Here is a 57,671-nt window from a genome sequence, read left to right on the forward strand (position 1 = left end):
TACCGCCCGCAGACCAACGGCAAGGTCGAACGCTTCAACCGCACCCTGCTCGACGAATGGGCCTACCAACAGCCCTACACCACCAACGACCAGCGGACCGCAGCCCTGGCAGACTTCCCCCCACACCTACAACCACCACCGCACCCACACCGCACTCGGCGGCCAGCCACCCATCACCCGCGTCAACAACCCTCCAGGTCACTACAGCTAGGCCGCGTGAACCGGTTGGCTGACGCGACCTCGCCCTATCTTCTCCAGCACGCCGCGAATCCCGTGGACTGGTGGCCGTGGGGGGCGGAGGCGTTCGCGGAGGCGCGCAAGCGCGGTGTGCCGGTGCTGCTGAGCGTGGGGTACAGCGCGTGCCACTGGTGCCAGTGAACTCGTCAACCGAGTAGTGGGTTCGGTCGTACCTTGCTGGCATCATCCGGCTGGGACCGGAGGGCCTATGGCAAGCCATCCGCCCGGCAAGCAGGAGACGGCTGGATCAGAGTTTCTGCACGCCGAGGTCGGCGAAGAGCTTCCTGATGGCGGGGTCGACCGAGTAGAGCACCAGGCCGCGGATGGAGCGGGTCATCAGCACGCCGTAGGCATTGCGCAACGCCCGGATGAGTTCGGTGTCGTCCTTGATCTGTGAGGCCTTGCTCTTCACGTGCTCGCGGTTGGCGACCCAGGTGCCGTCCTCCCACGTGAGATCGGGGCCCATGATCACGCCGCCCCACTCGTACTCGAGCCCTTGGGCCGTGTGCACGCAACCGATCTGCCCGAAGCCTCCGGGATCTGTCGCCCAGAACTTTCGCTTGGGTATTCCCTGGGTGCTGTGGTTGTCACCGGCGTTCCAAGGGCGTGCCCAGTCGGGATCGGGGCTGACGTCGGGGAAGGTGCCGGTGTCGTCGGTCCAGTCCCAGCACATTCCGGCGGTCATCCGGGCGCTCACGCCCGTCGGGTCCTTGACCTTGAGGAAGGACTCCATCTCTGCAGCACTGTCAGCGTAGTAGAGCTCGAAAGGCTCAGGGTCGGTGGCGTCGTCAGGACTCCACGCGATGGGGTCCCCGGCCATGAGCCGGCTGACCCAGGTGTCGTATGTCGAGCTGCCGACGGTTCGGAGTACCCGGTCCAGGTTGATCGGCACGATCTCTACGCCGAGGTTCCGGAGCTCGCTTTTGAGTCTTTCAGGGGACCAGACCTCTTCCGCGAAGAGGCGTTGATCCCCGTCGATGAAGAAGACCGGCACGCGAGCGTGGGTGACGACTTCCTCCACCGAGGTCGGCCCTGTCTGCCGCATCCCGAAGGAACCGGTCTTCGGTCGCAGGCTGAGGCGGTGGGCTTCGTCACAGACGATCAGGTCCAGCTCGTCGGGCCCGAACTTGTCGGCAATCTGCACCAGCGGCCTGAAGACTTTCCGGTACCCCTTGGCAGCGCGCTTGAAGGTGTCGCGAGAGGCGATGCCACCGGAAACGAAGGCGGCAGAGTGTCCAGCTTGCAGCGCTTCTCCCAGCGCGGTGAGCGCAACGAGTGACTTGCCGCTGCCCGCACGTCCCTCGATGACGAATGCCTTCTTCACCCCCTGCGCCCCGACGGCTGCCGCGGCATCGGCGATCGCCTGGACCGCCCGTAGTTGGTGTTCGACGAGACTGAACCGGGTGTGGCCGTTGACGATCGCTGCGGTCTCGTCAGTCAGAAGGCTGGTCGAGCGTCGACGTCCGAGCAACTCCTGTGCGGCCTCCGCGCCGGAGTCCGAGCTGAAGTTCGCGGTCAGGAACTTCTCCAGGTCCCCCGGTTGCCGTGCGGTGAACGTGGGGATCCCTGGGCGAGGAGACACCTGGCTTATCCACTGGTGCTCCGGATCCATGAGGTTGTGCAGGTAGGCCGCGCCCACGAGATTGACGTAGCGATCATCGAACATGCTGTGGTGCCTGCGCAGGTCGTCCACGTTGTTGCCGACCTGGACAGCGGGATGCTTGAGGTGCTTCTCGTACCCAGCGAACGGCGCGTAGACCAGATCCCTGGCGCAGCGCTGGCAGAGTTTGGTGTTCCCCTCCGCCCTGCACGAGGCGCAGAGCCCGGCTGCCTTCGACGCGGTCGGACGCTCGATGCTGCCCCACTGCTTGAGCTCGATGACCGCGTAGCTCAGCCGTCCCGAGGGATGCTGTCCTGCGAGGACGACGTCGATGTGGTTCATCTGACCGTCGGCGAGGTACTCGATGAACATCCGCACCTGGCCGAGCCCGAAGTTGTCCAGCGTGGTCGCCAGCTCGTAGACGCTCTCACGCCAGGACTTGACATCCGAGGGGCTCGGTTTCTTGTCCTTCGGGTGCGCGGCGGTGTAGCACTCGCTGATCTTCCGGACCAACTGATGGCGGTCCCGCACCAGACGCTGTACGGACCAGAACGCCTCCAGCGGCTTCCAGCCGCTCCCGACCGCCATCCCGTTTACCTCCAGTGAACGAAGCTCTCCTGAGCCGATTCACTGGAACGTAGCATCATCGTATTGTCATTTAATTTGGATTTACCTGGTCGACTGCCGTCGGCGGACCACGGCGCAGTCGGCCCGTGTGAGTTCTCGGGGCTGAGCCGCGTGAGACGCTGGTTCGCATGAACCGTCTTGCCGACGCGACCTCGCCCTATCTTCTCCAGCACGCCGCGAATCCCGTGGACTGGTGGCCGTGGGGGGCGGAGGCGTTCGCGGAGGCGCGCAAGCGCGGTGTGCCGGTGCTGCTGAGCGTGGGGTACAGCGCGTGCCACTGGTGCCATGTGATGGCGCACGAGTCCTTCGAGGACGAGGTGACGGCCGCGTATCTCAATGAGCACTTCGTGTCGGTGAAGGTGGACCGCGAGGAGCGGCCGGACGTCGACGCCGTGTACATGGAGGCCGTGCAGGCGGCCACCGGTCAGGGCGGCTGGCCGATGACGGTGTTTCTGACGCCGGAGGGCGAGCCGTTCTACTTCGGTACGTACTTCCCGCCGTCCGCGCGGCAGGGGATGCCCGGCTTCCGGGACGTGCTGGAGGGCGTCGTCGCCGCGTGGCGGGACCGGCGCGAGGAGGTCGCGGATGTCGCGACGCGGATCGTCCGGGACCTGGCCGAGCGGGCCGACGCGTACGGCGCGGCCGTCCATCCGGGTGAAGGCGAACTGTCGGCGGCGCTGCTCGGGCTGACCCGTGAATACGACGCGCGGCGCGGCGGGTTCGGCGGGGCGCCGAAGTTCCCGCCGTCCATGGCGCTGGAGTTCCTGCTGCGGCACCACGCGCGGACCGGCGCCGAGGGCGCGTTGCAGATGGCCCGCGACACCTGCGAGGCGATGGCGCGCGGCGGGATCTACGACCAACTCGGCGGCGGCTTCGCCCGGTACGCGGTCGACCGCACCTGGACCGTCCCGCACTTCGAGAAAATGCTTTACGACAACGCGCTGCTCACCCGCGTGTACGCGCACCTGTGGCGGGCCACCGGCTCCGACTTCGCGCGCCGCGTCGCACTGGAGACCGCGGACTTCATGATCGCCGAACTGGCCACGGACGAGGGTGGGTTCGCGTCCGCGCTGGACGCCGACAGCGACGACGGCACCGGCAAGCACGCCGAGGGCGCCTACTACGCGTGGACGCCCGCGCAGCTCACCGAGGTACTGGGCGCGGCCGACGGGGAGTTCGCGGCGGGCTACTTCGGCGTCACCGAGGAGGGCACCTTCGAGGAGGGCGCCTCCGTACTCCAACTCCCGCAGGGCAACGGCGTGGTGGACGCCGACCGGGTCGCCTCCGTACGCGAACGGCTGCTCACCGCCCGCGCGTCGCGCCCCCGTCCGGGGCGTGACGACAAGGTGGTCGCCGCCTGGAACGGCCTGGCCATCGCCGCGCTCGCCGAGACCGGCGCCTACTTCGACAGGCCCGACCTCGTACAGGCCGCGGTCGACGCCGCCGACCTGCTCGTACGCGTCCACATGGACGAGCGCGGACGGCTCTCGCGCACCTCGCGCGACGGCGTCGCCGGGGCCAACGACGGTGTGCTGGAGGACTACGGCGACGTCGCCGAGGGCTTCCTGGCGCTCGCGTCGGTGACCGGCGAGGGCGTCTGGCTGGACTTCGCCGGGCTGCTGCTCGACTCCGTCATCGTCCACTTCACCGCGGACGACGGCGGGCTGTACGACACCGCCGACGACGCCGAGACCCTGATCCGCCGCCCGCAGGACCCCACCGACAACGCGACGCCGTCCGGCTGGACGGCCGCCGCCGGTGCGCTGCTCACGTACGCCGCCCACACCGGCTCCGACGCCCACCGCACCGCCGCGGAAAGGGCGTTGGGTGTCGTCGGCGCGCTCGCCTCCCGCGCGCCGCGGTTCGTCGGCTGGGGTCTGGCCGTCGCCGAGGCCGCGCTCGACGGGCCGCGCGAGGTCGCCGTCGTCGGCGCGGTCGGCGATCCCCTGACCGACGAACTCCACCTCACCGCGCTGCTCGGCGCCGCGCCCGGCGCCGTGGTCGCGGTCGGCGAGGAGGGCAGTACGGAATTCCCGCTGCTGCACGCCCGGCCGACGCGCGCCGGGCAGGCCGCCGCGTACGTCTGCCGCAACTTCGTCTGCGACGCGCCGACGTCCGACGCCCGCACCCTGCGCTCGCAGCTCCGCTCCGACGTGTGGACCGGACCCCGCCCAAGCTAGTCGGCCCCCCTGCGGGGGTGCGCGCCCAGCCACGACGCTCCCGCGGGTCACCGGCCGTCCCGGCGGGGCGGATCGGTGGTGGCCGGGTCACCGGGGTGGGGGCTGGGGGCTTGGTGCCGGGGGAGGCGCGCGGGGTCAGAACTCCAGGCCACCGCGCAGCAGGCCGAGGGCTCGGTCGAGGAGGGGGAGGAGGTCTTCGGTGCGGCCCTGTTCGACCCAGTACATCGTCGTCTCGTGGATGACGCTGAAGACGGCGGCGGTGAAGACGCGTACCTCGAGGTCGTCGGCCGAGCGGCCGGACCGCTCGGCGATGATGCCGCCGAGCAGCCGACCGGTCTCCGACATGGTTTCGTGGGAGCGGGAGCGGATGGCGGGGACGTCGCGGACCAGTTCCTCGCGCTGAACCATCTCGGCCTGGCCCTCGGGGTCCTGGAGCAGCAGGCTGAGCGATTCGTGCATGACCATTTCCAGCGCCGTCAGCGGTGACTCGTCGGCGGGCCGGGACCGCAGCATCTCGGCCATGCCCGCGTCGTACTCGTCCGTGAGGACGATGTCCTCCTTGGTGGGGAAGTACCGGAAGACGGTGCTCGGCGAGACGTCCGCCTCGGCCGCGATCTGGTCGACGGGGGTGGCGTCGTACCCCTGCTCGGCGAAGAGCCGGTAGGCGGCGGCGCGGATGGCCTGGCGGGTCTGGGCCTTCTTGCGTTCGCGCAGACCGGTCTTCGCCGGGATGATGCCGCTGGAGCGAGGGGACATGGCCTCATTGTCCGGCATCCGTGGTGCGTTCTGCCACGGGCAGCGATGCCCCGGCGCGGGTGTCGGAGCCGGTCACTGCGCCGGTCACGATGCCGGGCGCGGTGTCGCTCCCGGCTCCGGACCCGGACCCGGACTCGGACCCGGACCCGTATCCGGACCCGTCTCCAGACCCCTTCGCGCCCCCGTCCGTCGCTTTCCCGGTGCGCGGGTTCGGCAGGAAGGCCGCCACCAGCGCGGCGGCCACCAGGGACGCGACACCGCAGACGGTGAGGACGACGCTCATGCCGTGCAGGTACGCGGCGTCGGCTGCGGTGGCCAGCGCGCGGTCGCCCAGGGAGGCGGCGACGGCGTGGGCGCCGACGACGGAGTCCTTGGCGGTGTGCGCGGCGGCCGAGGACAGGCCGCCGGTGTCCAGCCGTCCGGTGTACCCGGCGGCGAGGACGCTGCCGAGGATGGCGACGCCGATCGCGCCGCCGGTCTGCCGCAGCGTCTGGAGCAGTCCCGAGCCGCTGCCCGCGCGCTCGCGGGGGAGCGCGCCGAGCGCGCTGTCCATGGCGGGCACGATGGCGAGGCCGAAGCCGAGTCCGGCGATCGACAGCCACAGGGCGGTGACGCCGTAACCGTCACCGACGCGCGTGGTGCTGCCGAGGAAGGCCGCGCCCGCCAGGACGGCGAGTCCGCCGACGATCACCGGCCGCGGGCCGAACCGCTTGACCAGCGGGGAGCCCGCGCGGGCGGCGAACATCAGCCCGCCCATCATCGGCAGCAGCCGCAGACCGGTGCCGAACGCGTCGTAGCCCAGGGAGGTCTGGAGGTAGGACGGCAGGACGAAGAGCAGCCCGGTGAGGATGAAGGTGACCAGGGTGGCGGCGACCGCGTTCCACACGAAACCGCGCTGCCGCAGCAGGGTCAGGTCGAGCATCGGCCTGCTCACCCCGCGCTCGCGCAGCACCAGCCCGGTGATTAGCGCGACCCCGCCGAACAGCATCAGCAGCACCAGCGGGTCGCCCCAGCCCCGGTCGGGCGCCTCGATGATTCCGAAGACCAGGGCGCCGAGGCCCCCGGCGGCGAACACCGTGCTGGGGACGTCCACCCGGGGCGCGGCGGGGTCGCGGGTCTCGGGCAGCAGCGTCATGCAGGCGACGACGCTCAGGCCGACCAGCGGGATGTTGATCAGGAAGACCGAGCCCCACCAGAAGTGTTCGAGCAGCGTGCCGCCGATGATCGGGCCGAGCGGCATGCCGAGCGCCATCGCGGTGGACACGATCGCGACCGCCCGCGAGCGCTCCTGCCCGCTGAACATCGACGGCAGCACCGACAGCGCCAGCGGCATGATGAAGGCCCCGCCGACGCCCATCACCGTACGGGCGGCGATCACCGGTCCCGGGCTGTGCGCCAGCACGCCGAGCATCGATCCGGCCAGGAACACGACGAGGCCCGTGACCAGCATCCGGCGCCGTCCGAACCGGTCGCCCAGCAGGCCCGCCGGGAGCATCGCGGCGGCGAAGACGACGGTGTACGAGTCCACGATCCACTGCATGTCGCCGGTGTCGGCGCCGATCTGGGCGGACATCGTCGGCAGCGCCACGTTGAGGATCGTCGTGTCGAAGCTGAGGACGAGGACGCTGGCGATGATCGCGAGCAGTGCCAGCCAGCGCCGCGGGTCCGCCTGCGGCGGGGCTTGGGCGTCCGCCGGGGGCGGGGCCGGGGAGGAAGAGGTTGCCATGACGGCTCCTGAAGGTTTGTGTCAAATGAGAGTGACTCCTAAAAAAGAGTAGCTGTCAGATCGCCGCATGGGAACCCGTGCGGGTGGGCGCGTCCGCGGATGGGTGTCGGCGTACGCGTACGCACCGGCGTACGCGCCCTCACTCACCCGCGGGCGCGCGCCGACGTCCGGGCGTACGAAAAAACCCGCCCCCGTGGGGACGGGCGCGGGTGGGTGAAGGGGCGGGCGGCTGCGGCCCGGCGGATTACGCGTGCTGGTAGGCGACCAGCGAGATGCCGACGTAGTGGACGATGAAGGCGACCAGCGTGAAGGAGTGGAAGACCTCGTGGAAGCCGAACCAACGCGGTGACGGATTCGGCCGCTTGAAGCCGTAGACGACGGCGCCGCCGCTGTAGAGCAGGCCGCCGACGATGACGCAGACCATGACGGCCACGCCGCCGGTCCGCAGGAAGTCCGGCAGGAAGAAGACCGCGACCCAGCCGAGCGCGATGTAGCACGGGGTGTAGAGCCAGCGCGGGGCGCCGACCCAGAAGACGCGGAAGGCGATTCCGGCGAGCGCGCCCGCCCAGACGACCCACAGCAGCGCCTTCGAGGTGTCGCCGGGCAGCAGCAGGATCGCCAGCGGCGTGTAGGTGCCCGCGATGATCAGGAAGATGTTCGCATGGTCAAGTCGTCGCAAAATCGCTTCGCCCCGAGGGCCCCAGTTGCCCCGGTGGTAGAGCGCGCTCACGCCGAACAGCGCGCACGCGGTCACGGTGAAGACGCCGCAGGCGATCCGTCCCCTGGTGCTCTGGGCGAAGGCGGTGAGCACGACTCCCGAGACGAGCACGGCGGGGAACATCCCCGCGTGCAACCACCCTCTGAGCTTGGGTTTCACGGGGATCGGCAAGTCGACGCCGTCGACGATGGGGGACACCTCTGAAGTGTCGTTGCCAAGGACCATGCCGTCAATCCTACCTACGGTCGCGTAAGTTACCTGTTAGTAGATTTAAAGGTGGCGCGGGACACTCCCGGAGTGGTGATGCTCACTCGCGGCGCCCTGGACAGAATCATTTGACGGGGCCCACACTCATATGAGTGCGGTCGGTACCGGATGAGCACTCCACGAACGCGTCCGGGCCGCAGCCCCCAAGGGGCCGAGAACCAAACCCTCAATTTGTGACGCCGGTTCTGTGCGGACCCGGCGGGACGGAGCGATCGTGGCGCGCGGTATTGCGGCTCCCACCAACCATCAGGAACTGACCCGCTGGGTCGGCGAGATCGCCGAACTCACCCAGCCCGACGAGATCGTGTGGTGCGACGGCTCGGAGGCGGAGTACCACCGCCTGGCCGGAGAACTCGTCGCCAAGGGCACCTTCACCAAGCTCGACCCGACCCTGCGCCCCAACTCGTACTACGCGGCCTCCGACCCCTCGGACGTGGCGCGGGTCGAGGACCGGACCTTCATCTGCTCGGAGAACGAGGCGGACGCGGGCCCGACCAACCACTGGAAGGCCCCCGCCGAGATGCGGGAGATCTTCACCGGCGACAAGGGCGTCTTCCGCGGCTCGATGAAGGGCCGCACGATGTACGTCGTGCCCTTCTGCATGGGCCCGGTCGGCTCACCGCTGTCCGCCATCGGCGTGGAGATCACCGACTCCGCGTACGTCGCCGTCTCCATGCGCACCATGACCCGGATGGGTCAGGCCGTGCTGGACGAACTGGGCACCGACGGCTTCTTCGTCAAGGCCGTGCACACCCTGGGCGCCCCGCTCGAAGAGGGCCAGGCCGACGTTCCGTGGCCGTGCAACACCACCAAGTACATCTCGCACTTCCCCGAGAGCCGCGAGATCTGGTCCTACGGCTCCGGCTACGGCGGCAACGCCCTGCTCGGCAAGAAGTGCTACGCGCTGCGCATCGCCTCCGTCATGGCCCGCGACGAGGGCTGGCTCGCCGAGCACATGCTGATCCTCAAGCTCACCCCGCCCAAGGGGGGACCCGAGGCCGTCAAGTACGTCGCCGCCGCGTTCCCCTCGGCCTGCGGCAAGACCAACCTCGCGATGCTGGAGCCCACCGTCCCCGGCTGGACCGTCGAGACCATCGGCGACGACATCGCCTGGATGCGCTTCGGCGAGGACGGCCGCCTGTACGCCATCAACCCCGAGGCCGGTTTCTTCGGCGTGGCGCCCGGCACCGGAGAGCACACCAACTCCAACGCGATGAAGACGATGTACGGCAACTCCGTCTTCACCAATGTCGCCCTCACCGACGACGGCGACGTGTGGTGGGAGGGCATGACCGAGGAGCCGCCCGCGCACCTCACGGACTGGAAGGGCCAGGACTGGACGCCGCAGTCCGGCACGCCCGCCGCCCACCCCAACGCCCGCTTCACCGTCCCCGCCGCGCAGTGCCCGATCATCGCGCCCGAGTGGGAGGACCCGCGCGGCGTCCCGATCTCCGCGATCCTCTTCGGCGGACGCCGCGCCTCGGCCGTACCGCTGGTCACCGAGTCCTTCGACTGGCAGCACGGCGTCTTCCTCGGCGCCAACGTCGCCAGCGAGAAGACCGCCGCCGCCGAGGGCAAGGTCGGCGAACTGCGCCGCGACCCCTTCGCGATGCTGCCGTTCTGCGGCTACAACATGGGCGACTACTTCGGCCACTGGGTCTCGCTCGGCAAGACGCACGACGCCGCCAAGCTGCCGAAGATCTACTACGTCAACTGGTTCCGCAAGGACGCCGCCGGGCGCTTCGTCTGGCCGGGCTTCGGCGAGAACAGCCGGGTCCTGAAGTGGATCGTCGAACGCCTCAACGGCGAGGCCAAGGGCGTCGAGACCCCCATCGGCATCCTGCCGGCCCCCGGAGACCTCGACACCGAGGGGCTCGACATCTCCCAGGACGACCTCGACCTGCTGCTGTCCGTCGACCGCGAGGTCTGGAAAGAGGAAGCCGCCCTCATCCCCGCCCACCTCGAAACCTTCGGCACCCACACCCCGCGCGAGCTGTGGGACGAGTACGAGTCCCTGGTGGCGCGCCTGGGCTGACGTGGGGGGCGCGGATCGCCCGCGCCCCTTCGCGGTGACCTCCCGCGCTCCTTCGCCGTACCCCTCCCGGACGCCGTACCTCTTACGGCACCTGGCTGTAGCCGCCCAGGAAGTCGCCGATGCGGGTGACCGCGTCCGTCAGGTCCTCCTTGGCGGGGAGGGTGACGAGGCGGAAGTGGTCGGGGTCGGGCCAGTTGAAGCCGGTGCCCTGGACGACGAGGATGCGCTCGGCCCGCAGGAGGTCGAGGACCATCTGCTGGTCGTCCTTGATCTTGTGCACCTTGGGGTCGAGGCGCGGGAAGGCGTAGAGGGCGCCCTTGGGCTTCACGCAGGTGACGCCGGGGATGGCGGTCAGGGCCGCGTACGCCGCGTCGCGCTGCTCGGTCAGCCGGCCGCCGGGCAGGACGAGGTCCTTGATGGACTGGCGCCCGCCGAGGGCGGTGGCGATGGCGTGCTGCGCGGGCACATTCGCGCACAGCCGCATGTTCGCCAGGATCGTCAGACCCTCGATGTAGCTGGTCGCGTGGTCCTTGGGGCCGCAGACCGCGAGCCAGCCGCTGCGGAAGCCCGCCACCCGGTACGCCTTCGACAGACCGTTGAAGGTCAGGGTCATCAGGTCGGGGGCGATGGCGGCGAAGGGGGTGTGCGTCGCGTCGTCGTACAGGATCTTGTCGTAGATCTCGTCGGCGCAGACGATCAGCCGGTGCCTGCGGGCGATCTCGGCGATGCCGCGCAGCATCTCGTCGTCGTACACGGCGCCGGTCGGGTTGTTCGGGTTGATGATCACGATCGCCTTGGTGCGGTCGGTGATCTTCCGCTCGATGTCGGCGAGGTCCGGCTGCCAGTCCGCCTGCTCGTCGCAGCGGTAGTGCACGGCCGTGCCGCCGGAGAGCGAGACCGACGCCGTCCACAGCGGGTAGTCCGGCGCGGGCACCAGCACCTCGTCACCGTCGTCGAGCAGCGCCTGCATCGACATCTGGATCAGCTCCGACACCCCGTTGCCGAGGTAGACGTCCTCGACGTCCAGGTCGATGCCCTTGGTCTGGTAGTGCTGCATCACCGCGCGGCGCGCCGGGAGGATGCCCTTGGAGTTCACATACCCGTGCGCCGTCCCCAGCGACCTGAGCATGTCCTCCAGGATCTCCGGCGGGCACTCGAACCCGAACGGCGCCGGATTCCCGGTGTTCAGCTCCAGGATGCGGTGACCCGCCGCCTGAAGCCGCATGGCCTCTTCGAGGACCGGGCCCCGGATGTCGTAGCAGACGTTGGCGAGCTTCGTGGACTGGATCACCTGCATGCCGGTCACCTTACGGCCACGTCACGCGGACCGCTCGGTGTTTTCCGCCACGTACCGGCGGACCCGGGGGCGCGGCTGCCAGACTTGGACGGTGTCCTCCCCAGCGGCCGGACCGCCGCCCATGTCGCCGTACGCGACGCCTTACGCGACGCCGTACGCATTCCCGTACGGGTCCTCGTACCCGCCGGTGACCCCGCCCGCGTTCGCTCTGCTCAACGACGAACCCGTGGCCGACGAGACGCGCGACCTGCTCGGCGCCAACCGGGCCGCGGCGCAGCTCACCGGACTGCTGGTGGCCTCGCGCGACGCGACGCCCTTCACCCTCGCGGTGGACGCCGGATGGGGGATGGGCAAGAGCAGCCTGATGCGGCTGGTCGACGTACGGCTCCAGCGGTTCCCCGACGTGCACACCGTCTGGTACAACGCCTGGACCTCGACCGGCGGCGACGCCCTCGAAGGGCTCATCAAATCGGTGCTCAACCAGGTCGACCCCAGCATCCTGCGGCGCGCCCTGCGCCGGATCAGGGCCGGCGGCGCCCTGATGGGCCTGTTACGGGCGCTGACCGTCGTCGCCGCCGGGCCGCTCGGCGTGGCGGGCATGGTCGACGAGCTGTGGAAGCGCCTGTCGGTCGACGCGGGCGCCCGCAACGGCATGCGGGACGCGCTGCGCGACATGGTCGGCGAGTGGACCGCGACGCGCGGCTCCGCGCCCGGCGGCAAACTCCTCGTCATCTTCATCGACGACCTCGACCGCTGCTCGGAGCAGACCTTCCTCGCCGTCTGCGAGGCCGTGAAGGTCTACCTCGACGTGCCGGGCCTCGCCTTCGTCATCGGCTGCGACCGCGCCGCGATCGGCCCCGGCGGACTGCTGCCCGATCTCTCGCCCGCCGGGGCCGCCTTCGTGGAGAAGATCTTCCAGACCAGCTACCGCATCCCCGCCCCCAGCGGCCGGGAGATCCAGGCGTACGTCCGCTCCTGCGCCGAACTGGCCGGTATCGACCACCTGTTGGACCCGCACCTGGTCGAACTCCTCGCCTACCGCGCCGCCCGCAACCCGCGCCGGGTCAAACGCCTGCTCAACGGCCTGCTGTTGGAGGCGAGCCTCAACCCGGTCTGGGCGGGCATCCGCCCCGAGGCCGTCATCCGCACCCTGCTGCTCCAGTACCTCTATCCCGACTTCCACCGCATGATGACGGCGCCCGCCGGGCCCGGGGACGACGCCGACGTGGTGCGCGAATTCCGCACCTACCGCCGGGTCCGCACCCGCCTGTGGTCCCCGGCGCCGCTCGCCGACCCCGACCGGCCGATGGTCGCCGACTTCCTGCGCGCCCACTCCCTGCCGCCGCTGCACGGGCACGAGGACCACGGCACGGTCCTCGCCGACCTCGAAGCCCAGCTCCCGGTCGGCTTCCCCGACCTGGCGGGCGACCCCGCCTTCGTCTCCCTGGTCGAGGACCTGGTGGCGCTCCCCGAGTCCGAACTGGTGCTGCGACGGCTGCGGCAGGGCACCGAGGACGGCGAGGCGGCGCCGTATCCGCCGCTGGCCGGTCCGTGGGAGACCGCGCCGCAGCCCGGGGCCGGGCCGGAACCGGCCGGGGACCCGGTGGCGTCACCGGGGCCGAGCGGATCGTCGGTCGACTACGGGGATACGGGGGTCGGCACGCCGCCGTACCCGGGGCCCGTGCAGGGGTACGTGCCGGGGTACGGCTACCCGCGCGGTGACGGGTCGCCGTACGAGCCGGATCCGCTGGAACGGCCGCAGTCGGTGAGCCCCGCGCTCGACGACCCGGAACTGGCCGGGTACGGCGCCGACGCACCGGCCTGGCACGCGCCGCAACAGGGTTCCGGCTACCCGGCCGGGACGCCGGAGCGTACGTTCGCGCTCGCGGTGGCGGCGGGCTTCGCGCGGGGCAGAGGCCGTGCCATCGCCCAGTTGCTGACGGTGAGCTCCGCCGTGCTCCCCGCCGACACGGAAGCCGAACTCGTCCAGATCTTCGCCGAACACCGCCCCGCCCTGCTGCTCTGCCACGCGGGCTTCGCGGACGAGCCCGCCAAGGGCTTCGCGCTGGTACGCGGTCTGAGGTCACGCGGCTACGCGGGTCCGGTGATCTTCTACTCCGGGCGGATCACGCCCAACGACCGGGCCGCCGCCGGGGCGTTGGAGGCGGTCATCACCGACGACCTGACCGCCGTACCGGCGATCGCCGAGACCCTCACCTCAGGGACTCTCGCCCCAGGGGCCCTCACCCCCGGGCCGTTCGCCGACCAGCCGTTCGCCGCGCCTCGGTCCGCCGCACCGAGCGTCCCGCCAGCACGTCCGTCCGACGGGCGTCCTCGATGACGAACCGGCCGTCGATCAGGACGTACGGGATACCGGTGGGCAGGGTGCGGGGGCGGTCGTACGTGGAACCGGCCGCGACGGTGGCCGGGTCGAACAGGACCAGGTCGGCGCGGTAGCCCTCGCGGACCAGGCCGCGATCGGGCAGCCGCAGCCGGGCGGCGGGCCTGCCGGTCAGATGGGCCACGCACTCCTCAAGGGGCAGCACCCCCAACTCCCTGACGTAGCGGCCCAGATACTCGGGGAAGGTGCCGTACGCGCGCGGGTGCGGCTTGTCGCCGCGCAGGATGCCGTCGGAGCCGCCGGTGTGCACGCGGTGCCGCATGATGGCCCGGACGTTCTCCTCGTGGCCGACGTGCTGGAGGATCGTGGTGGCGAGCCGGTCCTCCAGCAGGAGCCGCCGGGCGGTCGCGAAGTCCGCGATCCTGCGCCCGACATGGGCGGCCAGCGAGCGCTCGCGCACCCCGGCGACCTCGATCACCGACCAGTCGACGGGGACGCCGTGGCTGCCGTCGGCGCCGTCCACCTCCATCACCCGGCGGATGCGCGCCGCCGTCGCGTCGTCGCGCAGCCGGGCCAGCGTCGCCTCGGGGCCGCCCTCGGTGGCCCAACTGGGCAGCATCGCCACGAGGGTTGTGGAGCCGGGGAGGTAGGGGTAGCTGTCCAGCGAGATGTCCGCGCCTGCGGCCAGGGCCGCGTCCAGCAGCGCCAGCAGTTCGGGGGCGCGGCCCTCGTTCTCCGGGAAGTTCATCGTGGCGTGCGCCAAGTGCAGCGCGCAGCGAGCCTGTTCGGTGAGCGCCACCATCTCCTCGTACGCCCGCAGCGCGCCCGCCCCGTACGACCTGTGGTGCGGGCAGTAGTAGCCGTCGTACGCCGCCACCACCCGGCACAGCTCGGTCAGTTCCGCGTCCGACGCGTACATCCCCGGCGTGTACGTCAGCCCCGACGACAGGCCCACCGCGCCCTGGGCCAGGCCGTCGGCGACCAGTTCCTTCATCCGTGCCAGCTCCGCCGCCGTGGCCGGGCGGTCCTCCCAGCCCAGCGCCAGCATCCGGACCGTGCCCTGCGGCACCAGATACGCGGCGTTGACCGCGATGCCCCGGTCCAGCCGGTCCAGGTACTCGCCGACGCTCCGCCAGTCGAACTCCACGTCCGAGCCGTCGCCGTTCCACCCCGCGATCTGGGCCCGCACCTGCGCCAACGTCCGGTCGTCGACCGGCGCGTACGACAGGCCGTCCTGGCCGAGGACTTCCAGCGTCACGCCCTGTGCCGCCTTCGCCTCGTGCGACGGGTCCCGCAGCAGCGCCAGGTCGCTGTGCGCGTGCATGTCGATGAACCCCGGCGCCAGCGCCAGACCCTCCGCGTCCACCACCCGCCTCGCGGTGAGCCGCCGCCCACCGTCCTTCCGCCGGATCTCCCCGACCCGGCCCCCCGCGAGCCCCACGTCCGCCACATACGACGCCGCCCCCGTTCCGTCGATGACGCGAGCGTCGCGGAACACGAGATCCATGGCGGGGCCTTTCATGTCGTCACGGTTGCCACTCATCACCGCCGGGCCTGGTCCTCAATCGCCGGACGGGCTGGTCCGGCGCTTCTGGCGCGCCCGCCCAACCGGCCGCCCGTGCCCAGGGTTCGGACCCGGTAGTCGTCCCGTTCGGGCACCGCATCCGGCGCGGGCCGCGGCACACCCCTTTCAGCCCGTCCGGCGATTGAGGACATGGGGGGCGGGCGGGTTAGAAGAAGGTGCGGATGTAGGCGGGGACGGTGGCGTCGGGGGCGGTGACCGGGATGAGGGGCCACTTGTCGAAGGTGGTGCAGGGGTGGGAGAGGCCGAGGGCGACCCAGTCGCCGACGGCGAGGGGGTCGGAGGCGGGCACGGCCAGCCAGGTGTGCTGGTCGGACAGGGCGGTGACGGTGAGCCCGTCCGGCGCCGGACGCGGACCGGCGTCGGCGCCGCGAACCGTCTGGACGGACGGCAGCCCGAGATCGTACGGCGCGTCGCGCTTCCCGGCGTTGAGGAACGCCTGGGTGGGGGAGGGCCGGGAGACGACCTGGGCCCAGAGCCGGAAGGCCGGTTCGAGGGCGCCCTCGTCCGGGACCCGGTTGAACGGCGTGCGCCGCCGGTAGTGGTCGTCGTCGTGCGTGACGTACGCCCCGGAGCGCAGCAGCTTCAGGACCGGCCGGGACATCGCGGGCACGTCCGCGAAGACCTCCGCGACGAGGTCGAACCAGGCGGAGCCCCCGGCGCTGACCACGATCTGCTCGGCGTCCCCGAAGAGCCCGTCGGCGTCGAGAGCGCCGGCGAGCGCGACCAGCCGCCGCAGCCACGCACGTACCCGCTCGGGGTCGGCGTCCGGCACCTCGCCCTCGTACCCGGCGACGCCGGTCAGCCGCAGCGTGCCGGTCGCGGCGACGGCCGCCGCGACGGCCGCGCACTCGTCCTCGGTCCTGACACCGGTCCTGGCGCCCTCGCCGCCCGCGAGCTCGACCACGACGTCCAGCCGCCGCCGCGTCCCGGCGTCCCGCAGCGCCGCGTCCATCAGCTCGACACCGCGCACGGAGTCGACGTACGTGACAACGGTGAGGCCGGGGTCGGCGTCGAGCTGACCGCCGATCCAGCGCAGCGCCACCGGGTCGACGACCTCGTTGGCGATGAAGATCCGCGGCACCCCGAACGCCCGGCACACGCGCGCCTGGTGGGGTACGGCGACGGTGATCCCCCAGGCGCCGCGCGCGAGTTGGTCGGCGAAGAGCTGCGGGGCCATGGACGTCTTGCCGTGCGGGGCGAAGGACAGGCCGTGTTGGGCGGTGTACCGCTCCAGCAGGTCGAGGTTATGCGCGAGGGCGGCCTGGGACAGGACGAGGACGGGCGTGGTGAAGCCGCCGTCGAAGAGGCCGCGGCGCTGGTCGGCCAGCTCGCCGACGGTCAGCCCCTCGGCGTCCGGCGGCAGCCCCTTGAAACGGTGGTCGACCCGCTCCTCGCGCAGCCCGGCCGCCAGCGCCGCCACCCGCTCGGCACCGGCACCGGCTCCCGTGCCGACCCCGGCCCCGGCCCCGCCCCCGTGTCCGCCCACGTCCGCCGTCATCGAACCTCCCGAGTTGCAACATATGCAACGGCCGTTGCATACAGTGATGCAAGCTGTCTAACATCCCCGCGAGTGCCTGGTCAACGGTGCTCCTGCCCACCAGGCCACCGCCGCTCCCGCCGCGGCCCGCAGAAGTGAGTGACCGCCGTGACCGTACCGACGAGCCCGAGCGCCGCCCCCGGCGCCGCCGACTTCGACGTCGTCTGCCTCGGCGAGTCCATGGTCACCTTCGTCCCCTCCCGCCCCGGCCGCCTCGCCGACGTGCCCGCCTTCCACCGCGCGATCGGCGGCGCCGAGTCCAACGTGGCCTGCACCCTGGCCCGCACCGGCCACCGCGCCCGCTGGATCAGCCGCGTCGGCGCCGACGGCTTCGGCGACCACCTCGTGGAGACCATCGCCGCGGCCGGGGTCGACGTCAGCGCCGTACAGCGCGACCCGCACCGCCCCACCGGCGTGTACTTCCGTACGGCGGGCGAGCGCGCCGTCGGTACGGACGCCCCCGCCGACCGGGCCGAGGTCGTCTACTACCGGGCCGGTTCCGCCGCCTCCGCGCTCGCCCCCGACCTCGTCGCCCGCGCCGACGCGTGGAGCGGCCGGGTGCTGCACCTCACCGGCATCACCGCCGCGCTCTCCGCGACCTGCGCGGAGCTGATGCGCGGCCTCACCCGCCGCGCGCCGGGACGCCCGCTGGTCTCCTTCGACGTCAACCACCGCCCGGCGCTGTGGCGCGACGCCGACCCCCGCCGCACGCTCGACCTCGCCCGCGGCTGCGACCTCGTCTTCGTCGGCGAGGACGAGGCGCAGGCCGCCTGGGGGCTGCCGGACGCGGCCGCGGTACGGGCCGCGCTGCCCGAGCCGCGGACGCTGGTGGTCAAGCAGGGCGAGGCGGGCGCGACCGTCTTCGACGGCGACGAACGCCGTCACGTCCCCGCCCTCGCGGTCGACGTCGTCGCGCACGTCGGCGCGGGCGACGCCTTCGCCGCCGGGTACCTGTCGGCGGCCCTGCGCGGCCTGCCCGTACGCGACCGCGTCAGGCACGGCCATGTGCTGGCCGCCGCCGCGCTGACCGAGCCGGGCGACCTCGGCACGCCGCCCGGCCGCGCCCGCGCCGACGCGCTGGTCGCCCTGGACGACGCGGCATGGGGGAGACTGCGGCTGGGCGCCGGGTGGACGGCGTCCGGAGAACGTGCGCCCACGACGACGGAGGAGGGACCGCGGTGAGCCAGACGGTCGACCGCGCGCTGAGCATCCTGCCGCTGCTGGCCGAGGGCCCGGCGGGGCTCGAACAGGTCGCCACCCGGCTCGACGTCCACAAGTCCACCGCGCTGCGGCTGCTGCGGACCCTGCACGAACACGGCCTGGTCTACCGGCAGCAGGACCAGCGCTACCGGCTCGGCGCCCGCCTGTTCGCCCTCGCCCAGCAGGCCATCGAGACCCTCGACATCCGCGGCATCGCCCACCCCCACCTCGCCGCGCTCAACGAACGCACCGGCCACACCGTGCACCTCGCGGTGTACGAGCAGGGCGAGGTCGTCTACATCGACAAGGTCGAGAGCCGCTATCCGGTACGGATGTACTCCCGGATCGGCCGCCCGGTCGCCATCACGGTCGCCGCCGTCGCCAAACTGCTCCTGGCCGACCTGCCCGAGCCCGAACGGCGCTCGGTGGCCGAGCAGTTGGAGTACCCCCGCTACACCGCGAAGTCCACGCCCGACGCCGCCGCGTTCCTCGCCGAACTGGCCCGCGTCCGCGAACAGGGCTGGGCCACCGACCTCGGCGGCCACGAGGAGTCCATCAACTGCGTCGGCGCGCCCCTGCGCGGTCCCGACGGCCGGGTCTGCGCCGCCATGTCGCTCTCGGCCCCCAATGTCGTCGTCCCCGCCGACGAACTGCTGCGCCTGCGCCCGCTGTTGCTGCGGACGGCCGAGGCCGTCACCCGCGACCTGTCGGGAAGCGCGCCCGCGCCCGCATCCGTACCCGTATCCGCGTCTGTACCCGTACCCGCATCCGCGTCTGTACCCGCACCAGATTCAGTGAAGGACAACTCCGCATGAGCAACGGCCAGAAGACCGCGATCGTCCCGGCCACCCACACGGCGCCGCCCGCCAAGTTTTCGCACGGCGTCCGCAAGGGGAATCTCCTCCAGGTCGCCGGCCAGGTCGGCTTCCTCCCGGCCGTCGAGGGCCAGCCCCCGACGCCCGCGGGCCCCGGCCTGCGCGAGCAGACCCTCCAGACCCTCGCCAACGTCCAGGCCGTCCTCGAAGCGGGCGGTGCCACCTGGGAAGACGTCATCATGATCCGCGTCTACCTCACGGACACGGACCACTTCGCCGAACTCAACGCCATCTACAACGAGTTCTTCGCCTCCCTCGTCGAGCCCCCCGCCGCCCGCACCACCATCTACGTCGGCCTCCCCGCCGGCCTGCTGATCGAGATCGACGCCCTGGCCGTCCTGGGGTGACGGCTCCTCCCGCGCGGGAGGAGAGCTTTCGGGGCGCGGGGAACGCGTCGGGGGCGCCCCCTGTCCCGAGGGTGCGGGACAGGGGGCGCCCCCTTGGAGCGGACTCCGTGTTACGGCATGCCGTGCACGTGGGCCCCGACGCTGTTGGACCATGCGTTGCCCGCCGAGGCGTCCCAGTTGGTGGACCAGGTCATGGCCCCGCGGATGGTGGGCCAGGTGGTGGACGGGTGGAAGGTCCCGCACCCGGTGCCCTTGGCGAGGCAGTCCAGCGCGTTGTTGACGACGGTCGGGCTGACGTAACCGGAGCCCGCGGCGCTGGTGGACGCCGGGGTGCCGATGCCGACCTGGGACGGGGAGAGCCCGGCCTGGATGGCGGTGCAGGCCAGGGTCGTGATGAAGTCCACCGTGCCCTGGCTGTAGACGCCGCCGTCGCAGCCGTTCATCGAACCGCTGTTGTAGTACTGGGTGTTGACGACGGTCAGGATGTCCTTGATCTTCAGCGCCGTGGCCAGGTAGTCACTGCCCGCCGAGAGCATGTCGATGGTCTGCGGCGCCATCGTGATGATGAGCGACGAGCCCGCCTTGGCGCTCAGCGCGCGCAGCGCCTGCGGCATGTAGGTGGTGTCGATGCCGTTCTCGAGGTCGATGTCGACGCCGTTGAAGCCGTACGTCTGCATCAGCGTGTAGACGCTGTTGGCGAAGTTGGTGGCCGAGGCGGAGTCACGGACCGAGATGGTGCCGTTCTGACCGCCGACGGAGATGATCACCTTCTTGCCCGCGGCCTGCTTGGCGGCGATGTCCGCCTTGAACTGCGCCGTGCTGTAGTTCAGCGCCGGGTCGAGGGTGAACGAGACCGCGCCGGGCGTGGTCGTCGCGTCCGCGAAGGCGACGGCGATGATGTCGTACTGGCTCTGCACCTGCGCGATGGTCTGCACGGTGGCGCCGTTGTTGAAGTTCTGCCAGTAGCCGGTGACCGCGTGCTTGGGGATGCTGCTGGTGGGCGGGCTGGTCGGCGGCGTCGTGGGAGGTGTCGTGGGCGGGGTGGTGGGAGGTGTCGTGGGGGGAGTGGTCGGCGGCGTCGTGGGAGGCGTCGTCGGCGGGGTGGTCGGCGGGGTCGTGCCCGTACCGCCGGGGCCCGACAGCGAGATGTCGTCCGCGAAGTACGCGGGCTGCGCGTACCAGCCGTGGGTGTAGATCGTCACGGACTTGGTGTTCGCGCCGGTGGTGAAGCTGACGCTGAGCTGCTGGTACGAGGAGGCCGACGGCGTCCAGGTGGACGGGTCGGTGCCGCCGGTGCCGGTCGCGCCCAGGTAGACGTACGAGCCCTGCACCCAACCGCTGAGCGTGTACTGGGAGTTGGGCTGCACGCTGACGACCTGGGAACACTGGCCGGTGTCGCTGCTGGTCGGGGTGGCCTTGAGGGCGGCGGAGCCGGAGTGCACCGGGCTGGAGACGGTGCTGCCGCTGCCCGCGGTGCAGGTCCAGCCGGAAAGGCCGCTCTCGAAGCCGGGGTTGGCGGCGAGGTTGGTGGTCGCGGCGCTGGCGCTGCCCATGTCGACGAGCGCGACACCGGTGCCGATCACCGCGGCGGCGCTCAGCCCCGCGATACCTCGGCGGAAGAACGTCGAGCGGACGAGCTTTGATCTGTGCTGGGCATGGCTCGCTTGATTCGCGTGCGATGCACGTTCCACGACTGCCTCCTGGGGGCAAGGAGTTGGGGGGTAGTGGGAGTGCGGTGGCGCATGACATGACGTACGGACGTGAACGGGTGACCTGAAGTGCCGACGTGCGGAGCAATGTGAAGCGCATGCAGAAAACAGATGACAGGGAGAAAGTTGGTCCAGACCAATTCGGTTGTCAAGACCTCCGCCGGACACCTGTCGTTCACCACTTCCGATCCGCAACTTTCCGCACCCAAGCCGCTACACATCGATAAGCTGACGACCGCGAATCGCCAGGTACCGGCCACCACCGGGCGCAGGAGGGGAGGTTCCGCATGCCGAGCGTCATCACCGTCACCTCTGACGATCTCTCGCTCTCGCTGGAAGAGCAGTTGACGCGCACCACGACCGCGCTCGACACGTACGGGCACCTCATCGCCCTGGCACCGGCCGAACCGGCCGACCCCGCCAGGCGCCGGATGCACACCGTGCGGTCCGCCCTCGAAGCCGACCGGATCGCGATCGTCCCCAGCCCGCTGCCCCCGCTGGCCATCGCCCTGCTGGCCGAGCAACTGCGCCAGCTCTCCGGCACCGACCTCGGCCCCGGCGTCCTCGCGGGCGCCGCCCGGCTGCTCACGTACTACCTGCACTCCGGCGCGCTGCTCGGCTCCGTCGCCAAGCTCGACCGCGTCCCGGTCGGCGTCGGCGCCCACGTCAAGTCCCTCGTGCCGGGACGGCACTTCGCCGTCGTCGCGCACCCCGAGCCGTACCTGGCCGAGGCCGAACCGGGCACCGTACCGCCGGGGCCCGGCTACCAGACACAGCTCGCCGTCGCGGGCAAGGGCGTCGACCCCGCCTGGGTCACCGGACCGCTCGCCAGCGGCTGGCGCGCCCAGCACCTGCGCGAAGTGCCGCTGCCGACCGACTCCCCACGCTGGTGGGGCACGTCCCGGCTGGTCGAATTCACCGCCTACATCGCCGATGTGGGCATGCTCTACCAACTCGTCACCTCGGTACGGCGCGACACCTGCACCTGGTGCGGGCTCGAAGTCATCGGTGACCAGTGCTTGTTCTGCGCCACACGGCTGGGGGATCGTACGGCTCCGGCGAAGCACGCCGCCGCCCGGCCGGGGCGCGAGGTCGAGACACCGCGCCGCCCCCAACTCGAACCCCACAAGCGATAGGTCCGCCCGCACATGAACTCACGTCAGCGTCGTGGTGTCGTCCTCCTCGTGATCTCCGTGATCTGCGCGGTGGCCGCCTTCGCGGGAGTGCTCGCCGTCGTCAGCGACGCGCGGTCACAGGTCGGACCGAAGGTCACCGCGTACGAACTCAGCGCCGACGTACCGGCGTACCAGGCGCTGACCGCGTCCCAGGTGCACCGGATCCGGATACCGAAGCGCTGGCTGCCGGACACCGCCGTACGCGATCTCGGCCAGCTCCAGGGAAAGATCGCCGCCGTGCCGCTGCGCAAAGGCTCGCTGCTCCAGTCCGACATGGTCGCCGCCCGGCCCGAACTCCAGGCCGGACAGATGGAGATCGCCATCATGATCGACGCCGAGACCGGCGTGGCGGGCAAGATCACCCCCGGCGCCCGGGTCAACATCTTCGCCACCTTCCAGGGTCGCAAGGACACCGACCCCGACGTCTCGAAGATCATCGTGTCCGGCGCGCAGGTCATCGACGTCGGCGAGATCAAGGCCTTCGACAAGAGCGAGAACGCCCAGCGGCTGTCCACCGAAGGCGTGCCGATCACCTTCGCGCTCAACGCCGGGGACGCCCAACGCGTCGCCTACGCCGAGTCGTTCGCGGAACACGTACGCCTCGCCCTCGTCGCCCCAGGTGACAGCTCCGCACCCTCGCAGACCGACCGCACGTACACCCTGAGCGGCGACGGCGGCACCGGAGGCAAGCCGTGACCGTACGCATCCTCGCCGGAACCGCCGACCCCGACGCCGCGCGCGCCCTGCTCGGCCTGCTCGGCCAACTGCCCGGCGCGGAACCGGCACCCGCGCTCGGTGACTCCACGGCGCTGCTCGAAACCCTCACGCGCGCCGCCGAGGCCGGGATCGACGAACTGCCCGAGGTCGTCATCGTGCAGGAGGGCATCGGACCGATGCCCGCACTCGACCTCATCCGCGACGTCGCCCTGCGCTTCCCCGCCATCGGCGTCGTCCTGCTCACCGCCGACCCCAGCCCCGCCGTGCTCGCCGCCGCCATGGACTCCGGCGCCCGAGGCGTCGTCGGATTCCCGCTCTCCTACGACGAGTTGGGCGCCCGCGTCGAAGCCGCCGCCACCTGGTCGGCCGGCGTCCGCAGACACCTCGGCCCGCAGCGCGCCCTGCCCGCCGTCGCCGGCGGCACCCTCATCGCCGTCGCCGGGGCCAAGGGCGGCGTCGGTACCACCGTCACCGCCGTCCAACTCGCCCTCGCCGCCCACGCGTCGGGCCGCTCCACCGCCCTGGTCGACCTCGACCTCCAGGGCGGTGACATCGCCTCCTACCTCGACGTCCAGTTCCGCCGCTCTATCGCCGACCTCGCCGACATCGCGGACGTCTCCTCCCGGGTCCTGCACGACGCCATGTACGTCCACGAGTCCGGCCCCGCCCTGCTGCTCGCCCCCGCCGACGGCGAACGCGGCGAGGACGTCACCGACCGCTCGGCCCGCCTCGTCCTCGCCGCGCTCCGGCAGCGCTACGAAGTCGTCGTCGTGGACTGCGGCACCCAGATGACCAGCGCCAACGCCGTCGCCGTCGAGGTCGCCGACGCCGCCGTCCTCGTGCTCACGCCCGACGTCATCGCCGTGCGCGCCGCCAAGCGCATGGTCCGCATGTGGGACCGGCTCCAGATCCGCAAGCCCCAGGACACCACCGCCGTCGTCAACCGCCACACCCGCGGCACCGAGATCCAGCCGTCGCTGATCGGCCGCATCACCGGCACCCGCATGGCGACCTCCGTCATCCCCGCCGGATTCCGCGAACTCCAGGCCGTCATCGACGCCGGCCGCCTCCAGGACCTCGACGCCCGCTCCACCGTCAAGGCCGGAATCTGGGCACTGGCAGGGGAGTTGGGCCTGGTCAGCGGCGCGACGCTGCCCGCCGCACGCGGGAAGAAGCAGCGCCGCGAGCGGTCCGAACGCGGCGACCGGGGCCAGGTCACCCTCGAAACCCTCGGCATGACGCCGATCATCCTCATCACCCTGCTGCTCATCTGGCAGGCGGTGCTGGCCGGTTACACCTTCACGCTCGCGGGCAACGCCGCCGATCAGGCGGCCCGGGCCGCGGCGGTGGGTTCCGACGCCTCCGCCGCCGCGAGCAGCGACCTTCCCAGCGCGTGGGGGCCAGGCGACACCTCGGTCAGCCGCGCGGACGGCACCGTCTCGGCGACCGTCACCCTCAAAATGCCCCTCCTCATCCCCGGCATCGGCGACTTCGTCCCCATCTCGGGCCACGCGAAGACGCTGGACGAAACGGCCAAGCGATGAAGCGCTCCCGCCGCCGGGCCCCCGCAGCCCGTACCTCCGCCGTGCGCGCGGTTCCCCGCGCCCCTTCGGGGCCCTCCCGGCGCGGGTTCGGGGGCGGCGCCCCCGAGAGGCACCGCGGGCCCGCCCGGGACCGGGGAGTGGCGTCGCTCGAATACCTCGGAATGCTCCCGTTCCTGCTCCTGATCGCCCTCGCGGGCATCCAACTCGGCCTCGTCGCGTACTGCGGCGAACAGGCCGGCACAGCGGCCCGTACGGCGGCCAGGACCGCCGCGCAGGCGGGCCCGAACGGGGGAGAGGCGGCCGGCCAGCAGGCCGGCCAGGCGGCGGTGAGCGACTGGCTGACCGCGACGATCCGGTTCACGACGTCCGACACGACGACCGTGACCGCGCAGGCCACGGTGAAGGTCCCGTCCGTCCTGCCGGGCGTCAGCTTCTTCGACCCCGTGAAGCGCTCCGCCACCATGCCGAAGGAGGACACGACACGATGAGCCTCCGTGCCCGCCTCGCCGTCGAAGAGGCGACCCCGCAGACGCAGGAAGGCCACATGGTGGCCGTCTACCGCGCGAAACTGCTCCAGGAGATCGACCTCGCGGAGATGTCGGCGCTCGCGCCGGGCGAGCGCAGGGCCCGGCTGGAACGGGTGCTCGGCCACATCATCAGCCGCGAGGGCCCGGTGCTGTCCACGGCGGAACGCGCCGCGCTGATCCGCCGCGTGGTGGACGAGGCGCTCGGCCTCGGCATCCTGGAACCGCTGCTCGAAGACCCCACCGTCACCGAGATCATGGTCAACGGCCCCGACAAGATCTACGTCGAGCGCGGCGGCCGGGTCGAGGCGGTCGCCGCCCGCTTCTCGTCGGCGGAACAGCTCCTCCAGACCATCGAGCGGATCGTCTCCACCGTCAACCGCCGTGTGGACGAGTCGAATCCGATGGTCGACGCCCGGCTGCCGTCGGGCGAGCGCGTCAACGTCATCATCCCGCCGCTGTCGCTGACCGGACCCACGCTCACCATCCGCCGCTTCCCGCGCGCGTACACGCTCCAGGAGCTGATCGCGCTCGGGACGCTGGACGAGCACATGCTGTTGCTGCTCTCGTCGTTCGTACGCGCGAAGTGCAACATCATCGTCAGCGGCGGCACGGGCTCGGGCAAGACCACGCTGCTCAACGCCCTGTCCGGGCTGATCCCCGACGGCGAGCGGATCATCACGGTCGAGGACGCGGCCGAACTCCAGCTCCAGCAGGAGCATGTGATCCGGCTGGAGTCGCGCCCGCCCAACGTCGAGGGCGAGGGCCGGATCACGATTCGCGACCTCGTACGCAACTCCCTGCGGATGCGCCCCGACCGGATCATCGTCGGTGAGGTCCGCGGCGGCGAGACCCTCGACATGCTCCAGGCGATGTCCACAGGACACGACGGCTCACTGGCCACCGTGCACGCCAACTCCGCCGAGGACGCGGTGCTCAGGCTCCAGACGCTCGCGTCGATGAGCGAGGTCAAGATCCCCTTCGAGGCGCTGCGCGACCAGATCAACAGCGCCGTGGACGTCCTCGTCCAGCTCAACCGCCACATCGACGGCACCCGCAGGATCGGCGAGATCGCCGTCCTGTCCTCCCGCGGCCGTGACGTCTTCCGCCTCACCTCCGCGACCCGCTTCCGCGCGGAACCACTCGGCGTCGACCGCATCGTCCGCGGCTGGTACGAACACCGGCCCGTCCCGCGCGAGATCGCCGAGCGGCTCTACCTGTCCGGGGAACACGTACCCGCCGCCTTCGGCATCGGCGCGAGCGAACTCGAACTCGACAGCAGGGAGGCGAAGTGACCGCCATTCCGCAAGAGTTGACGGCGGTCGCGGCCCCGCCCGGCAGCGGTCTTCCACACCTGGCAGCGAGCCCCGGATTCGCCTCGGGACCGTACCCGCTGCTCGTCCTCGGCGTCAGCGTGCTCGCCCTCGCACTGGCCGTGTGGGGCGGCCACGCCTGGCGCGGCGGCAGGGCCGACCGGGCCGCGCTCGTCGACCGGCTCGCCGGCGACTTCGGCGGCGGCCCCCGCGAATCGGCCTTCGCCGGACTCGACCGCCGCGTACGCCGCTACGCCTGGGGCCAGCGCCTCGCGGGCCGACTGGCCGCCACCGGGACCAACTTGACGCCAGGTCAGTTCACCGCGGCCGCGATCGGCGTCGTCCTCGTCGCGTGGGTGCTCGCCGCGGCGGTCCTCGCCCCCTTCTTCGGGCCGATCGCCGCACTCATCGCGGGCTGGTCCGCGTACAGCTTCCTGGAGTGGCGCCGCCGCGTCCGTACCGAGCGCTTCATCGCCCAACTCCCCGAGCTCGCACGCGTCCTGGCCAACGCCACCCAGGCCGGGCTCGCCCTGCGCACCGCCGTCTCCATGGCGGCGGAGGAGCTGGACGCGCCCGCGGGCGAGGAGCTGAAGCAGGTCGCGGACGCGATGGCGGTGGGCCACTCCATCGAGGACGCGCTGGCCGAGCTGCAACAGCGGCTGCCCAGCCGCGAGTTGGTCGTGCTGGTCTCCACGCTGGTGCTCTCCAGCCGCGCGGGCGGCTCCGTCGTCGAGTCGCTGCGCAACCTCACGGTCACCCTGGAGGAGCGCAAGGAGACCCGGCGCGAGATCCGCACCCAGATGTCCCAGGTCACCGTCACCGCCTACGCGGTCCCGGTCATCGGCATCGGCTCCCTGCTGCTCCTCAACCAGATCATGCCGGGCTCACTCAGCGCCATGACCGGCTCCACCGTCGGCCGGATCTGCGTCCTGGTCGCGCTGGGCCTGTACGTGGTCGGCTTCGCGCTGATCCGCCGGATGTCGAGGATCGACGTATGACCGCGACCGTGCACACCTCACGCGGCAACCGGCCGGTGACCGGAGGGAATTCCCGATGCTCCTGATCGGCCTCGTCCTGGCGGCTGTCGTCGCCGCGGGCGTCGTCGGCGTCGTCCACGCCGTCGCACTCCTGCGCGCCGACGTGAAGCTCCCCGACGACCTGGCCCTCGCCCTGGAAGTCGGCAGGACCCGGACGACCCGTACCGGCAACGCCATCGACCGGATCGGCATCCGCTGGGCGCCGATGGTGATGCGGATGATGGGCCCGGCCCGGATCGCCAAAATGCGCGCCCGGATCGACCACGCGGGCCACCCGCACGGCCTCACCGTGGAGCGCTACGCCGCCCGCCGCGCCGTCTACGGCGGCCTCGGCGGCTTCGCGGCCCTGCTGCTGCTCGTCCAAGGGCACTGGATCCTGGCCCTGTTGCTCGCCGCGTACGCCTGGTGGTGGGCCGACCTCGGCATCTGGCTGGCCGTCCGCCGCCGCCGCGACGACATCGAACGCACCCTCCCCGACTTCCTCGACGTCCTCGCCGTCGTCGTCAGCGCGGGCCTCGGCTTCCGCCAGGCCCTGGAACGCGTCAACGCCGTGTACCAGGGCCCCTGGTCGGACGAGATCCGGGTCGCCCTGCGTCAGATGGACGTCGGCGTCAGCCGCCGCGATGCCTTCGACCAGCTCCGCAGGCGCAACCGCAGCGACCAGGTCGGCCAGTTCGTCACCGCCCTCCAGCAGGGCGAGGAACTGGGCGCCCCGATCGCCCGCACCCTCCTCCAGATCGCCAACGACATGCGCCGCACCGAGGCCCAGAACGCCCGCCGCCGCGCCGCCCGCATGGTCCCGCGCGCCACCGGCGTCATCACCACCATCCTCGTCCCGGCGACCATGATCCTGCTGATCACCGGCACGATCATGGGCTCCCACATCCAGTTCGGCGACACTTTCGGCAGCGGCGGATGACGGGGCGGATGACGGTCGTGGCCGCCGGACGCGGCGGGCGCGTGACCGGTGACGATGAGCGGAGACGGCGGCCGATGACCGGAGATGAGCGGTTGATGACCTGGCGATTACCGTGATCCGCTGGCCACACAGTGTGATCAACCGGCATGCTGTAAGCGCCAATTGGCGCAGAACGGGCTGCGGATGTCCGAGGTTCGGGTGTACCTTTGCATTCGCAACCATATTTGCACCTGCAATCAGAACCGATCCGCTGCGGACGGCAACACGACCAGCGAGAGGCGGTGCGCCGTGGACACCTACCCCGACAGGTGGAACGCGGCCGTCGCACGCATCCGTCAGGTGACGAAGAATGGGGCGAACGATGATGAACAGGTGGGTAGTCCGGCGCTACACGGACACCGAGATCTGGCTGCGCGACCGCACGGACAGACTCGCGGCCCGGATCGCCGACCGGTCGGCGGACGGGTCGGCCGACAGGGGTCAGACGTCGTTCGAGTATCTCGGGATCGCGGTGGTGATCGCGGTGATCATCGGAGTGCTGGCGGGGACGACGGACATCGGCACGAAGATCAAGGACAGCATCAACTCGATGATCGACAAGATCACCGCCGGAAACGGCAAGTAGGCCGGTTCGGGGATGACCGCGGTCAGACCCTCGGCATCTACATCGTGTCCATGGCCGCGCTGTTCTTCCTGGCCTTCGCGTACTTCGCGGTCGGCCAGGCCGCGGTCGTCCGCAACTCCGCCCAGACCGCGGCGGATTCGGCGGCGCTTGCCGCCGCTCGCGCGGACCGTGATGCCGCGTCCGCCGACTTCCTCGCCGCACTGACCTCGGGCGACCTCGTCCAACTGGGCAAACTGCTGGCGAATTTGGGGGCGCACGACGCGGAGGCGTGCGCTGCCGCGTCCTCGTACGCCGGGCAGAACGATGCCGCCGTGGACGCTCCGGACGGCTGCGGCCGGGCCTCCGGCGTACCGCTCGGATACACCGTCTCCGTCACGACCCTGGGCACGGTCGGCACCTCGGTGGTCGACGGCACCGAGACCAAGCACGCCAAGGCCACCGCCACCGCGGTGGTCGAACCGCGCTGCGGACTTGGCGACAAGGACGGCAACGCGATCGGATTCATCTGCAACGGCGACCATGTGACGGTCGATCCGACGGCGGGCGGCTTCGTGCTGGACCTGTCGACCTTCTACACCGTCCACTTGAGCAAGTGACGGCGGCCGAGCGATGAGGGAACGGGGAACGATGCGATACGGGCGCAGGGCGACGATTGCGGTGGCGTTCGCCGCCGGTGCCGCCATCACGCTGGCGGGTTGCGGTGGCGGAGGCGGCGGCGGTGACAAGGCGGACAACAAGCCGTCCACCTCCGCGAGCGCGTCGAAGAACCCTGGATCGAGTGGCGGTGACACCGCCGCGCCGAGCGCCACCGCGACCCAGATCCTCGCCCAGATCAAGGGCGAGAGGGACATCGAGGTCACCATCAACTCGGCCGTGCGGGACTCCGGCGGATTCGTCACGGTCCAGGGGGTTGTCACCAACAACGGCACGAACATCTTCAACGCGGACAACTGGGTCGGCAACGAGACCGCGCTGTCCTCGTCCGGCGCGTCCGTCGCGGGCGCGGTCCTCGTCGACGAAGCCGGAAAGAAGCGCTACTACGTACTGCGCGACACGGACGGCAAGTGCCTGTGCACGATGAAGCTGCTGAGTGTCCAGCCCAAGGAATCCCGCCCGTTCTTCGCCCAGTTCCCCGCCCCGCCGGAAGCCACTACCCAAGTGTCGTTCGAGCTGCCGACGATGCCGCCCGCGAAGATCACGATCTCGGAGGGGTGAGGACGATGAAGCGCAACGCGTCGCCGCCCGGGGCGGCATCCCGCGCCGGAGGTCAGCGGGCCGCCCTGTCCGCGGGTGTGGTGATCGTGCTCGTGCTGGCCGCCGGGACGGTGGCCGGGGGGACCGCGGCCGTGGCCGACACGAATCCGCCGCCCACGGCCGGTGACAGCACGCCGACGGCCCCCGTGCGGATCGACCCGACCTCGCCAGGACTCAGGCTGCCGGAGGGCTCGACGCTGGCGCCGGCGAAGGTGCTGGACATCGTGTCCGTGACGGACGAGTCGTCGACGAAGGCGAGCCAGCCGGAGCAGCGGCAGGAGACGTCGAACTCGACGGTCACCTACGCGCTCCAGTCGGAGGTGCTGTTCAAGAAGGACAGCGCCGTGCTGTCGCCCACGGCGACCTCGCGGATCCAGGCCATCGCGGACGACATCACCGCACGCCATGTGACGTCACCCATCCGGGTGTTCGGGTTCACGGACAATCTCGGCAGCTCCGAGCACGGCATGGTGCTCTCGAAGCAACGCGCCGACGCCGTTTACCAAGTCCTGGCAACGGAAATGGGCAGCGCCGGTGACCCGTCCCACACGTTTCAGGTCCGTGGGTACGGCGAGGATTACCCGATTGCCGACAATTCGTCCGAAACCGGACGCAGCCAGAATCGCCGCGTCGAGATCACTTTCACGCCACCTGCCGCGTAACGTGCTGAGCGGTCGCTCTGACGCGGTACGGTGTAACTCCCCCCCTCGGGCCGGTTCGCTCTCCCCCCCCTGCGAACCGGCCCGTTTTTCTTTTCCCGCACCCGCGCCCGCACCGCACCTGGCACCGCACGCGCGCGGCCCCCATAGGCCGCCCCCGCAGGGTCCCCCCGAACGCCCCCTCAGCCCGTCTCCACCCCCGCCGCCCGCAGCGGCCGGTAGGCCAGCCCCAGGCCGCGGTAGAGCCGCAGCGCCGGGGCGTTGGAGTCGTCGACGATCAGGGCGGCGGTGCCGTGAACGGCCAGCGCCTCCGCGACGACGAGCGCGCAGACCTCGCGGGCCAGCCCCCGGCCGCGCGCCGCCGCGGCGGTCGCGACCCCCGCCACGTACCCGACCGTCGGCGCGCACCAGGTGAGCGCGGCGACCGCGGCCAGGCGCCCGTCCACGCGGGCCCCGGCCCACCGGTCCCGCGCGCCGGGTCGGCCGGGGTAGGCGTACGAGGCGGGGAAGGCGGTGTCCAGCAGGGCACCCACCTCCGGGGCGGCGCTGTCCGGAAGCCACCGCGCGGAACCGTCTCCCGAGGGGACGGGCCCGACCGGCGGCCCCGTACGGTCCATCCAGCCGAAACCGGCCACCGGCCGCAGCGAGGGCACCGCGCGCACGAACGTGTCGATCAACTCCCGGTCGCCGAGCGGCCGATAGCTCGGGCCGACCTCGCGCAGCACCTCGCGTACGAGCGGGACGGCGTCGTCCGCGGGGCCGGTGACCGCGAGCCGGTCGAGCAGCGACAGATTCGGCGCCGCCACCGCGACCGCCGCGCCGCGGACGAAGGCCCGGCCCGCGCTCAGATCCTGCGCCGCCCAGCGGCACAGCGAGTCGTCGGTGGGCAGGTCGCGGAGGCGGCCGATCTCGTGGGTGGAACGGGCGGAAGAGGTCGCGGGCATTCCGCATGCCTATCAAGGAGATGCGGGCCGCCGCATCGTAGATTGCCCGCATGCGGAACAAAACGGCGAAAAGCCGCCGGTATTCGCTCACCGGCACCGCCCTGACCTGCCTGGTCCTGGCCACCCAATCCGCCTGCTCGGTCGGCGCCGGAGCCCCGGACGGCTGGCGCTATCTGCGGGCCGACCCGCTGGCGGTCGCGGTCCCCAAGACCTGGCAGGACGTGCGCGGCGGGGCGGTGCTGCGCGGCCCTGACGGCCGTACGGACGCCGAGGTCGCCGTCAGCGCCAATCCGGGCGCCGGCGGTCCCCCCGACAAGGCGACGGCCACCGCCCTCGCCACCGCCCGCAAGGAGTCGCTGGACTTCGACGGCCAGCCCGGCCAGGTCCTCAGCTACGTCCAGGCCGCCCCCGACGGCCGCCCCGCCGCCCGCGTCGAGGTCCGCCTGCACGACTACGAGGGCCACCCGGTCACCGTCCGCGCCTGGACGGCCGACGGCGCGGCCGACCCGATGCTCCTGCGCCGGATCATCGACAGCATCGAATTCGCCACCGACCCGAACCGCTAGGGCGTGTCCGGCCCCTCGCCCACGTCCGCCGCCAGCCGCACCCCCTTGCGCACCCCCCACCGCGCCAGTGCGCCCGCCTCCGCCTCCAGGACGTGCCGGGCCAGCAGCCGGGGGCGGCCGACGCGGCCGGGCGGCATCGTACGGACGGCCAGGACGCGCAGCCGGCGGTCCAGATAGGCGACGTCGATCGGAAACCGCATCCGTACGGTGTGCACGCTGGAGGCCGGGGTCAGCAGCAGGGCGCCCTCGATCCCGTCCAGGCCGAGCAGTCCGCGGGTCCGCGCCCGGTACGACGCGGCGACCCGCAGCGGCACCTCGGCGTCGGGCGTCCGCAGCGTGCCGTCACCGTCTCGCCAACGTCGGCGCATGGCCACTCCCCGGGGTGCTCGATCAGGCGGCAGGTGACGCGGTACGGGCCCCGTTACGGGTCCGCGGCGGCCGTGTACGGTCGGCCCGGTGCATGTCTATCCGATCGTGGCCGCCGCCGTGTGGGGAATCGTCAGCGGCCTGCCGCTGCCGCGCGCCGCCTACCGGTTGGCCGTCCCCTCAGGTGAGCCGTGGGCGGCGCACTGCCCCGAGGGTCACCCGCTGCCCGAGGGCATACGCGGCTGGCTCGGACCGGCGCGCTGCCCGCGCTGCGCCGAGCGCGGCTCCTACGGCTCCTACGGGCCCGCCGTCGTCCTCGCCCTCGTGTGCGCGCTCGCCTGCGCCGGACTGGCCGTCAGGGTGGGCGCCCACCCCGAACTCGTCGTCTGGCTCCTGCTGGTGCCGGTCGGCCTCGTCCTCGGCCGCGTCGACCTCAAGGTCTTCCGGCTCCCGGACGTCCTCACCTTCCCCGCCTTCCTCGGCACCGCCGCGCTGCTCGGTCTCGCCGCCCTGCTCCCCGATCACCGGGGCTCCTGGCCGCGCGCCCTGTTCGGCGCCCTCGCCGTCGGCTTCGTCTACTTGCTCCTCTTCCTCGTCAACCCCGCCGGCATGGGCTTCGGTGACGTCAAACTCGCCCCCACCCTCGGCCTCGCCCTCGGCTGGTACGGCTGGCCCACCGTCTTCACCGGCACGTTTCTCGGCTTCGCCCTCGGCGCCCTCATCGGCCTCGCCCTCATCGCCACTCGGCGCGCCACCCGCAAGACCCCACTGCCGTTCGGGCCCTTCATGCTCCTCGGCACCCTCACCGCCCTCCTGCTCACCCCCTGAGCCCCCCTCAGACCCCCGCCCCCCTGTCCGCCCGCCCTCCGCAAGACGATGCCCCCCCAGGGGCGCGGGGAACTGCGCGCTCAGCCCCCACCGGCCCGGTGGTCGGGAGACCACCGAACTGCCCCTCCGGGCCCGGTGGTGACCCGCAGCCATCGCCGTGGCCGGCCGCGCAGTTCCCCGCGCCCCTGAAAACTCGGCATACCGCCCGGCGCAGCCGCGCAGGCCCGGGGCCCGAGCCCCGACAGAAAGGGGGGTGCCCCCCTCCGCCCGGTGAGGGGCGAAAGGGGGCACCCCCTTTAAACGGAAGCGAGCCGCAGGCTAGGCCTCGCTGCTGACCGACCAGAGGTTGACCCCCTCCGGCTCCACCGCGTGCGCGTCGATGGAGGAGAGCTCCTCGGCGGTGAGGGGGGCGGCGCCGACGGCGGCGACGTTGGCCTCGAGCTGGGCGACGGAGGAGGCGCCGATGAGGGCGGAGGTGACGCGGGGGTCGCGCAGGACCCAGGACAGGGCGAGCTGGGCGAGCGACTGGCCGCGCGCGGCGGCGATGTCGTTGAGGGCGCGCAGCCGGCCGATGGTCTCGTCGTTGACGAGGCCGGGGTTGAGGGACTTGCCCTGGGCGGCCCGCGACCCCTCGGGGATGCCGCCGAGGTAACGGTCGGTCAGCAGCCCCTGGGCGAGCGGCACGAAGCCGATGCAGCCCATGCCCTCCTCCTCCAGGACGTCCAGCAGACCCTCGTCCTCGATCCACCGGTTGATCATGGAGTACGAGGGCTGGTGGATCAGCGCGGGCACCCCCAGTTCGCGCAGGATGCGCGCGGCCTCGCGCGTACGGTCGGGACCGTACGAGGAGATGCCGACGTAGAGCGCCTTGCCCTGCTGGACGGCGGTCGCCAGCGCGCCCATCGTCTCTTCGAGGGGCGTGTCGGGGTCGAAGCGGTGGGAGTAGAAGATGTCGACGTAGTCGAGGCCCATGCGGGACAGGGACTGGTCGAGGGAGGACAGCAGGTACTTGCGCGAGCCCCATTCCCCGTACGGTCCGGGCCACATGTCGTAGCCCGCCTTGGTGGAGATGACCAGTTCGTCGCGGTAGGGCCGGAAGTCCTGGGCGAAGAGGGTGCCGAAGTTGGCCTCGGCGGCGCCGTACGGCGGGCCGTAGTTGTTGGCGAGGTCGAAGTGCGTGACGCCGAGGTCGAACGCGCGGCGCAGGATGGCGCGCTGGGAGTCCAGGGTGCGGTCGTCGCCGAAGTTGTGCCACAGACCCAGGGAGACGGCGGGGAGCTTGAGGCCGCTGCGGCCGGTCCTGCGGTACTCCATCGAGTCGTAGCGCTCGTCGGAGGCGCGGTAAAGGGAACGAATATTCACGGTCTCTGCTTATCACGCGGGGGTGTCGGCCCCGCCTCCCCGGTTCGTCCGCGAGCCCTTGTGCGCAGTAGTGTGGCCGCCGGGCGACAGGCCCAGGAGGGGCTGGTGTGCGATGAATCTGCGCGACCTGGTGTACGGGCTGTACTCCCGCAGGGTGGAACGCCGGCTGGACGTGGCGCAGGGCCCCAAGCACATCGGCGTGATCCTGGACGGCAACCGGCGCTGGGCCAAGGCGTCCGGCGGCAGCCCCGAGCAGGGGCACAGGGCCGGGGCCGACAAGATCTCCGAAATGCTCGGCTGGTGCGAGGAGACCGGTGTCGAGGTGGTCACGCTGTGGCTGCTGTCCACCGACAATCTGGACCGCCCCGCCGACCAGTTGGTGCCGCTGCTGGGCATCATCGAGGACGCGGTGCGTGAACTGGCCGCGACCGGCCGCTGGCGCGTGCACCACGTGGGCACCATGGACCTGCTGCCCGCGCACACCCAGTCGGTGCTCAAGGAGGCCGAGCAGGAGACGCACGCGCTCGGCGGCCTGCTGGTGAACGTGGCGGTGGGCTACGGCGGCCGGCAGGAGATCGCCGACGCCGTACGGTCGCTGCTGCACGAGCACGCGGGGCGCGGCACCACCATCGAGGACCTGGCCGAGATCCTGGACGTCGAGCACATCTCGGAGCACCTCTACACGCGCGGCCAGCCCGACCCGGATCTGGTGATCCGCACCTCGGGGGAGCAGCGGCTGTCCGGCTTCATGCTCTGGCAGAGCGCCCACTCGGAGTACTACTTCTGCGAGGTCTTCTGGCCCGCCTTCCGCAAGGTGGACTTCCTGCGGGCGCTGCGCGACTACGCGGCCAGGCACCGGCGCTACGGCACCTGACGACTCCGTACCGGCGCGCCGGTACGGAAGACCCCGTGGAGCCCCTGCCGCGCGGGGCGCGGTGTGGGCCGTACGGGGGGCGTGGGGGCGGCCTGAATCCGGTGCCGCGAGGGCTCGACGACGGCGTGCGGAGGCCGGTTTCTCCCGCGTAATGGCCGGTGAGCGGTCGGTGACCGGGCGATGACCGTCGGATGACTGTCATATGCATTCGCATGGGCAACGGTTTTCCAGGGCATATCACTGGGAGACCGGCATCCGGCCCATGGTTGCCGGTACCGCAGTTCGACCTCTCCCGAGGGGGTTCGTCCACACGTGGTGACCAGCAAGAATCGCCGTGACAACGACCGGCGCACGTACGTACTCGACACCAGCGTGCTGCTCGCAGACCCCAATGCCATCGCCCGCTTCGACGAGCACGAGGTTGTGCTGCCGGTCGTCGTGGTGACGGAGTTGGAAGCCAAGCGCCACCACCCGGAACTCGGCTACTTCGCCCGCCAGGCGTTGCGGCTGCTGGATGAGTTCCGGATCCGCTACGGCCGTCTGGACGCACCGATTCCGATCGGTGACGTCGGTGGCACGCTGCGTGTCGAGCTCAACCACTCGGATCCCGGGGTGCTCCCCGCCGGATTCCGGCTCGGTGACAACGACTCGCGCATTCTGGCGGTCGCCCGCAATCTGCAGGCCGAGGGGTACGACGTCACCGTCGTCTCCAAGGATCTGCCGCTGCGGGTGAAGGCGTCCTCCGTCGGCCTGCTGGCCGAGGAGTACCGGGCCGAGCTGGCGATCACCTCGGGCTGGACGGGAATGGAGGAACTGCTGGTCGGGGCGGACGAGGTGGACACCCTCTTCGCGGAGGAGTCCATCGCGCTGCCCGAAGCGGCCGAGCTGCCGGTGCACACCGGCCTGGTGCTCCAGTCCGAGCGCGGCAAGGCGCTGGGCCGGGTCACCGAGGACGGCCGGGTGCGGCTGGTGCGCGGCGACCGCGAGGCGTTCGGCATCCACGGCCGCAGCGCGGAACAGCGGATCGCGCTCGATCTGCTGCTCGACCCCGACGTCGGCATCGTGTCGATGGGCGGGCGCGCGGGTACCGGCAAGTCCGCGCTGGCCCTGTGCGCGGGCCTCGAAGCCGTCCTGGAGCGCCGTCAGCACCGCAAGGTGATGGTCTTCCGGCCGCTGTACGCGGTCGGCGGCCAGGAGCTGGGCTACCTGCCCGGCAGCGAGGCGGAGAAGATGAGCCCCTGGGCTCAGGCCGTCTTCGACACGCTGTCGGCCGTGACGTCCAAGGAGGTCATCGAGGAGGTCGTGGCGCGCGGCATGCTGGAAGTGCTGCCGCTGACCCACATCAGGGGCCGTTCGCTGCACGACGCCTTCGTGATCGTCGACGAGGCCCAGTCGCTGGAGCGGAACGTCCTGCTGACCGTCCTGTCGCGGATCGGCGCCGGATCGCGGGTGGTCCTCACCCATGACGTGGCGCAGCGCGACAACCTCCGGGTGGGCCGTTACGACGGTGTCGTGGCGGTGGTGGAGAAGCTGAAGGGCCATCCGCTGTTCGCCCACATCACCCTCAACCGCTCCGAGCGGTCGCCGATCGCCGCTCTCGTCACCGAGATGCTGGAGGACGGCGGGGCCTGACCGGGGCACGGCCCCCGAATGGCGGGGGGCCTGAAGTGTCCGGATTTACTGAGTGATAGCGTGAGTTGAGGCTGCTGCGCCCGGCGTGAAGGGCGCAGCAGCCTAGCGTTTTACGGGGTCCGCCGCTCGGATTTACCCTCCTCCGCAGCGTGTGAGCTTTGCCACTCAACCGGAAATTGCCGCGCGGCGTCCGCGTACGGCAGGGTGTGAGGCTGTCAGGCCCCGCTTATGGCACTCCTACACCCTCAGGGGTGTGGGAACAGCAGCTCCACACAAATCCACATCGACCGCCATGAGCCGCCCGAGCACCACGCGGGACTCCTCCGGGAGTTCGCACCGGGCCAGTGCCCCCGTGACCGACCGGCCCGTATTGGCGGACCGGCAGGAAGGGGACCGTGCCAGGGGCACGATTTCGTCCGTGAGGTCACCCATCGGGCGATGCTGGAAGGAAACCGTGTGAGCCGGATCTCGGTCCGGGGACTCGCGGTGGCTTCGGCCACTGCGGTCACCACTGTGGGCGCCGTCGTAGGCGTCGCGTCGGGCGCCGACCAGGGCTCTTCCGAGCCTGTCGAAGCAGCCGGCACGACGACCCTCCTTGCGGACATTCCCGCTGGGCAGCAGATTCAGCAGGCTTCGCTGACCGAGCAGGTGCAGGCGCAGTCGGACGCCGCCGATGCCACGGCCCGGCAGTCCGCTGAGCAGACCGCCCGCGTCCAGGCGGCCAAGGACGCCGCCGCCAAGAAGAAGGCGGCGGACGAGGCGGCTGCCAAGGAGAAGCAGCGCAAGCTCGAAGAGGCCGCCAGCCGGGGCGGTGGCGACTCGCGTGCCACGTTCCCCGTCACGGCCTCGTACACGGTGGCGCAGGTCAAGGCGATGGCGCAGACCATCGTCGGCGGCGACCAGTTCGCGTGCTTCTCCAACATCGTCTCCCGCGAGAGCGGCTGGAACTACACGGCGACCAACCCCTCCTCCGGGGCGTACGGCCTGGTTCAGTCCAACCCCGGTTCGAAGATGGCCTCGGTCGCCTCGGACTGGCGGACCAATCCGGCCACGCAGATAAAGTGGGGCCTCAACTACATGAACAGCCGGTACGGCAGCCCCTGCGGCGCCTGGTCGTTCTGGCAGAGTCACAACTACTACTGAGCCGACGGCGCCCAGCCGTCAGGCGGCAGTGCGCGGTATCTCTCCGCAAGCCCCCGAGCCCTCAGGGCCGGGGGCTTGTGCGTGTCCCGGAACGGGGTAGGCGCGGGGAGGATGTGGGAGGCAACCCTCCTCGCGAATAACATCGTCATTCTCAGCAGTTCCACAGATGGTCGACGGGGTCAGGGGAGAGCAATGCCGGACAAGCGCCACTGGAGCGCCGTACTGGCCTCCGGGCTGGCCAATATCGCCGGACGGATCGACGAACGCCAGGCGGCGGTGAACGCGAGCCGCGGCGTCGGCGCCGCGATCGAGGACCCGCGCCGCGACTCCTCGGACGCCGCTCCCGCCACCGACCCCTCCGCCGGTACGGACCGGGAGGCCGACACGCCCGACGCGGCCTCCGAACCGGGCGGCGGGAAGCGTACGGCGAAGGCCGCCGGTGCGGGAGGCGGGGCCGTCGCGCCCCCGCCCGTCGTCGTCGTGCCCGCGCCGCGCGCGCCGCAGCCCGATCCGGTGTCGGCCGTGCCGTGGAGCATGCGCGTCGGCGCCGAGGTCGGCTGGCGGCTGCTGGTGCTCGCGGGCACCGTCTGGGTGCTGATGCGGGTGATCGGCGCCGTACAGCTCGTGGTGCTGGCCTTCACCGCCGGCCTGCTGATCACCGCGCTGCTCCAGCCGTTCGTCGCCCGCCTCAAGCGGCGCGGTGTGCCGCGCGGGGTGGCGACGGCCATGGTCTTCGTCGGCGGCTTCGTCATCATGGGCCTGGTCGGCTGGTTCGTGGTCTGGCAGGTGATGGACAACATCAGCAATCTGTCGACCAGCCTCCAGGACGGCGTCAACGAGGTGAAGAAGTGGCTGCTCAACAGCCCCTTCCACGTCACCGACGACCAGATCAACCAGGTCGCCAAGAACCTCCAGGAAGCGATCGGCTCCAACACCAAGGCGCTGACCGACGCCGGGCTCCAGGGCGTCACCGTCATCGTCGAACTGCTCACCGGCATACTGCTGGCGATGTTCAGCACGCTGTTCCTGCTCTACGACGGGCCGAACATCTGGAACTGGTTCCTCAAGCTGTTCCCCGACGCGGCCAGGGACGGGCTGGCCGGCGCCGGTCCGCGCGCCTGGCGCACCCTCACCCTGTACGTGCGCGGCACGGTGATAGTCGCCCTCATCGACGCCATCTTCATCGGCGTCGGCATCTTCTTCCTCGGCGTGCCGATGGCCGTGCCGCTGGCCGTGGTCATCTTCCTGTCGTCCTTCGTGCCGCTGGTCGGCGCCGTCGCCTCCGGCTTCATCGCGGTCGTCGTGGCCCTGGTCACCCAGGGGCCGTTCACCGCGCTGATGGTGCTGGTCGTCGTGCTCGCCGTCCAGCAGATCGAGGGGCACATCCTCCAGCCCTTCATCCTCGGCCGCGCCGTCCGCGTCCACCCGCTGGCCGTCGTCCTGTCCGTCGCCGCCGGTTCGATGATCGCGGGCATCGGCGGCGCCGTCGTCGCCGTGCCGCTGGTCGCGGTCGGCAACACGGTGGTCGGCTACCTCAGGGCCCACACCAAGGAGCGGGCGGCGGCCGCAGCCGGTCCGCACGGCGCGACGGCCTACGAGATCGCCCCGGTCACCACCCGTCAGCCCCCGGCGGACCCGGAGGCCCCGGCCTCGGGCGGCCCGACACCGGACGGCCCCGGCCCCGGGGGCTCCGGTCCTGAGGGCCCCGGCCCTGAGGATTCCGGTCCCGAGGGTTCCGGTCCTGAGGGCCCCGGCCCGAACGGTCCCGGCCCGGACGACCGGGACCCCTCCCACGAGGACGACCACACCCACGAGGGCGCGTCCGCCTAACCCGCGCCCCCCGCGCCCCCGCCTCCGACCGCCCCCGCGTCCCCCCTCCGGACGCGGGGGCGGTCGCGTCGTTCGCCCTTCGCCCTTCGCCCTTCGCCCTTCGCCCTTCGGCCTATTCGGTCCGCAGACCGTCCGGCCGCATCAGCCGCCACAGCGGCGGCAGGCTGAGGAGGGTGACGGCCAGGACGACGGACGCGCCGATCGCCGACATCTGGGCGACGATCGCCCAGTCGACGTGGAACGTACGGCCGACCATCGCCAGGAGCGCGGCGCCGAGCCCGAGCCCGCCGACACAGGCGAGGACCAGGCCGAGCGCCATCGGAATGGCCGTCTGCCACAGCACCGACCAGGCCAGGGCGGTGCGCCGGGTGCCGAAGGCGACCAGGACGGCGAGCAGCTTCTTGCGGTCGCGGAGCTGCTCCAGCATCGTGACGAGCAGGCTGGCGCCGATCAGCGCCATGGTGATGGCCGCGCCCACGAACAGGCCGCGCCGCAACTGGCCGTACTGCGTCTGCGTGGTGCTGTCGCTCACGGCCGAGACGGTGACCGTCGGGCCGAGCGCGGCCCCGGTGTTGCGCAGGTACTCCACCGCGTCCCGCTTGCCCGCGTCGAGGTTGACCATGACGACGGCCGTGGGATCGGCCAGCTTCGACTGGTCGACGGCCTCGGGGGTCAGCAGGACGCCCCAGTTGGTCTGACCGCGCGGGTCGGTCCGCGCCGTGACCGAACGGGCGTCGGACGGGACCGTCCACAGCCGCGGAGCGCCGGTGTACGGCAGGGCGCCGGTGTTGAGGTCGAGGCGCTTGCCGGGCTTGGCGTACTTGGCCAGGTCCGCGTTGGACGACGCGCCCCACTGCTCGTTGTTGGGCACGATGTAGACGCTGCCCGCCCCGCAGGAGCCGATGTCCGCCATCTGCCGCAGCGTGTCGCAGTCGGCGACCAGCAGCGGGATGTAGGCGGTCTCGGCGTCGGGGCCGAGCTTGCTGGCGTCCGGCTGCGTGGCCCGCGTGTCGATGAAGCCGTACGCCCGCGCCACGCCGGGCGTCGCCCGGACCTTCGCGGTGTAGTCGACCGCCTGCCGCGCGTCGGCGGTCGGCGCGCTGACGGTGGCCTGGATACGGGACGTGTCGGCGCCCGTGGAGTGCACGAAGCTGTCGTTGACGCCCGCGAAGAGCATCTGGAGCGCGATGGCCCCGGCGACCGCGACCGTGACGCCGCTGACCATCCGCGCCGATCCGTTGCTGTTCAACTGGAGCCTGCGGGTGGCCAGTTGCCAGGCGACCGGCCCGCCGCGCAGCCGTCCGACGACGGCCTCCACGACCCACGGCAGCACCGTGGTGACACCGAACAGCAGCAGCACCGCGCCCGCCGCGGTCTGGTACTCGTTGACATGCGCGTCGCTGCCGTTGACCGAACCGAACAGCGGGACCAGCAGGCCGATGCCGACCAGCGGCACCAGCAGCCGCCACCACAGGGTGCGGCGCCGGCCGAGCCCCTGGCGGACCACGCCGAGCGGTTCGATCGCCGTGCCGCGCAGGCTGACCAGGGTCACGGCGACGGCCGCCACCGGGACCGCCAGCACGATCAGCGTGGTGAGCGCCGCGTTCGGCGTCATGTCGGCGGGGAAGGCGCTGATGTCGTGGATCGTGAAGTGCGAGGCCAACTGCCGACCGGTGAAGAAGAACACCGCGCCCAGCACCAGCCCGAACAGCGACCCCAACAGGGCTTCCCCCGCGGCGATTCTGCGGGTCATCCGGATGTCCGCGCCGACCAGCCGCATCGCCGCCAGCCGCCGGTCCCGCCGCTCGCCGCCCAGCCGTACCGCCGCGCCGACGAAGACCGCGACCGGCAGCAGCAGCACCACCAGCATGACGACCAGCAGCAGCGTCAGCACCGGGCTCATCGCCTCGGACGGGGCGTGGTAGCCGTACGAGGTGACCCGAGTGGCGTTGCCGTGCCCGTAGTTCTCGTCACGGGCGGTGAGCTGATCGCTGCCCGCGTAGTACAGCAGCTCGCTCGGGCCCATCAGCCCGGCTTCCCCGACGGTGCCGGTGATCTTGTACGGGATGCGCTCGCGCAGCAGCGGCGTGGAGTTCAGCAGCTTGCGCAGGGCGGGGGAGACCACCATCTCCCCGGCGCCCGGCAGATGGGCGACGCCGGGCGGCGAGGGCGCCTTGGCCCCCTCGGCCTGGAGCAGCGAGCCGCCGATCTGCGAGTCCCGGTAGACGGTCCTGACGTCGGCCACCAGGAGCGAGCGGTCGGACGGCTTGGCGATGAACGTGGCGGAGGAGGTGTCGCGGGCCACCCGCTTCTGCTCCCGCGTGTCCAGCATGGCCGGTACGGCGGCGGCGAGCAGCAGCAGCGCCACGCCGAGCCCGACGCCGACGGCGGTCAGCACCGTACGGGTCCAGCCCTCGCGTCCGCCGCCCGCCGCGAAACGCGCGCCGAGCGCGAGGTCGCGCGCCCAGGTCCGCACGCCGGCCGGCTGGTCCGGTGCCTCGGTGCCGTGAGGTTCGCGGCTGTTCATGACACCCGCTCCATGTCGCGCGACTTCCCGTCCCGCACGACGATCTCCCGGTCGGAGTAGGCGGCCACCCGCGCTTCGTGGGTGACCAGGACGACGGCGGCGCGGGTGTCGTGCGCGGCGTCGGTCAGCAGCCGCATCACCCGCTCGCCGTTGAGCGAGTCCAGCGCGCCGGTCGGCTCGTCGGCGAAGACGACCCGCGGGCCGCCGACCAGCGCGCGCGCCACCGCGACGCGCTGGCCCTGGCCGCCGGAGACCTCGCCGGGCCGCTTGTCGGCGATGTCGGCGACCTCCAGGCGCTCCAGCCACTGCGCCGCCTGCTGCTCGGCCGGCCTGCGCTTGGCGCCGCCGAGCCGCATCGGCATCGCCACGTTCTCCAGGCAGGTCAGCTCGGGTACGAGCTGGCCGAACTGGAAGACGAAGCCGAAGTCGGCGCGGCGCAGCGCGCTGCGCTCGCCGTCCGACATGGCCGACAGGTCGCGTCCCCGGTAGCGCACCTGGCCGGAGTCGGCCTTCACGATGCCGGCCAGGCAGTGCAGCAGGGTCGACTTGCCCGACCCCGAGGGGCCCATGACCGCGACGACCTCGCCGGGCCTGATGCTGAAGTCGGCGCCGTCCAGCGCCGGGGTCGGGCCGTACGCCTTGCGCAGTCCCGCGGCCACCAGCAGCGGCTCGGGTCGGGGCCCGGTCGACGCGTTCATTTGGCCACCTCCGCGGCGAGCTGGTCGAGACGGGCGGCGGTCAGCTCCAGCCACCGCAGATCCGCCTCCAGATGGAACAGGGCGTGGTCGCAGATGAGCTGGTCCGCCAGGTCGCCCGCCGACTTGCGCCGGGTGAGGTCGCGCATCAGCCGCAGGTGCTCGGCGCGCTGGGTGTCGAGCAGGTCGGCGGCCGGGCGGCCGGTCAGCAGCGCCAGCACGACCTTCGTGTACAGCGTGGTCTGGAGGTACGGCTCCGGCTTCTCCGGCTGCGTCAGCCACGTCTCGACGTCCGTGATCCCCGCTTCGGTGATCGCGTACCGCTTGCGCTCGGGGCCGCCGCCCGGCTCTATGCCGTCCACCTCGACCAGGCCGTTCTTCAGCAGCCTGGCCATCGTCGAGTAGACCTGCCCATAGGCCAGCGGGCGGTCGTGTCCGAACCGTTCGTCGAATGCGCGCTTGAGGTCGTAGCCGTGGCGCGGGCCGGACTCCAGGAGTCCGAGCAGGGTGTGCCCAATTGACATGCGGAGCACTGTACACCACGGGTATACACACCATGTATACGCACCGGAGCGCTGCCTTCCGCCGCCGTGCGGTGGTGTCGGGAGGGGGCCGGTGGCGGGCGGGGCCTACGTACCGGCCGACGGCTTCGGGGGCCGGCCGCGGCGGGGGAGGGGGCGGGTCGCGCTGGGCAGGCGGCCCGCCTCGGCGAGGGCGCGGCGCAGCAGGAACTCGATCTGCGCGTTGGTGCTGCGCAGCTCCGCCGCCGCCCAGGACGCGAGGGCGTCGTGAACGGCGGGGTCGAGCCGCAGCAGCACCTGCTTGCGTACGGGGCGGGCGGCGGTCTCCCCGCCGCCCGCCCCGTCGGGCCCGTCGTCGGGCGCGGAGGAGGTCACTGGTAGAGGGTGCCCGTGTTCAGGACCGGCTGCGCGGCGCGGTCACCGCAGAGCACGACCAGCAGATTGCTGACCATGGACGCCTTGCGCTCCTCGTCCAGTTCGACGATCCCCTGCTCGGCGATCCGGGACAGCGCCGACTCGACCATGCCGACCGCGCCGTCCACGATCGTCTGCCGGGCGGCCACGATGGCCCCGGCCTGCTGCCGCTGAAGCATCGCGGAGGCGATCTCGGGCGCGTAGGCGAGGTGTGTGAAGCGGGATTCGATGATCTTCACACCGGCCGACTCGACGCGGGCGGCGATCTCGGCGGACAGCCGCTCGGTGATGTCCTCGGAGTTGCCGCGCAGCGAGATCGACTGGCCGTCGTGGGCGTCGTACGGGTAGTTGGTCGCGATGTGCCGGACGGCGGTGTCGGTCTGGATGCTCACGAACTGGACGTAGTTGTCGACCTCGAACGTCGCCTGCGCGGTGTCCCTGACCTGCCAGACCACGACCGCGGCCAGTTCGATCGGGTTGCCGTACGCGTCGTTGACCTTCAGCGTCGAGGTCTCGTGGTTGCGCAGCCGGGTGGAGATCTTGCGGCGGCTGGTGAAGGGGTTCACCCAGCGCAGGCCGTCCTGCCGGATGGTGCCCTGGTAGCGCCCGAAGAGCTGGCACACCCGCGCCGAGCCCGGCGCGACCTGGGTGAGGCCGAACAGGGTGATGAACGCGCAGAGGACGACCACCGCGCCCGCGACGATCAGCGTGGTCGCGAGGGCACCGGGGTGGTCCTTGGCGTGCACCGCCCCCGCGACGATCAGCGCCACCCCACCGGCCACCACCACCAGTGCGAGCAGCAGAAAGGGCAGACCGGGCATGCCCACCGCCCGTCGCTCCTGCACCCGCGGCGCGGGCATGTCCGGTGCGTCGACGGCGAGCTGTGGTTTCTGGTCCGACATGGCGGGTCCCCGTTCCTCCGAAAGTGTCTATCAAATAGATATCACATTTTCGGGAAACCCAAACCTTGGCAAAGCCTCGAACCCGCCCCGGACCCGCACCGGACCCGCCCCGGACACGATGCAGCCCCGGGGCACGGGACATGATCACGTGCCTCGGGGCTGCGCTTCGGTGGGCGTCAGCCGGTCTTGACCTCACCGGCGATCCGGTCGCCCAGCGACTGGTCGACATTGCGCCAGTACGTCAGCGCCCGCTCCAGCACCGGCGCGCTCACCCCGTCGCTGAGGTGGCCCGCCACGTTCGACACCAGCCGGGCGCGCGCCGCGTCGTCCAGCACCTCGCGCACCATCGTGCCCGCCTGCCCGAAGTCGTCGTCCTCCGCGTGCAGCGCGTACGCCTCGCGCACCATCTCGCCCGCCGCCCGCCAGCCGGTGACCTCCCCGTATGCCTGCGGCGAAGCGGCCGGTCCGCCGTACGAGTTGGGCGCGTACGGCGCCCCCGCGTTCGACGGCTCGTACCGCATCGGGCCGTCCTTGGCATAGGAGTTGACCGGCGAGTGCGGGCGGTTCGGCGGGAGCTGGGCGTAGTTGGGGCCGATCCGGTACCGGTGCGTGTCCGGGTACGAGAACAGGCGGCCGAGCAGCATCTTGTCCGGGGACGGGCCGATGCCCGGCACCATGTTCGAGGGCTCGAACGCCGCCTGCTCGATGTGGACGAAGTAGTCCTCGGGGTTGTGGTCCAGCGTCATCCGGCCGACCTCGATCAGCGGGTAGTCGCCGTGCGGCCACACCTTCGTCAGGTCGAACGGGTTGAAGCGGTAGTCCGCCGCGTCCTCGAACGGCATGACCTGCACATACAGCGTCCACGACGGGTGGTCGCCGCGGTCGATGGACTCCCACAGGTCCTGCCGGTGGTAGTCGGCGTTCTGGCCCGCGAGGGTGTCGGCGTCCGCCTGGGTGAGGAAGTCGATGCCCTGGTCGGTCTTGAAGTGGTACTTCACCCAGAACTTCGTGCCGCCGCCGTTGACCCACATGTACGTGTGCGAGCCGTAGCCGTTCATGTGCCGGTACGACTTGGGGATGCCGCGGTCGCCCATCAGCCACGTCACCTGGTGCGCGGACTCCGGCGAGAGCGTCCAGAAGTCCCACTGCATGTCGTTGTCGCGCAGCCCGTTGTCCGGGCGGCGCTTCTGCGACCTGATGAAGTCCTGGAACTTGATCGTGTCGCGCACGAAGAACACCGGGGTGTTGTTGCCGACCAGGTCGTAATTGCCGTGCTCGGTGTAGAACTTCAGCGCGAAGCCGCGCGGGTCCCGCCACGTGTCCGGGCTGCCCTGCTCACCCGCGACCGTCGAGAACCGCGCCAGCATCTGCGTGCGCTTGCCCGGCTGGAACAGGTCGGCGCGGGTGAACTGGCTGACGTCGTTGGTCACTTCGAACCGGCCGTACGCCCCGCTGCCCTTGGCGTGCACCACCCGCTCGGGGACCCGCTCCCGGTTGAACTGGGCCATCTTCTCGATCAGGTAGTGATCCTGCAGCAGGATCGGCCCGTCGGCCCCCACGGTCAGCGAGTGCTCGTCGCTCTCGACCGGGATACCGGCGTTGTTGGTGGTGTACGGGGTGCTCATCGAGAGTGTCCTCACGCTCGGGAGTCGTATGACCTCGCTGCTCCCCACCTTCCCACCGAATATGCCTGTCGGCACGCTGAGCCACAAGACGGTGACCCTCGGTCACGCTGGTGGCCGAGTCACCGGGGTGCGTTCGCGCGAGGGGCTGCGCCCCTACGGCACCGCTGCGCAGGTGGGTTCGCCGGTAGCCAGCGAGCCGAAGGCGGCGCCGGTGTTGAAAGGGAGAACGCGCACAGCGACCGAGGAACGAGGGAGCGAGCACGATCGACCGTCGACACCGGGTCTAAGCCGCCGGAGGCGAGAGGGCGGCAAAAAAAGGGGATCGCGGTGAGCATGGGAAAGACGGCTCCCCCTTACGGTCCGCCGTGACGCTGAGCCGACGCAAGAGGGTGCCGCGGGCGTTCACCCCCCCACGGCAACCCCACCCAAGACGGCACCCCCACCCCCGTACCCCCGTACGGCCCTAGATCGGGAGCTCGAACCACACCACCTTGCCCGCGCCCAAGCGGGTGGCGCCCCAGCGTTGGGCCATGCGGTTGACGAGGTAGAGGCCGCGGCCACCTTCCTCCTCCGGGGCGGCGTGGCGCATGCGCGGCAGAAGAGGCGCGTCGTCGCCGACTTCGCAGCGCAGGACGTCGGTGCGCAGGAGGCGCAGGGTGATGGGGCGCTCGGCGTAGCGCACGGCGTTGGTGACGATCTCGCTGACCAGGAGTTCGGCGGCGTCGGACTGGTCCTCGAGGTCCCAGCGGCGCAGGGCCTGGCGGATCAGGCGGCGGGCGCGGCCGGGCGTCTGGGGGTGCGGCTCCAGGAACCAGTAGGCGACGTCGCTGGGCGAGATGCCGTCGAAGCGCGCGGCGAGCAGGGCGATGTCGTCGTCGCGGTCGCCGGGGCCGAGGATCTCCAGCACCTCGTCGCACAGCGGCTCCAGCGGCGGCGGCGAGACCACGCTGGCGGCGTCGTGCAGCCGTTCGCGCAGCAGCTCGATGCCGCCCCACACGTCACGGCTGCGGGACTCGACCAGGCCGTCGGTGTAGAGCAGCAGGGTCGCCCCGGCGGGCGCGGGCAGCTCCACGGCCTCGAAGGGCACCCCGCCGACGCCGATGGGCGCGCCGGGCGGCACGCGCAGCACCTCGGCGAGACCGTCGGCGTGCAGCAGCACCGGCGGCGGGTGGCCCGCGTTGGCGACCACCAGCCGGTGGGCGATCGGGTCGTAGACGGCGTAGACGCAGGTCGCCATGCGGTCCTGGCCGAGCCGCTGGGCCTGTTCGTCCAGGTGGTAGAGGACTTCCTGGGGCGCCAGGTCGAGCCCGGCCAGGGTCTGGACGGTGGTACGGAGCTGGCCCATGATCGCCGCGGAGGTCATGGAGTGGCCCATGACGTCGCCGACGACGAGCGCCACCCGGCTGCCGGGCAGCGGGATCGCGTCGTACCAGTCGCCGCCGACGCGCGCGGACTCGGCCGCCGGAAGGTATCTGCTGGCGAGCTGGACGCCGGTCGGCTGCGGCAGCGAGTCCGGCAGCATCTCGCGCTGGAGGGCGTCCGCGATGTACGCCTCGCGGCCGTAGAGCACGGCCTTGTCGACGCCGAGCGCGGTGTGCGTGGCGAGCTGGGCGGCCACCAGCAGGTCGTCCGCCTCGAAGGGCGTACGGTCCGCGCGCCGCAGCAGCACCGCGGCGCCGATCACCCGGCGACGGCCGCGCAGCGGTGCCAGCAGGGCGCGGCGCCCGGTCGGCATGCCCGGCAGCGGCCCATCGCTGTGGTCGGGGCGGCCGAGGAGTTCGGCGAGCGCGTCGGCGGCGCGCGGGGAGTCGGCGAAGACCGGCCGTACGCCGCGCAGCACTTCCGCCAGCGGCCCGTCGAGCAGCACCGCGATGGACTCGGCGGCGCCGCCGTACGACGACTCCAGGGCGGGCAGCAGCGGCGCCGCGCCGACCGGGGCGGTCGCGGTCGCCAGCGGGTCCGCGGGCTCCTCCAGGCCGCCGTCGGCGCGCCGCAGCCGCAGCCGCAGCGGCCCGGACGGCCGCTCGTCGCCGACCGGCAGCGGGTCGCGCAGATAGACCAGGATCGCGTCGGCGAAGGCGGGCACCGCCGAGCGGCACAGGCCGAGCAGGATCTCGTCGAGGTCGAGCCCGCGGGCGATCCGCCGGGTCGCGGCGCCCACGTATCGCAGCCGGTCGGCCTCGGGACCGGTCTGCACGGGCATCGGGATGCGCATCCCCACAGAATCCTCGTCGCCGGGGTGTCCCGCCGCTTCCAGCGGTGTGCCGCGCGGCGGAGTGCTGACGAACGACGCCAGCGACTCGCCCTCCGGCGGCGCCGTCCAGCCGGAGCCGTGCGTCGGGATGGGCGGCAGCGGCGGCAGGTGCGGCTCCACGGCGCGCGAGGGCCCGCGCGGGGTCTCGGGGGCGGATCCGCCGGGTATGGCCGAGGGCCGGTCCGCGCCGGGGCGGTCGGTGGCGGGGCGCTCGGCCGCCGGGTGGTCGGCCCCGGGGCGCTCGGCCGGCCTGCCCTCCGGCTCGTTCTCGTCGTGCGGGCGGGCCCCACCGGGGCGCGGGGGTGTGGCGGAGGCCGCCGAGGCCAGGCCGCGCGCCGACTCGAAGTCGCGGGCGGCGCGGGGCAGCTCGTGGTGGCCCGTGGTCGAGCCGAGGCCCGCAGCGGTACTCGGCCCCGAAGGCGTCTCGGGTACGGCGAAGCCGCCACGCGGGTCCGGTGGGGTCGCGGCGTGGTTCCTGGGCGTACGGGGCGGGTCCGTGGTCACGCGAGTCGTTCCATCCGTCTGTGCGCCACGCGCTGGCCGCGGCGGGTCGGGCCTGGTCAGGCGCGTCGGCAGGAGAGGAAGATCTGCTCCTCCGGCGGCACGTCGGTGCTCGCCGGTGCGTAGGCGTACGAATCCTCCTTGATCACCTCGAAGCCCGCGTCCACCACGACATGGCGCAGTTCATCCCTTAGATAACCGGATACCCGGATGGTGTGACCGAGGAACGGAATCGGCACATTGTCCAGATCGGCTTCCACCATCGACACGGCGAGCAGGCCGCCGGGCTCCAACAGGCCGTGGAGCGCCCGCAAGGTGCCGGGGATCTCGTCCTTGGGCAGCATGAGCAGCGAGAAGAACGCGGCGACCGCCGCGAAACTTCCCGGCGCCAGCGGCCCGCCCTCGGTGAGGTCGGCGAAGTCGGCCTGGACGAAGTCGGCCGCGGGCACGTTCACCCGTGCCTGCGCGAGCATTCCGGCCGACAGGTCCACGCCCGTCACCCGCAGCCCCGCGTCGGTGAACTGGCGCGCGGTCGGCAGTCCCGTACCGCAGCCGAGGTCCAGCACACGGGCACCGGCGGGCAGGGTCTCGACGAGCCATTCACCGGCCCTGACCTGCCCGTCCTTGTGCGGGAACGCTTCGTCGTACCGGTCGCCGATCGCGTCGAACGCCTCGGCCTGGCCGGTACGGTCCCTGCCCTGATCCTCGTGATCGTCGGCAGGGGGGATCCCCATGTGCTCGTAGCCGCCGGTTCCCACCGTTCCGGGCCTCCCTGACTGCTGCTGGATGGCTGCTGCTGAATGGCTGTACGAATGGCTGTGTTCGCGTCGCTGTGACGTAGCGTCAAACTCTAGGCCGCGATCGGCAATTGCGCAGTGTTCCGGAGCACGATCCTACGGTTGGGGGTCAGGGACGCAACAAGGGGCTCGGAGGTTCACTCCCGCCCCCCACGGCTTACGCCCGCTTACGCCCCCTACCGTACGCACCGCGGCCCTACCCTCGGCTCGGCCCGCCGCTTCTACGACGGCGGCCGGTCCCAGTCCGGCGGCAGCGCGGGCACCGGCCACGCCGGGTCGGGCCGCCAGTCCTCCCAGCCGTCCCGGAACGGCGGACCCCAGGCCCTGACCACCCCCGCCGCGCGCTCACCGGCCCGCCGCACACGCGCCGCCAGCTCCGCCGGCATCAGCCCGTCCGCCTGCGCCTGCGCGAACTCGTCCTCGTCCAGCCAGCGCCAGGAGCGGTCCGGGTGGACCGAGATGTCGAGGAAGTGATCCTCCGAGTCCACCCCTCCCGACCAGCGCCGACGAGGTTCCTCAAGGTTCACATACCAGCATTTGAACCGCCACCCGGGCTCCCAGAACAGCCACACCGACCACGGCTCGCCCGGCCGCGCCAGCTTCAGCACCCCGGCGCCCCACCACGGCTCGACCCGCGCCACCCGCGGCTTCACGTACCGGCTCGCCAGCGGCTCCCGGTGCACCGGCGTCCCGTCCGCCAGCACCGGCTTCACGCACGCCGTACCGGGCGCCATCCACACCGCGAGCAGCTCCGCGTCGTCGCGCACCACGGTCACCGGACGGCAGATGTGCACCGCGTCCGTGCCGTTCCCCCGGTAACGCCACAGCACCTGCGCGCCGGGCGTCCAGAAGTGGCGCTCCCCGGCGCGGGTCGAGAGATCCGCTTCGGCTGTCATGAACAGAGTTTACGGAAGCACTGTTACGGATGCGTCATACGCAGAACGTCCAGCGCCTCGTCGAGCTGCGTTTCGGACAGCAGACCGCGTTCGACGTAACCGGACTCGATCACCACCTCGCGGATCGTCTTCCGCTGCGCCAGCGCCGTCTTCGCGACCTTCGCGGCCTCCTCGTACCCGATGTAACGGTTCAGCGGAGTGACGACCGAAGGCGAGGACTCGGCGTACTCGCGGGCCCGCTCGACATTCGCCGTGATCCCGTCCACCGTGCGGTCCGCCAGCAGCCGCGTGACGTTGGCGAGCAGCCGGACCGACTCCAGGACGTTGCGGGCGATCACCGGCAGCATCACGTTCAGCTCGAAGTTGCCCGCCGCGCCCGCCACCGAGATGGCCGTGTCATTGCCCGTCACCTGCGCCGCCACCATCAGCACCGCCTCCGGGACGACCGGATTGACCTTGCCCGGCATGATCGACGAGCCGGGCTGAAGGTCGGGCAGCGCGATCTCGGACAGCCCGGTACGCGGCCCCGAGGACATCCAGCGCAGGTCGTTGGCGATCTTGGTGAGGCCGACCGCGATCGTCCGCAGCTGCCCCGAGGTCTCCACGATGCCGTCCCTGGCGCCCTGCGCCTCGAAGTGGTCGCGGGCCTCGGTCAGCGGCAGCCCGGTCGCGCGCGCCACCTCCGCGATCACCGCGGCCGGGAAGCCCGCCGGGGTGTTGATGCCGGTGCCCACCGCCGTGCCGCCCAGTGGCAGCTCCGCCAGCCGCGGCAGCGAGGACCGCAACCGCTCGATCCCGTACCGCACCTGCGCCGCGTAGCCGCCGAACTCCTGGCCCAGCGTGACCGGCGTGGCGTCCATCAGGTGCGTGCGGCCCGCCTTCACGACGGTCGCGAACTCCGCCGCCTTCGCCTCCAGGGACTCCGCCAGACGGGTGAGCGCCGGAATCAGGTCGCCGGTCACCGCCGCCGTCGCCGCGATGTGGATGGAGGACGGGAAGACGTCGTTGGACGACTGCGAGGCGTTGACGTGGTCGTTGGGGTGGACGTCGCGGCCCAGGCGCTCGGTGGCCAGGGTGGCGATCACCTCGTTGGCGTTCATGTTGGACGAGGTGCCGGAACCGGTCTGGAAGACGTCCACCGGGAAGTGCTCGTCCCAGCGGCCCTCGGCGACCTCGGCCGCGGCCTCCTGGATCGCCTCGGCGGTGTCCTTGTCCAGGACGCCCAGCTCCGCGTTGACCTTCGCGGCGGCGGCCTTGATCCGGGCCAGCGCCGCGATGTGCGCCCGCTCGATCCGCTGCCCCGAGATCGGGAAGTTCTCCACCGCGCGCTGCGTCTGCGCCCGCCACTTCGCCTCGGCGGGCACCCGTACCTCGCCCATCGAGTCGTGCTCGATCCGGTATTCGCTCATGCCTATAACAGTGCCCGGGAACACCAGGGTGTTCCCGGGCACTGTCTCCCCGTGGTGAGATCGGCCGAATCCGCGCGCAGCCGCGCGAGCCCGCGTGGAGCCGGGCGAGGCCGCGTGAGATCCGCGCGGAGCCTCAGGCGGGCATGGCCAGCCGGCCGTTCCCCCCGTCCTGCGCCTCCTGCGCGTCGAGCGCCGCCCGCGCGGCCGACCTGCGGTCCGCGAGCAGCCGGTCCAGCGCCAGGGCGCCCGGCCCCGAGAAGACGATCAGCAGCAGCGTCCAGCAGAAGAAGACCGCCGCCTCACCGCCGTTCTCGATCGGCAGCAGCCCCCGGTGCTGATGGACGTCGAAGTACGCGAACGCCATCGACCCCGAGCCGATCAGCGCGGCCGGCCGGGTCGCCAGCCCGAACAGCACCAGCACACCGCCGACGAGCTGGATCAGCGCCGCGTACCACCCCGGCCACCGGCCCGCCGAGAGCTCGGCCGTGCCGAGCACGCCGAAGAGCGACGCCACACCGTGGCAGGTGAACAGGAGCCCGACGACGATACGGAACAGGCTGAGCGCGTACGGCTGGGCCCGGTCGATGCGGGAGTCCGAACCCGTACCGGTAACGGTGTCCGACATGAGCGCACCTCCTCTCCGCTTAGTTGTAGACGCCGAATTCGTAGAGCGAGTACCCGTAGGCCGTGCCGCGCTGCGTGCCCGTCAGGCGCACATAGCGGCCGGTGCCGGAGACGTCGAGGTCGTCGATGTCACCGTTGCCGTCGGCCACGGACTTCACCGTCGTCCAGTTCTGCCCGTCGTCGGAGGTCTGGATGTCGTACGCCTTGGCGTACGCCGACTCCCAGGAGAGCTGGACGTGGTGGAAGGCGGTGGTGGCGCCCAGGTCGACCTGGATCCACTGCGGGTCGCTCCAGTCGCTCGCCCAGCGGGTCCCGGCGTTGCCGTCCACCGCGTTCGACGGGGTGCACGGGCAGCCGCCGGTCGGGTCGGTCTGGTACGTCGAGGCCGTCGCGGGCTTGTTGAGCGCGACATTCGTACCGTTCGGCTTCGGCGGCACGATCCGCACCGACTTGGAGCCGTAGCTGACGTTGCCGTGGTTGTCGGTGGCGCGGACGTACGCCTCGTACACGCCGACCTTCTCCGGCGCCTTCGCCGTCAGCGTGCCGCCGTTCTGCGTGGTCGCGGCCGGGGTGAGCGAGCCGTTGTTGTCGATGTAGATGCTGCTGAACAGCACCTGGTACGTGATCGGGTCGTTCTCCGGGTCGGAGGTCGAGGTGGTGATCGTCACCGTGCCGCCCGCGGGCACGCCCGAAGTGGCGTTGTCCACGGTCATGTCGGTCACCAGCGGCGGCTGGTTGTCACCCGAGGTGTTCCCGCCGTACGCGCGCTTGACCGCGTAGTACGAGGGCCGCTTCAGGCCGTCGGGCACCAGGTTGAACCAGATGCCGCCGAAGTCGTCCTCGTTGCCGTAGTGGAAGAGCGTGGCGCCCAGCGCCACACCGGGGTGGCCGGCCACGCAGTTCCACGCGTTGGTGTAACCGTCCGCCTTCTGCTGGTCGGTGGGCTCGTCCGCCACACCGTTCGCGTCGTTCGGCACCTCCCACGAACCGGCCGGGCCGCCCTCGGTGATGATGTACGGCTTGTCGTAACCGCCGCTCTCCCACGCCGACTTGACGTTGCAGACGTCCTTGTAGGAGTTGACCGCCAGCAGGTCCAGGTCCGGGGTGTTGCGCTTGTAGTACGGCCACGCGCCCGTCCACGCGTCGGTCGACGTCACCGGGTGGTTCGGGTCGGCCGCGTGCACCGCTTTCGAGAGGTCGTTGACGAAGGAGGTGTACGCGTTGCGCTCCTGCTCCAACTGGTCACCGCTGTAGCAGTTCTGGAGCCCCAGCACCGACTCGTTGCCGACGTCCCACATCAGCACGCCCGGGTTGTCCTTGTAGGTGTTCACCCACTTCGGGAACTCCGCGAGCATGTTGTTCTTGTACGTGGTGTCCGTCAGGTAGTCGACACAGCCGCCCGAGCCGGGACCGCCGCCCGGCTGGAGCCAGAAACCGGCGATCACCTTGATGCCGTTGGCCGCCGCCGCGTCGAACAGCGGCGCGCTGCTCGCGTCCGTACCCCACGTACGGATCGTGTTGACGCCCATCCGCGCCACGTCCGGCAGGTCCGCCGCCGCCTGCGAGGGCTGCGGACCCCACGTCAGACCCTTCACGGTGTACGGGGCGCCGTCCACGGTGAGCTGCCAATTGCCCTGCGAGCCGGTCACCTTGACCACGCTGCCCGCCGCCTGCGCGGCCGGGGCCTGCACGACGGCGAGACCCGCCGCGACCAGTGCCGCCACCGCGAGGGGCGCCAGGCCGCGCCTGGCCGTCCTCCTGATCACATGTGCGCGCATCTCGTCCTCCGAGGGGGTCACGGGTAGCTCACCAGGTAGGAGATACCGGAGTTGGTGTTGTTCACCGGGTCACCGGTCTCGTTGACGACATGGCTGATCGTCCCGTCGTTGCCGAGCGAGACGGTGACCATGTCGTGCAGCCGCACCCCGGACGTGTTCGGCACCAGCAGGGCGCTGTCGGCGACGACGCTGGGGTCCGCGAGGAACAGGCAGTAGCTGCCCAGCCCCCACGCCTCGTGCGAGGCGACCGAGTCCGCCACCTGGTAGGCGGCGTAGCCGTGCCGCGAACCGTCCATCCAGGCCGCCTGGTTGGGCGGGTCGTACGGCATCTCGTTCTGGAAGAAGTACGTCCGTCCGGCGTCGCCGTTCCAGAGCACCTCGGTCTTCTGGTGGTGCTCCACGAACAGGCCGTACATCGTGACGCGCGCGCCGTTGACGACCAGGCCGGTGTCGCTGGTGTTGACGTCCCAGCCGACACCGCTGCCGTGGTCGGCCCGCCACAGCCACAGGTTGTCGCCGATCACGTCGGAGCTGTTGATCTCGACGCTGACGGTGGCCTTGCCGGCCTGCGCGCCGCCGATCCGCACGAACACGTCCTGGAGGAGCGTCGGGTCGCCCGCGTGGCCGCCGTCGGCGCCCTGCGGTCCGACGCGGACCAGCACCGCGGAATTCGTGGCGCCCGCGTCGATCAGCAGCCCGGAGATCTTCACACCGTCGACGTCGGCGACGGACAGCGCGGTGATGCCGTTGTCCGGCAGCAGCGTGGCGATGCCCAGGCCCAGCACGACCGTGCCCGCCCGCGTCACCTCCACGGTCTGGTCGAGGGCGTACACGCCCGGCGTGACCAGCAGGTGCTTGCCCTGCGCCAGCGCGGAGTTGATCGTGGCCGCCGAGTCGCCCGGCTTCGTGACGTAAAAGTCGGTCAGCGGGATCGACTCGCCCTGCGCGCCGCCGTTCCAGGTCACCCCGCGGGCGTTGCTGTGCAGCGCGGGCACGAACACCTGGTACGCGCCGGACCCGTCCACGTACAAGAAGGGCTTCTCCCGGATCACCGGGGCGCTGTCGACCACCGTGTGGGAGGGGTCGGGGAAGTTCTGCGGCGGCGCGCCGTCCACGCCGACGAAGACCATGTTCCATACGGAACCGGCCCATTCGCCGAGCGCGCTGTTCCGGGTCAGCCACTGCTGCTGGGAGCCGGACACGACCCGGCCGTCCACCTTGCAGTCGGCCATGAAGCCGCCGCTGGACCAGCCGTCGTAGCCGTTCCACAGCGGGACCTCGCCGCGGATGTGCACGCGGCGCAGCGGGGCGGCCTGCGAGACCGCCCAGCGGTTGGAGCCGCCGGTCGGGGTGACCGACAGATTCTCGGCGCTGCGCCAGAAGTTCTGGGTGGCGTTGCCCTGCATCCAGTCGGCCTCGACGTGCACCAGGCCGTGGATGTCGACGTCGTCGGGGGACAGGCCGAGACCGGCGACGTGGGTGTAGAAGCCGACGTTGACGTCGAGTCCCTCGTACGTGCCCGGCTTGAAGAACAGCGCGAAGCGGTCGGTGCCGAACTGGTTGGACTCCTGGCGGCGGAAGACGTCCGAGACCTTCGCCTGGATGTCGGCGATCGGCATCGAGGGGTCGAAGACCAGGACGTTGGGGCCGAAGTCGGGGTCCGCGGCGGCGGCGCGCGGACCGGCCGTCGTACCGGCCTTCCTACCGTTCGCGCCGGACGCGGTGGCCGCGGTGGCCGCCGAGGCACGGCCCGCCAGTACCGGGGTGGCCGCGAGGGCCGCCAGCGCGCCGAGGGCCGCGCGCCGGGAGAAGACGGATGTCACCGGTGAGCCGGGTGTGCCGGTCGTGCTGCCTGTGCTGCTTGTGGGGGGTTGAGAGGGGGGAAGTGCGGGGCTGTTCATAGATCACCTGTGTGTTGGGGGGACAGGTTTCCGGAGAGCGCTCTCCCACGGGGTCGGGTAAAGCCCGGCCCGCGCGGGAGAGCGCGGTGTCCGGGCTTACGGCAGTTGGTAGTTCTGGTTCAGAGCCGCGCCCTTCTGAGGCTGCGACTGGTCGTAACCGCGGGCGTCGCACTGGAGTCCACCGTTGATGCAGTGGGTGACCAGCGCGTTGAGGGTCGGGGCGTCCCAGTCGTTGAAGAAGTCGTAGTGGAAGGAGAAGCCCTGGCCACTGGAGAGGTGGACCTGCGACATGTCGCCGTTCACCGGCCAGGCCATCTTGAACTCGATCATCGGCAGGGCGACCGGGTGGTCGGCCGGGCAGACGTTCTGGTTGGCGCCGCCGGCGACCGGGTAGGCCATGTGGCTCTTGTGGTCCGGCACGTCCAGGTGGATGCCGTCCCAGCAACTCGGCGCCTGGAGGCGGATGTTGAGCTGCGTG

The 57,671-nt window shown here is 71.4% G+C and carries 47 protein-coding genes and 3 pseudogenes (1 of these 50 running past the window's edge); 25 read left to right on the forward strand and 25 right to left on the reverse strand.

Annotated elements, in window-relative coordinates; translation table 11 throughout:
* Together ABZX65_RS31670 and ABZX65_RS31675 are read left to right on the forward strand one after the other, a co-directional pair.
* Positions 1-211, forward strand: a pseudogene (locus tag ABZX65_RS31670) (integrase core domain-containing protein); the annotation flags it as partial.
* Positions 212-216: 5 nt separating this feature from the next.
* Positions 217-372: pseudogene (locus ABZX65_RS31675) on the forward strand (DUF255 domain-containing protein); the annotation flags it as partial.
* A gap of 112 nt (positions 373-484) precedes the next feature.
* Here the strand turns inward: ABZX65_RS31675 and ABZX65_RS31680 are convergent.
* Positions 485-2,425, reverse strand: coding sequence for a DNA/RNA helicase domain-containing protein (locus ABZX65_RS31680; protein WP_355347819.1), 1,941 nt, complete (start codon positions 2,423-2,425; stop codon positions 485-487).
* Between the two features lie 167 nt (positions 2,426-2,592).
* Between ABZX65_RS31680 and ABZX65_RS31685 the strand changes: the two genes are divergently transcribed.
* Positions 2,593-4,644, forward strand: coding sequence for a thioredoxin domain-containing protein (locus tag ABZX65_RS31685; RefSeq protein WP_355347824.1), 2,052 nt, complete (start codon positions 2,593-2,595; stop codon positions 4,642-4,644).
* A gap of 135 nt (positions 4,645-4,779) precedes the next feature.
* Here the strand turns inward: ABZX65_RS31685 and ABZX65_RS31690 are convergent, their stop codons facing one another.
* The 3 genes from ABZX65_RS31690 to ABZX65_RS31700 all read right to left on the reverse strand — a co-directional run bounded on the left by ABZX65_RS31690 (position 4,780) and on the right by ABZX65_RS31700 (position 8,069).
* On the reverse strand, positions 4,780-5,400 hold the full coding sequence (locus tag ABZX65_RS31690) for a TetR family transcriptional regulator (protein ID WP_355347827.1): 621 nt from the start codon (positions 5,398-5,400) through the stop codon (positions 4,780-4,782).
* Positions 5,401-5,404: 4 nt separating this feature from the next.
* Entirely contained in the window at positions 5,405-7,126 is a 1,722-nt protein-coding gene (locus ABZX65_RS31695) for an MFS transporter (RefSeq protein WP_355347830.1), read from the reverse strand.
* A 244-nt stretch (positions 7,127-7,370) separates the two neighbouring features.
* Positions 7,371-8,069: a hemolysin III family protein gene (locus ABZX65_RS31700; protein ID WP_355347833.1), complete on the reverse strand. Its 699-nt coding sequence runs from the start codon at positions 8,067-8,069 to the stop codon at positions 7,371-7,373.
* Positions 8,070-8,325: 256 nt separating this feature from the next.
* Here ABZX65_RS31700 and ABZX65_RS31705 point away from each other — a divergent pair, with 256 nt between their 5' ends.
* Positions 8,326-10,146 carry a phosphoenolpyruvate carboxykinase (GTP) gene (locus tag ABZX65_RS31705; RefSeq protein ID WP_355347836.1) on the forward strand — a complete coding sequence of 607 codons (1,821 nt, stop codon included), beginning with the start codon at positions 8,326-8,328 and terminating at the stop codon, positions 10,144-10,146.
* A gap of 82 nt (positions 10,147-10,228) precedes the next feature.
* Here ABZX65_RS31705 and ABZX65_RS31710 read toward each other — a convergent pair whose 3' ends face one another.
* Positions 10,229-11,443: a pyridoxal phosphate-dependent aminotransferase gene (locus ABZX65_RS31710; protein ID WP_355347839.1), complete on the reverse strand. Its 1,215-nt coding sequence runs from the start codon at positions 11,441-11,443 to the stop codon at positions 10,229-10,231.
* 91 nt (positions 11,444-11,534) lie between these two features.
* Between ABZX65_RS31710 and ABZX65_RS31715 the strand changes: the two genes are divergently transcribed.
* Complete coding sequence (locus ABZX65_RS31715) at positions 11,535-13,784, forward strand: P-loop NTPase fold protein (RefSeq protein ID WP_355347842.1); 2,250 nt, start codon at positions 11,535-11,537, stop codon at positions 13,782-13,784.
* Here ABZX65_RS31715 and ABZX65_RS31720 read toward each other — a convergent pair.
* Both ABZX65_RS31720 and ABZX65_RS31725 read right to left on the reverse strand, forming a co-directional pair.
* The gene (locus ABZX65_RS31720) at positions 13,687-15,291 is read right to left on the reverse strand and encodes a D-aminoacylase (RefSeq protein WP_355347845.1); all 1,605 of its coding nucleotides are present in this window, start codon (positions 15,289-15,291) and stop codon (positions 13,687-13,689) included. The two genes, ABZX65_RS31715 and ABZX65_RS31720, sit on opposite strands and share 98 nt — an antisense overlap.
* Before the next feature lie 223 nt (positions 15,292-15,514).
* Positions 15,515-16,867: an alanine racemase gene (locus ABZX65_RS31725; protein WP_355347848.1), complete on the reverse strand. Its 1,353-nt coding sequence runs from the start codon at positions 16,865-16,867 to the stop codon at positions 15,515-15,517.
* Between the two features lie 147 nt (positions 16,868-17,014).
* Between ABZX65_RS31725 and ABZX65_RS31730 the strand changes: the two genes are divergently transcribed.
* From ABZX65_RS31730 to ABZX65_RS31740, 3 genes are read left to right on the forward strand one after another with little or no spacing between them, the layout of a single operon-like run.
* Positions 17,015-18,088 (forward strand): sugar kinase, encoded by a 1,074-nt coding sequence (locus ABZX65_RS31730; RefSeq protein WP_355347851.1) that lies wholly within the window; start codon positions 17,015-17,017, stop codon positions 18,086-18,088.
* Positions 18,085-18,921, forward strand: coding sequence for an IclR family transcriptional regulator C-terminal domain-containing protein (locus ABZX65_RS31735; protein ID WP_355347854.1), 837 nt, complete (start codon positions 18,085-18,087; stop codon positions 18,919-18,921). Before ABZX65_RS31730 ends, ABZX65_RS31735 begins: the two co-directional genes overlap by 4 nt.
* Positions 18,918-19,328 (forward strand): RidA family protein, encoded by a 411-nt coding sequence (locus tag ABZX65_RS31740; protein WP_355347857.1) that lies wholly within the window; start codon positions 18,918-18,920, stop codon positions 19,326-19,328. Before ABZX65_RS31735 ends, ABZX65_RS31740 begins: the two co-directional genes overlap by 4 nt.
* Before the next feature lie 110 nt (positions 19,329-19,438).
* Here ABZX65_RS31740 and ABZX65_RS31745 read toward each other — a convergent pair whose 3' ends face one another.
* On the reverse strand, positions 19,439-20,926 hold the full coding sequence (locus ABZX65_RS31745) for a glycosyl hydrolase family 18 protein (RefSeq protein WP_355347999.1): 1,488 nt from the start codon (positions 20,924-20,926) through the stop codon (positions 19,439-19,441).
* A 398-nt stretch (positions 20,927-21,324) separates the two neighbouring features.
* Here ABZX65_RS31745 and ABZX65_RS31750 point away from each other — a divergent pair, with 398 nt between their 5' ends.
* The 11 genes and pseudogenes from ABZX65_RS31750 to ABZX65_RS31800 all read left to right on the forward strand — a co-directional run bounded on the left by ABZX65_RS31750 (position 21,325) and on the right by ABZX65_RS31800 (position 30,807).
* Entirely contained in the window at positions 21,325-22,173 is an 849-nt protein-coding gene (locus ABZX65_RS31750; protein WP_355347860.1) for a hypothetical protein, read from the forward strand.
* A gap of 12 nt (positions 22,174-22,185) precedes the next feature.
* Entirely contained in the window at positions 22,186-22,908 is a 723-nt protein-coding gene (gene cpaB / locus ABZX65_RS31755) for a Flp pilus assembly protein CpaB (RefSeq protein WP_355347863.1), read from the forward strand.
* Positions 22,905-24,473 (forward strand): AAA family ATPase, encoded by a 1,569-nt coding sequence (locus ABZX65_RS31760; protein WP_355347866.1) that lies wholly within the window; start codon positions 22,905-22,907, stop codon positions 24,471-24,473. Before cpaB ends, ABZX65_RS31760 begins: the two co-directional genes overlap by 4 nt.
* A gap of 137 nt (positions 24,474-24,610) precedes the next feature.
* Positions 24,611-24,961, forward strand: coding sequence for a TadE/TadG family type IV pilus assembly protein (locus tag ABZX65_RS31765; protein WP_355347869.1), 351 nt, complete (start codon positions 24,611-24,613; stop codon positions 24,959-24,961).
* A complete protein-coding gene (locus ABZX65_RS31770; RefSeq protein WP_355347872.1) occupies positions 24,958-26,292 on the forward strand; it encodes a CpaF family protein in 1,335 nt (444 codons plus the stop codon). Before ABZX65_RS31765 ends, ABZX65_RS31770 begins: the two co-directional genes overlap by 4 nt.
* A gap of 98 nt (positions 26,293-26,390) precedes the next feature.
* Positions 26,391-27,308 carry a type II secretion system F family protein gene (locus tag ABZX65_RS31775; protein ID WP_355348002.1) on the forward strand — a complete coding sequence of 306 codons (918 nt, stop codon included), beginning with the start codon at positions 26,391-26,393 and terminating at the stop codon, positions 27,306-27,308.
* Positions 27,309-27,363: 55 nt separating this feature from the next.
* The gene (locus ABZX65_RS31780; protein ID WP_355347874.1) at positions 27,364-28,266 is read left to right on the forward strand and encodes a DUF5936 domain-containing protein; all 903 of its coding nucleotides are present in this window, start codon (positions 27,364-27,366) and stop codon (positions 28,264-28,266) included.
* A 364-nt stretch (positions 28,267-28,630) separates the two neighbouring features.
* A complete protein-coding gene (locus ABZX65_RS31785) occupies positions 28,631-28,891 on the forward strand; it encodes a hypothetical protein (RefSeq protein ID WP_355347877.1) in 261 nt (86 codons plus the stop codon).
* A gap of 32 nt (positions 28,892-28,923) precedes the next feature.
* Positions 28,924-29,487 (forward strand): annotated as a pseudogene (locus ABZX65_RS31790) (pilus assembly protein TadG-related protein); the annotation flags it as partial.
* 31 nt (positions 29,488-29,518) lie between these two features.
* Complete coding sequence (locus ABZX65_RS31795) at positions 29,519-30,106, forward strand: hypothetical protein (RefSeq protein WP_355347880.1); 588 nt, start codon at positions 29,519-29,521, stop codon at positions 30,104-30,106.
* A gap of 80 nt (positions 30,107-30,186) precedes the next feature.
* A complete protein-coding gene (locus ABZX65_RS31800; protein WP_355347883.1) occupies positions 30,187-30,807 on the forward strand; it encodes an OmpA family protein in 621 nt (206 codons plus the stop codon).
* Positions 30,808-30,986: 179 nt separating this feature from the next.
* On the opposite strand, the gene ABZX65_RS31805 is transcribed toward ABZX65_RS31800, so the two are convergent.
* Positions 30,987-31,748 carry a GNAT family N-acetyltransferase gene (locus ABZX65_RS31805; protein ID WP_355347886.1) on the reverse strand — a complete coding sequence of 254 codons (762 nt, stop codon included), beginning with the start codon at positions 31,746-31,748 and terminating at the stop codon, positions 30,987-30,989.
* A gap of 50 nt (positions 31,749-31,798) precedes the next feature.
* Between ABZX65_RS31805 and ABZX65_RS31810 the strand changes: the two genes are divergently transcribed.
* Positions 31,799-32,314 carry a hypothetical protein gene (locus tag ABZX65_RS31810; protein WP_355347889.1) on the forward strand — a complete coding sequence of 172 codons (516 nt, stop codon included), beginning with the start codon at positions 31,799-31,801 and terminating at the stop codon, positions 32,312-32,314.
* On the opposite strand, the gene ABZX65_RS31815 is transcribed toward ABZX65_RS31810, so the two are convergent.
* A complete protein-coding gene (locus ABZX65_RS31815; RefSeq protein ID WP_355347892.1) occupies positions 32,311-32,682 on the reverse strand; it encodes a DUF192 domain-containing protein in 372 nt (123 codons plus the stop codon). The two genes, ABZX65_RS31810 and ABZX65_RS31815, sit on opposite strands and share 4 nt — an antisense overlap.
* An 88-nt stretch (positions 32,683-32,770) precedes the next feature.
* On the opposite strand from ABZX65_RS31815, the gene ABZX65_RS31820 reads away from it, so the two are divergent.
* The gene (locus tag ABZX65_RS31820) at positions 32,771-33,508 is read left to right on the forward strand and encodes an A24 family peptidase (RefSeq protein WP_355347895.1); all 738 of its coding nucleotides are present in this window, start codon (positions 32,771-32,773) and stop codon (positions 33,506-33,508) included.
* 318 nt (positions 33,509-33,826) lie between these two features.
* Here ABZX65_RS31820 and mgrA read toward each other — a convergent pair whose 3' ends face one another.
* Positions 33,827-34,870 carry an L-glyceraldehyde 3-phosphate reductase gene (gene mgrA / locus ABZX65_RS31825; protein WP_355347898.1) on the reverse strand — a complete coding sequence of 348 codons (1,044 nt, stop codon included), beginning with the start codon at positions 34,868-34,870 and terminating at the stop codon, positions 33,827-33,829.
* 112 nt (positions 34,871-34,982) lie between these two features.
* Here mgrA and ABZX65_RS31830 point away from each other — a divergent pair, with 112 nt between their 5' ends.
* The 4 genes from ABZX65_RS31830 (at position 34,983) to ABZX65_RS31845 (ending at position 40,349) form a co-directional block, all read left to right on the forward strand.
* Complete coding sequence (locus tag ABZX65_RS31830; protein ID WP_355347900.1) at positions 34,983-35,744, forward strand: isoprenyl transferase; 762 nt, start codon at positions 34,983-34,985, stop codon at positions 35,742-35,744.
* 312 nt (positions 35,745-36,056) lie between these two features.
* Complete coding sequence (locus ABZX65_RS31835; protein WP_355347904.1) at positions 36,057-37,376, forward strand: PhoH family protein; 1,320 nt, start codon at positions 36,057-36,059, stop codon at positions 37,374-37,376.
* A gap of 438 nt (positions 37,377-37,814) precedes the next feature.
* Entirely contained in the window at positions 37,815-38,519 is a 705-nt protein-coding gene (locus ABZX65_RS31840; RefSeq protein ID WP_355347907.1) for a transglycosylase SLT domain-containing protein, read from the forward strand.
* Positions 38,520-38,711: 192 nt separating this feature from the next.
* Positions 38,712-40,349 (forward strand): AI-2E family transporter, encoded by a 1,638-nt coding sequence (locus ABZX65_RS31845; RefSeq protein WP_355347910.1) that lies wholly within the window; start codon positions 38,712-38,714, stop codon positions 40,347-40,349.
* Positions 40,350-40,461: 112 nt separating this feature from the next.
* Here the strand turns inward: ABZX65_RS31845 and ABZX65_RS31850 are convergent, their stop codons facing one another.
* The 14 genes from ABZX65_RS31850 to ABZX65_RS31915 all read right to left on the reverse strand — a co-directional run.
* Entirely contained in the window at positions 40,462-42,876 is a 2,415-nt protein-coding gene (locus ABZX65_RS31850; protein WP_355347913.1) for an FtsX-like permease family protein, read from the reverse strand.
* Positions 42,873-43,574, reverse strand: a complete 702-nt coding sequence (locus ABZX65_RS31855; RefSeq protein WP_355347916.1) for an ABC transporter ATP-binding protein — start codon at positions 43,572-43,574, stop codon at positions 42,873-42,875. The genes ABZX65_RS31850 and ABZX65_RS31855 overlap by 4 nt, the downstream gene beginning before the upstream one ends.
* Positions 43,571-44,095 carry a PadR family transcriptional regulator gene (locus ABZX65_RS31860; protein ID WP_355347919.1) on the reverse strand — a complete coding sequence of 175 codons (525 nt, stop codon included), beginning with the start codon at positions 44,093-44,095 and terminating at the stop codon, positions 43,571-43,573. The genes ABZX65_RS31855 and ABZX65_RS31860 overlap by 4 nt, the downstream gene beginning before the upstream one ends.
* Before the next feature lie 105 nt (positions 44,096-44,200).
* The gene (locus ABZX65_RS31865) at positions 44,201-44,467 is read right to left on the reverse strand and encodes a hypothetical protein (RefSeq protein ID WP_355347922.1); all 267 of its coding nucleotides are present in this window, start codon (positions 44,465-44,467) and stop codon (positions 44,201-44,203) included.
* On the reverse strand, positions 44,464-45,408 hold the full coding sequence (locus ABZX65_RS31870) for an SPFH domain-containing protein (RefSeq protein ID WP_355347925.1): 945 nt from the start codon (positions 45,406-45,408) through the stop codon (positions 44,464-44,466). Before ABZX65_RS31870 ends, ABZX65_RS31865 begins: the two co-directional genes overlap by 4 nt.
* A 176-nt stretch (positions 45,409-45,584) precedes the next feature.
* Positions 45,585-47,033, reverse strand: a complete 1,449-nt coding sequence (locus ABZX65_RS31875; RefSeq protein WP_355347928.1) for a catalase — start codon at positions 47,031-47,033, stop codon at positions 45,585-45,587.
* A 463-nt stretch (positions 47,034-47,496) separates the two neighbouring features.
* Complete coding sequence (locus tag ABZX65_RS31880) at positions 47,497-49,791, reverse strand: SpoIIE family protein phosphatase (RefSeq protein ID WP_355347930.1); 2,295 nt, start codon at positions 49,789-49,791, stop codon at positions 47,497-47,499.
* 56 nt (positions 49,792-49,847) lie between these two features.
* The gene (locus ABZX65_RS31885; protein WP_355348005.1) at positions 49,848-50,522 is read right to left on the reverse strand and encodes a class I SAM-dependent methyltransferase; all 675 of its coding nucleotides are present in this window, start codon (positions 50,520-50,522) and stop codon (positions 49,848-49,850) included.
* A gap of 284 nt (positions 50,523-50,806) precedes the next feature.
* Positions 50,807-51,481, reverse strand: a complete 675-nt coding sequence (locus ABZX65_RS31890; protein ID WP_355347933.1) for a DUF402 domain-containing protein — start codon at positions 51,479-51,481, stop codon at positions 50,807-50,809.
* A 23-nt stretch (positions 51,482-51,504) separates the two neighbouring features.
* A complete protein-coding gene (locus tag ABZX65_RS31895) occupies positions 51,505-52,890 on the reverse strand; it encodes a class II fumarate hydratase (protein ID WP_355347935.1) in 1,386 nt (461 codons plus the stop codon).
* Positions 52,891-53,023: 133 nt separating this feature from the next.
* A complete protein-coding gene (locus ABZX65_RS31900) occupies positions 53,024-53,515 on the reverse strand; it encodes a DoxX family protein (protein WP_355347938.1) in 492 nt (163 codons plus the stop codon).
* Between the two features lie 19 nt (positions 53,516-53,534).
* Positions 53,535-55,292, reverse strand: coding sequence for a discoidin domain-containing protein (locus tag ABZX65_RS31905; protein WP_355347941.1), 1,758 nt, complete (start codon positions 55,290-55,292; stop codon positions 53,535-53,537).
* A 17-nt stretch (positions 55,293-55,309) separates the two neighbouring features.
* Positions 55,310-57,193, reverse strand: coding sequence for an adenylyl cyclase (locus ABZX65_RS31910; RefSeq protein WP_355347944.1), 1,884 nt, complete (start codon positions 57,191-57,193; stop codon positions 55,310-55,312).
* A 96-nt stretch (positions 57,194-57,289) separates the two neighbouring features.
* Positions 57,290-57,671, reverse strand: partial view of a DUF1996 domain-containing protein gene (locus tag ABZX65_RS31915; protein ID WP_355347946.1) — the 3' end only. The gene runs 725 nt beyond the window's last position; the window shows 382 of its 1,107 coding nt (coding positions 726-1,107); its start codon lies beyond the right edge, outside the window — the gene reads right to left on this strand; the stop codon is at positions 57,290-57,292.

It is taken from the genome of Streptomyces sp. NPDC003300, assembly GCF_040610915.1.
Taxonomy (GTDB): Bacteria; Actinomycetota; Actinomycetes; order Streptomycetales; family Streptomycetaceae; genus Actinacidiphila.

Excerpts from the sequence above, each read along its gene's own strand:
- ABZX65_RS31680 (WP_355347819.1), bottom strand. The coding sequence starts at position 2,425 with ATGGCGGTCGGGAGCGGCTGGAAGCCGCTGGAGGCGTTCTGGTCCGTA.
- ABZX65_RS31685 (WP_355347824.1), top strand. The coding sequence starts at position 2,593 with ATGAACCGTCTTGCCGACGCGACCTCGCCCTATCTTCTCCAGCACGCC.
- ABZX65_RS31690 (WP_355347827.1), bottom strand. The coding sequence starts at position 5,400 with ATGTCCCCTCGCTCCAGCGGCATCATCCCGGCGAAGACCGGTCTGCGC.
- ABZX65_RS31695 (WP_355347830.1), bottom strand. The coding sequence starts at position 7,126 with ATGGCAACCTCTTCCTCCCCGGCCCCGCCCCCGGCGGACGCCCAAGCC.
- ABZX65_RS31700 (WP_355347833.1), bottom strand. The coding sequence starts at position 8,069 with ATGGTCCTTGGCAACGACACTTCAGAGGTGTCCCCCATCGTCGACGGC.
- ABZX65_RS31710 (WP_355347839.1), bottom strand. The coding sequence starts at position 11,443 with ATGCAGGTGATCCAGTCCACGAAGCTCGCCAACGTCTGCTACGACATC.
- ABZX65_RS31720 (WP_355347845.1), bottom strand. The coding sequence starts at position 15,291 with ATGGATCTCGTGTTCCGCGACGCTCGCGTCATCGACGGAACGGGGGCG.
- ABZX65_RS31725 (WP_355347848.1), bottom strand. The coding sequence starts at position 16,867 with ATGACGGCGGACGTGGGCGGACACGGGGGCGGGGCCGGGGCCGGGGTC.
- ABZX65_RS31740 (WP_355347857.1), top strand. The coding sequence starts at position 18,918 with ATGAGCAACGGCCAGAAGACCGCGATCGTCCCGGCCACCCACACGGCG.
- ABZX65_RS31750 (WP_355347860.1), top strand. The coding sequence starts at position 21,325 with ATGCCGAGCGTCATCACCGTCACCTCTGACGATCTCTCGCTCTCGCTG.
- cpaB (WP_355347863.1), top strand. The coding sequence starts at position 22,186 with ATGAACTCACGTCAGCGTCGTGGTGTCGTCCTCCTCGTGATCTCCGTG.
- ABZX65_RS31770 (WP_355347872.1), top strand. The coding sequence starts at position 24,958 with ATGAGCCTCCGTGCCCGCCTCGCCGTCGAAGAGGCGACCCCGCAGACG.
- ABZX65_RS31780 (WP_355347874.1), top strand. The coding sequence starts at position 27,364 with ATGCTCCTGATCGGCCTCGTCCTGGCGGCTGTCGTCGCCGCGGGCGTC.
- ABZX65_RS31785 (WP_355347877.1), top strand. The coding sequence starts at position 28,631 with ATGAACAGGTGGGTAGTCCGGCGCTACACGGACACCGAGATCTGGCTG.
- ABZX65_RS31795 (WP_355347880.1), top strand. The coding sequence starts at position 29,519 with ATGCGATACGGGCGCAGGGCGACGATTGCGGTGGCGTTCGCCGCCGGT.
- ABZX65_RS31805 (WP_355347886.1), bottom strand. The coding sequence starts at position 31,748 with ATGCCCGCGACCTCTTCCGCCCGTTCCACCCACGAGATCGGCCGCCTC.
- ABZX65_RS31810 (WP_355347889.1), top strand. The coding sequence starts at position 31,799 with ATGCGGAACAAAACGGCGAAAAGCCGCCGGTATTCGCTCACCGGCACC.
- ABZX65_RS31815 (WP_355347892.1), bottom strand. The coding sequence starts at position 32,682 with ATGCGCCGACGTTGGCGAGACGGTGACGGCACGCTGCGGACGCCCGAC.
- ABZX65_RS31830 (WP_355347900.1), top strand. The coding sequence starts at position 34,983 with ATGAATCTGCGCGACCTGGTGTACGGGCTGTACTCCCGCAGGGTGGAA.
- ABZX65_RS31840 (WP_355347907.1), top strand. The coding sequence starts at position 37,815 with ATGCTGGAAGGAAACCGTGTGAGCCGGATCTCGGTCCGGGGACTCGCG.
- ABZX65_RS31845 (WP_355347910.1), top strand. The coding sequence starts at position 38,712 with ATGCCGGACAAGCGCCACTGGAGCGCCGTACTGGCCTCCGGGCTGGCC.
- ABZX65_RS31850 (WP_355347913.1), bottom strand. The coding sequence starts at position 42,876 with ATGAACAGCCGCGAACCTCACGGCACCGAGGCACCGGACCAGCCGGCC.
- ABZX65_RS31855 (WP_355347916.1), bottom strand. The coding sequence starts at position 43,574 with ATGAACGCGTCGACCGGGCCCCGACCCGAGCCGCTGCTGGTGGCCGCG.
- ABZX65_RS31860 (WP_355347919.1), bottom strand. The coding sequence starts at position 44,095 with ATGTCAATTGGGCACACCCTGCTCGGACTCCTGGAGTCCGGCCCGCGC.
- ABZX65_RS31870 (WP_355347925.1), bottom strand. The coding sequence starts at position 45,408 with ATGTCGGACCAGAAACCACAGCTCGCCGTCGACGCACCGGACATGCCC.
- ABZX65_RS31875 (WP_355347928.1), bottom strand. The coding sequence starts at position 47,033 with ATGAGCACCCCGTACACCACCAACAACGCCGGTATCCCGGTCGAGAGC.
- ABZX65_RS31885 (WP_355348005.1), bottom strand. The coding sequence starts at position 50,522 with ATGGGGATCCCCCCTGCCGACGATCACGAGGATCAGGGCAGGGACCGT.
- ABZX65_RS31890 (WP_355347933.1), bottom strand. The coding sequence starts at position 51,481 with ATGACAGCCGAAGCGGATCTCTCGACCCGCGCCGGGGAGCGCCACTTC.
- ABZX65_RS31895 (WP_355347935.1), bottom strand. The coding sequence starts at position 52,890 with ATGAGCGAATACCGGATCGAGCACGACTCGATGGGCGAGGTACGGGTG.
- ABZX65_RS31900 (WP_355347938.1), bottom strand. The coding sequence starts at position 53,515 with ATGTCGGACACCGTTACCGGTACGGGTTCGGACTCCCGCATCGACCGG.
- ABZX65_RS31905 (WP_355347941.1), bottom strand. The coding sequence starts at position 55,292 with ATGCGCGCACATGTGATCAGGAGGACGGCCAGGCGCGGCCTGGCGCCC.
- ABZX65_RS31910 (WP_355347944.1), bottom strand. The coding sequence starts at position 57,193 with ATGAACAGCCCCGCACTTCCCCCCTCTCAACCCCCCACAAGCAGCACA.